50 protein-coding genes (2 of these 50 cut by a window edge) are annotated in these 56297 nt (G+C 74.1%); 26 read left to right on the top strand and 24 right to left on the bottom strand.

Going from position 1 to position 56297, the window contains the following annotated elements:
• The 11 genes in view from ABD332_RS14540 to ABD332_RS14590 are tightly spaced (at most 59 nt apart) and all read left to right on the top strand, a layout consistent with a single transcriptional unit that may run on beyond the window.
• Nucleotides 1–953 carry the 3' portion of a beta-ketoacyl-[acyl-carrier-protein] synthase family protein gene (locus ABD332_RS14540; RefSeq protein ID WP_344502396.1) on the top strand. Its footprint begins 298 nt before the window's first position, so only the last 953 of its 1251 coding nucleotides appear in the window; the start codon falls outside the window, past its left edge; it ends in the stop codon at nucleotides 951–953.
• Between the two features lie 59 nt (nucleotides 954–1012).
• Complete coding sequence (gene hppD, locus ABD332_RS14545) at nucleotides 1013–2107, top strand: 4-hydroxyphenylpyruvate dioxygenase (RefSeq protein WP_344502397.1); 1095 nt, start codon at nucleotides 1013–1015, stop codon at nucleotides 2105–2107.
• 43 nt (nucleotides 2108–2150) lie between these two features.
• Nucleotides 2151–3062, top strand: a complete 912-nt coding sequence (locus tag ABD332_RS14550) for a phytanoyl-CoA dioxygenase family protein (RefSeq protein WP_425552212.1) — start codon at nucleotides 2151–2153, stop codon at nucleotides 3060–3062.
• 20 nt (nucleotides 3063–3082) lie between these two features.
• The gene (locus tag ABD332_RS14555) at nucleotides 3083–3883 is read left to right on the top strand and encodes a DUF3050 domain-containing protein (RefSeq protein WP_344502399.1); all 801 of its coding nucleotides are present in this window, start codon (nucleotides 3083–3085) and stop codon (nucleotides 3881–3883) included.
• A gap of 31 nt (nucleotides 3884–3914) precedes the next feature.
• Entirely contained in the window at nucleotides 3915–4880 is a 966-nt protein-coding gene (locus tag ABD332_RS14560) for a thiamine pyrophosphate-dependent dehydrogenase E1 component subunit alpha (protein ID WP_344502401.1), read from the top strand.
• A complete protein-coding gene (locus ABD332_RS14565; protein WP_344502402.1) occupies nucleotides 4880–5872 on the top strand; it encodes an alpha-ketoacid dehydrogenase subunit beta in 993 nt (330 codons plus the stop codon). Before ABD332_RS14560 ends, ABD332_RS14565 begins: the two co-directional genes overlap by 1 nt.
• 4 nt (nucleotides 5873–5876) lie before the next feature.
• Complete coding sequence (locus ABD332_RS14570) at nucleotides 5877–7517, top strand: class I adenylate-forming enzyme family protein (RefSeq protein WP_344502403.1); 1641 nt, start codon at nucleotides 5877–5879, stop codon at nucleotides 7515–7517.
• Entirely contained in the window at nucleotides 7510–8892 is a 1383-nt protein-coding gene (locus tag ABD332_RS14575; protein ID WP_344502404.1) for a condensation domain-containing protein, read from the top strand. Before ABD332_RS14570 ends, ABD332_RS14575 begins: the two co-directional genes overlap by 8 nt.
• On the top strand, nucleotides 8889–9815 hold the full coding sequence (locus ABD332_RS14580) for a 3-oxoacyl-[acyl-carrier-protein] synthase III C-terminal domain-containing protein (protein WP_344502405.1): 927 nt from the start codon (nucleotides 8889–8891) through the stop codon (nucleotides 9813–9815). The genes ABD332_RS14575 and ABD332_RS14580 overlap by 4 nt, the downstream gene beginning before the upstream one ends.
• A 27-nt stretch (nucleotides 9816–9842) precedes the next feature.
• The gene (locus tag ABD332_RS14585) at nucleotides 9843–10127 is read left to right on the top strand and encodes an acyl carrier protein (protein ID WP_344502406.1); all 285 of its coding nucleotides are present in this window, start codon (nucleotides 9843–9845) and stop codon (nucleotides 10125–10127) included.
• Nucleotides 10128–10129: 2 nt separating this feature from the next.
• On the top strand, nucleotides 10130–10909 hold the full coding sequence (locus ABD332_RS14590; RefSeq protein ID WP_344502407.1) for a 2-hydroxy-acid oxidase: 780 nt from the start codon (nucleotides 10130–10132) through the stop codon (nucleotides 10907–10909).
• A gap of 1245 nt (nucleotides 10910–12154) precedes the next feature.
• Here ABD332_RS14590 and ABD332_RS14595 read toward each other — a convergent pair.
• Genes ABD332_RS14595 through ABD332_RS14605 form a run of 3 tightly spaced genes read right to left on the bottom strand, consistent with a single transcriptional unit; the run spans nucleotide 12155 to nucleotide 14651 of the window.
• Nucleotides 12155–13030 carry an aminoglycoside phosphotransferase family protein gene (locus ABD332_RS14595; protein ID WP_344502408.1) on the bottom strand — a complete coding sequence of 292 codons (876 nt, stop codon included), beginning with the start codon at nucleotides 13028–13030 and terminating at the stop codon, nucleotides 12155–12157.
• Nucleotides 13015–13950, bottom strand: coding sequence for an alpha/beta hydrolase (locus tag ABD332_RS14600; protein WP_344502409.1), 936 nt, complete (start codon nucleotides 13948–13950; stop codon nucleotides 13015–13017). Before ABD332_RS14600 ends, ABD332_RS14595 begins: the two co-directional genes overlap by 16 nt.
• 2 nt (nucleotides 13951–13952) lie before the next feature.
• Nucleotides 13953–14651, bottom strand: a complete 699-nt coding sequence (locus ABD332_RS14605) for an SGNH/GDSL hydrolase family protein (RefSeq protein ID WP_344502410.1) — start codon at nucleotides 14649–14651, stop codon at nucleotides 13953–13955.
• A gap of 64 nt (nucleotides 14652–14715) precedes the next feature.
• Here ABD332_RS14605 and ABD332_RS14610 point away from each other — a divergent pair, with 64 nt between their 5' ends.
• Genes ABD332_RS14610 through ABD332_RS14620 form a run of 3 tightly spaced genes read left to right on the top strand, consistent with a single transcriptional unit; the run spans nucleotide 14716 to nucleotide 17766 of the window.
• On the top strand, nucleotides 14716–15828 hold the full coding sequence (locus ABD332_RS14610) for an alpha-hydroxy acid oxidase (RefSeq protein ID WP_344502411.1): 1113 nt from the start codon (nucleotides 14716–14718) through the stop codon (nucleotides 15826–15828).
• Nucleotides 15829–17103 (top strand): aminotransferase-like domain-containing protein, encoded by a 1275-nt coding sequence (locus ABD332_RS14615; protein ID WP_344502412.1) that lies wholly within the window; start codon nucleotides 15829–15831, stop codon nucleotides 17101–17103.
• 12 nt (nucleotides 17104–17115) lie between these two features.
• Entirely contained in the window at nucleotides 17116–17766 is a 651-nt protein-coding gene (locus ABD332_RS14620; RefSeq protein ID WP_344502413.1) for a 4'-phosphopantetheinyl transferase family protein, read from the top strand.
• A 143-nt stretch (nucleotides 17767–17909) separates the two neighbouring features.
• On the opposite strand, the gene ABD332_RS14625 is transcribed toward ABD332_RS14620, so the two are convergent.
• From ABD332_RS14625 to ABD332_RS14640, 4 genes are all read right to left on the bottom strand, one after another.
• On the bottom strand, nucleotides 17910–20204 hold the full coding sequence (locus tag ABD332_RS14625; RefSeq protein WP_344502414.1) for an ATP-binding protein: 2295 nt from the start codon (nucleotides 20202–20204) through the stop codon (nucleotides 17910–17912).
• Between the two features lie 555 nt (nucleotides 20205–20759).
• Complete coding sequence (locus ABD332_RS14630) at nucleotides 20760–23774, bottom strand: FtsX-like permease family protein (RefSeq protein ID WP_344502415.1); 3015 nt, start codon at nucleotides 23772–23774, stop codon at nucleotides 20760–20762.
• 598 nt (nucleotides 23775–24372) lie between these two features.
• The gene (locus tag ABD332_RS14635; RefSeq protein WP_344502416.1) at nucleotides 24373–27312 is read right to left on the bottom strand and encodes an FtsX-like permease family protein; all 2940 of its coding nucleotides are present in this window, start codon (nucleotides 27310–27312) and stop codon (nucleotides 24373–24375) included.
• A gap of 310 nt (nucleotides 27313–27622) precedes the next feature.
• A complete protein-coding gene (locus ABD332_RS14640; protein WP_344502417.1) occupies nucleotides 27623–28123 on the bottom strand; it encodes a MarR family winged helix-turn-helix transcriptional regulator in 501 nt (166 codons plus the stop codon).
• Nucleotides 28124–28170: 47 nt separating this feature from the next.
• On the opposite strand from ABD332_RS14640, the gene ABD332_RS14645 reads away from it, so the two are divergent.
• On the top strand, nucleotides 28171–29166 hold the full coding sequence (locus tag ABD332_RS14645; protein ID WP_344502418.1) for an EamA family transporter: 996 nt from the start codon (nucleotides 28171–28173) through the stop codon (nucleotides 29164–29166).
• Between the two features lie 43 nt (nucleotides 29167–29209).
• Complete coding sequence (locus tag ABD332_RS14650; protein ID WP_344502419.1) at nucleotides 29210–29803, top strand: hypothetical protein; 594 nt, start codon at nucleotides 29210–29212, stop codon at nucleotides 29801–29803.
• A 173-nt stretch (nucleotides 29804–29976) separates the two neighbouring features.
• On the opposite strand, the gene ABD332_RS14655 is transcribed toward ABD332_RS14650, so the two are convergent.
• Genes ABD332_RS14655 through ABD332_RS14670 form a run of 4 tightly spaced genes read right to left on the bottom strand, consistent with a single transcriptional unit; the run spans nucleotide 29977 to nucleotide 33218 of the window.
• A complete protein-coding gene (locus ABD332_RS14655) occupies nucleotides 29977–30663 on the bottom strand; it encodes a TVP38/TMEM64 family protein (protein WP_344502420.1) in 687 nt (228 codons plus the stop codon).
• Nucleotides 30660–31256, bottom strand: a complete 597-nt coding sequence (locus ABD332_RS14660; protein ID WP_344502421.1) for a TetR/AcrR family transcriptional regulator — start codon at nucleotides 31254–31256, stop codon at nucleotides 30660–30662. Before ABD332_RS14660 ends, ABD332_RS14655 begins: the two co-directional genes overlap by 4 nt.
• Nucleotides 31256–32125 carry a class I SAM-dependent methyltransferase gene (locus ABD332_RS14665; RefSeq protein WP_344502422.1) on the bottom strand — a complete coding sequence of 290 codons (870 nt, stop codon included), beginning with the start codon at nucleotides 32123–32125 and terminating at the stop codon, nucleotides 31256–31258. The genes ABD332_RS14660 and ABD332_RS14665 overlap by 1 nt, the downstream gene beginning before the upstream one ends.
• 4 nt (nucleotides 32126–32129) lie before the next feature.
• On the bottom strand, nucleotides 32130–33218 hold the full coding sequence (locus ABD332_RS14670) for an ROK family transcriptional regulator (protein ID WP_344502423.1): 1089 nt from the start codon (nucleotides 33216–33218) through the stop codon (nucleotides 32130–32132).
• A 41-nt stretch (nucleotides 33219–33259) separates the two neighbouring features.
• Between ABD332_RS14670 and ABD332_RS14675 the strand changes: the two genes are divergently transcribed.
• Nucleotides 33260–34501, top strand: a complete 1242-nt coding sequence (locus ABD332_RS14675) for an MFS transporter (RefSeq protein ID WP_344502424.1) — start codon at nucleotides 33260–33262, stop codon at nucleotides 34499–34501.
• 84 nt (nucleotides 34502–34585) lie between these two features.
• Nucleotides 34586–35077 carry a hypothetical protein gene (locus tag ABD332_RS14680; RefSeq protein ID WP_344502425.1) on the top strand — a complete coding sequence of 164 codons (492 nt, stop codon included), beginning with the start codon at nucleotides 34586–34588 and terminating at the stop codon, nucleotides 35075–35077.
• 43 nt (nucleotides 35078–35120) lie between these two features.
• Here ABD332_RS14680 and ABD332_RS14685 read toward each other — a convergent pair whose 3' ends face one another.
• Nucleotides 35121–35534 carry a DUF6069 family protein gene (locus ABD332_RS14685; protein WP_344502427.1) on the bottom strand — a complete coding sequence of 138 codons (414 nt, stop codon included), beginning with the start codon at nucleotides 35532–35534 and terminating at the stop codon, nucleotides 35121–35123.
• Between the two features lie 89 nt (nucleotides 35535–35623).
• The gene (locus ABD332_RS14690; RefSeq protein ID WP_344502428.1) at nucleotides 35624–37840 is read right to left on the bottom strand and encodes a PAS domain S-box protein; all 2217 of its coding nucleotides are present in this window, start codon (nucleotides 37838–37840) and stop codon (nucleotides 35624–35626) included.
• Nucleotides 37841–37922: 82 nt separating this feature from the next.
• Here ABD332_RS14690 and ABD332_RS14695 point away from each other — a divergent pair, with 82 nt between their 5' ends.
• Nucleotides 37923–38705, top strand: coding sequence for an SAM-dependent methyltransferase (locus ABD332_RS14695; protein WP_344502429.1), 783 nt, complete (start codon nucleotides 37923–37925; stop codon nucleotides 38703–38705).
• Complete coding sequence (locus ABD332_RS14700; RefSeq protein ID WP_344502431.1) at nucleotides 38702–39661, top strand: RNA polymerase subunit sigma-70; 960 nt, start codon at nucleotides 38702–38704, stop codon at nucleotides 39659–39661. Before ABD332_RS14695 ends, ABD332_RS14700 begins: the two co-directional genes overlap by 4 nt.
• Before the next feature lie 18 nt (nucleotides 39662–39679).
• Here ABD332_RS14700 and ABD332_RS14705 read toward each other — a convergent pair whose 3' ends face one another.
• Nucleotides 39680–40270 (bottom strand): TetR/AcrR family transcriptional regulator, encoded by a 591-nt coding sequence (locus ABD332_RS14705; RefSeq protein WP_344502432.1) that lies wholly within the window; start codon nucleotides 40268–40270, stop codon nucleotides 39680–39682.
• Between the two features lie 63 nt (nucleotides 40271–40333).
• On the opposite strand from ABD332_RS14705, the gene ABD332_RS14710 reads away from it, so the two are divergent.
• Complete coding sequence (locus tag ABD332_RS14710; RefSeq protein ID WP_344502433.1) at nucleotides 40334–41290, top strand: hypothetical protein; 957 nt, start codon at nucleotides 40334–40336, stop codon at nucleotides 41288–41290.
• On the opposite strand, the gene ABD332_RS14715 is transcribed toward ABD332_RS14710, so the two are convergent.
• Nucleotides 41268–42971, bottom strand: a complete 1704-nt coding sequence (locus ABD332_RS14715) for a S1C family serine protease (protein WP_344502434.1) — start codon at nucleotides 42969–42971, stop codon at nucleotides 41268–41270. The two genes, ABD332_RS14710 and ABD332_RS14715, sit on opposite strands and share 23 nt — an antisense overlap.
• A gap of 92 nt (nucleotides 42972–43063) precedes the next feature.
• Between ABD332_RS14715 and tsaA the strand changes: the two genes are divergently transcribed.
• Complete coding sequence (gene tsaA, locus ABD332_RS14720; RefSeq protein ID WP_344502435.1) at nucleotides 43064–43474, top strand: tRNA (N6-threonylcarbamoyladenosine(37)-N6)-methyltransferase TrmO; 411 nt, start codon at nucleotides 43064–43066, stop codon at nucleotides 43472–43474.
• A 66-nt stretch (nucleotides 43475–43540) separates the two neighbouring features.
• Here tsaA and ABD332_RS14725 read toward each other — a convergent pair whose 3' ends face one another.
• The 6 genes from ABD332_RS14725 to ABD332_RS14750 form a co-directional block, all read right to left on the bottom strand.
• Nucleotides 43541–44437, bottom strand: a complete 897-nt coding sequence (locus ABD332_RS14725) for a CPBP family intramembrane glutamic endopeptidase (protein WP_344502436.1) — start codon at nucleotides 44435–44437, stop codon at nucleotides 43541–43543.
• Between the two features lie 11 nt (nucleotides 44438–44448).
• Nucleotides 44449–44985 carry a PadR family transcriptional regulator gene (locus ABD332_RS14730; RefSeq protein WP_344502437.1) on the bottom strand — a complete coding sequence of 179 codons (537 nt, stop codon included), beginning with the start codon at nucleotides 44983–44985 and terminating at the stop codon, nucleotides 44449–44451.
• Nucleotides 44986–45093: 108 nt separating this feature from the next.
• On the bottom strand, nucleotides 45094–46365 hold the full coding sequence (locus ABD332_RS14735; protein WP_425552197.1) for a class I SAM-dependent methyltransferase: 1272 nt from the start codon (nucleotides 46363–46365) through the stop codon (nucleotides 45094–45096).
• Between the two features lie 44 nt (nucleotides 46366–46409).
• Nucleotides 46410–47777, bottom strand: a complete 1368-nt coding sequence (locus ABD332_RS14740) for an FAD-binding oxidoreductase (RefSeq protein WP_344502799.1) — start codon at nucleotides 47775–47777, stop codon at nucleotides 46410–46412.
• A 160-nt stretch (nucleotides 47778–47937) separates the two neighbouring features.
• Nucleotides 47938–49278, bottom strand: a complete 1341-nt coding sequence (locus ABD332_RS14745) for a condensation domain-containing protein (protein WP_344502439.1) — start codon at nucleotides 49276–49278, stop codon at nucleotides 47938–47940.
• Nucleotides 49279–49332: 54 nt separating this feature from the next.
• A complete protein-coding gene (locus ABD332_RS14750) occupies nucleotides 49333–49887 on the bottom strand; it encodes a TetR/AcrR family transcriptional regulator (protein ID WP_344502440.1) in 555 nt (184 codons plus the stop codon).
• Nucleotides 49888–49969: 82 nt separating this feature from the next.
• Here ABD332_RS14750 and ABD332_RS14755 point away from each other — a divergent pair, with 82 nt between their 5' ends.
• Complete coding sequence (locus ABD332_RS14755) at nucleotides 49970–51223, top strand: aldo/keto reductase (protein WP_344502441.1); 1254 nt, start codon at nucleotides 49970–49972, stop codon at nucleotides 51221–51223.
• Between the two features lie 12 nt (nucleotides 51224–51235).
• Nucleotides 51236–51907, top strand: a complete 672-nt coding sequence (locus ABD332_RS14760; RefSeq protein WP_344502442.1) for a class I SAM-dependent methyltransferase family protein — start codon at nucleotides 51236–51238, stop codon at nucleotides 51905–51907.
• On the opposite strand, the gene ABD332_RS14765 is transcribed toward ABD332_RS14760, so the two are convergent.
• Complete coding sequence (locus ABD332_RS14765; protein ID WP_344502443.1) at nucleotides 51894–52595, bottom strand: SRPBCC family protein; 702 nt, start codon at nucleotides 52593–52595, stop codon at nucleotides 51894–51896. The genes ABD332_RS14760 and ABD332_RS14765 overlap by 14 nt on opposite strands.
• 172 nt (nucleotides 52596–52767) lie before the next feature.
• On the opposite strand from ABD332_RS14765, the gene ABD332_RS14770 reads away from it, so the two are divergent.
• Nucleotides 52768–53856: a baeRF3 domain-containing protein gene (locus ABD332_RS14770; RefSeq protein ID WP_344502444.1), complete on the top strand. Its 1089-nt coding sequence runs from the start codon at nucleotides 52768–52770 to the stop codon at nucleotides 53854–53856.
• Nucleotides 53857–53872: 16 nt separating this feature from the next.
• Here ABD332_RS14770 and ABD332_RS14775 read toward each other — a convergent pair whose 3' ends face one another.
• Complete coding sequence (locus tag ABD332_RS14775; RefSeq protein WP_344502445.1) at nucleotides 53873–54439, bottom strand: TetR/AcrR family transcriptional regulator; 567 nt, start codon at nucleotides 54437–54439, stop codon at nucleotides 53873–53875.
• A gap of 80 nt (nucleotides 54440–54519) precedes the next feature.
• Here ABD332_RS14775 and ABD332_RS14780 point away from each other — a divergent pair, with 80 nt between their 5' ends.
• On the top strand, nucleotides 54520–55137 hold the full coding sequence (locus tag ABD332_RS14780; RefSeq protein ID WP_344502446.1) for an NAD(P)-dependent oxidoreductase: 618 nt from the start codon (nucleotides 54520–54522) through the stop codon (nucleotides 55135–55137).
• Between the two features lie 351 nt (nucleotides 55138–55488).
• On the opposite strand, the gene ABD332_RS14785 is transcribed toward ABD332_RS14780, so the two are convergent.
• Nucleotides 55489–56297, bottom strand: partial view of an ABC transporter substrate-binding protein gene (locus ABD332_RS14785; protein WP_344502447.1) — the final stretch only. 961 nt of this gene lie beyond the right edge of the window; 809 of the gene's 1770 nt are visible here — the last part of the coding sequence; its start codon lies off the right edge, out of view — the gene reads right to left on this strand; its stop codon occupies nucleotides 55489–55491.

The following is a 56297-nucleotide window of genomic DNA, read 5'->3' on the forward strand; positions in this document are numbered from 1 at the left end:
GGATCGCCATCATCCTGTCCGGCACCGGCGGCCTGGCGACCCTCGACGCGCAGGCGGTGCTGCGCTCGCAGAAGGGCCGCCTCGGCGTCAGCCCCTACCTGCTGCCCGGGATGCTGCCGAACATGGGCGCGGCCCGGGTCGCGATGCGCCACGGCATCCAGGGATACAGCTCATCCATCGGCACCGCGTGCGCCGCCGGCGCCCAGTCGATCGGCGAGGCGGTGCGGCTGCTGCGCGCCGGCGAGGCCGACGTCGTCGTCGCCGGCTGCAGCGAGGCGCCGCTCTTCCCGACCCTCGCCGACACGTTCGGCAACGCCCGGGCGCTCGCCCGGGGCTGGGACGACCCGACCGCCGCGAGCCGCCCGTTCGACCGGCGGCGCAACGGGCTCGTCCTCGGCGAGGGCGCCGGGGTCTTCGTCGTCGAACGCGCCGAGCACGCCGAGGCGCGCCGGGCCCGCCGGTACGCCGACATCGTCGGCTGGGGCGCCACCAACGACGCGCACCACCCCACCACCCCGCGCCCCGACGGGTCGGCCGCCGCCGCCTGCATGAGCCGGGCCGTCGCCGACGCCGGGATCTCACCCGGGGACGTCGGCTACGTCAACGCGCACGGCACCAGCACCAAGCTCGGCGACGTGGCCGAGTCGACCGCGATCCGCGCGGTCTTCGGTGCCGATGCCCCGCCGGTCAGCTCGACGAAGGGCGTGACCGGCCACATGCTCGGCGCCTCCGGGGTGGTGGAGGCCGCGGTGTCGGTCCACGCCATGCTCCGCGGGCTGCTCCCGCCGACGCACAACCTGGACGAGCCGGATCCCGCCTGCGACCTGGACCACCTCCGCGAACCCCGCCCCGCGCAGGTGACCCATGTCCTGTCCAACTCCTTCGGCTTCGGTGGCCACAACGTGAGCCTCATCTTCGGCCGGCCGGAGTCCGCCTGGACACGCACGGCGTGACGCCAGCGCGTCACAGACCCCTGGGAACGACCGATCAGAACCCGAAAGGGAAGCAGGCCATGCAGATCCTCGACACCGACCACATCGAGATGTTCGTCGGCGACGCGCGCCAGGCGGCGCATCAGCTGTGCGAGACGTACGGCTTCCACGTCTACGGCCACGGCGGCCCCGAAACCGGCCTCACGGGTCAGCGCAGCGTGCTGCTGGGGCAGCGCGACATCCGGATCCTGCTCACCTCCGGCCTCAGCGGCGAACACCGGGCGAGCCGGTACGTGGCCCGCCACGGCGACGGTGTCGCCGTGATCGCGTTCGGCTGCGCCGACGTGGAGACGGCGTTCGCCGAGGCGGTCGCCGCCGGCGCCACCCCGATCCAGCCGCCGCAGCGGCTTGAGCAGGACGGTTCGACGGTCGTGACCGCGGAGGTGTCCGGCTTCGGCGACGTGACGCACCGGCTCGTGCAGCGCACCCCCGGCGACGGCGCCTTCCTGCCCGGGGCGGTCGACATGACCGGCGCGCCCGCGGCGCCGACGGACGCGGACCTGCTGTACACCATCGACCACGCCGCGATCTGCCTGCAGGCCGGCGAGCTCGACGAGACGGTCCAGTACTACGAGCGCGTCTTCGGCTTCACCATGATCTTCCAGGAGTACATCGAGGTCGGCGAGCAGGGCATGCAGTCGAAGGTGGTGCAGAGCCCGTCGGGCGGCGTCACGTTCACGCTGATCCAGCCGGACCTGAGCCGCCGCGCCGGCCAGATCGACGACTTCCTGTCGTGGCACGAGGGCGCCGGCGTGCAGCACATCGCCTACAGCACCAACGACATCGTGCACGCGGTGCGCGCGTACAGCGCCAAGGGCGTCGAGTTCGCGCAGACGCCGGCGAGCTACTACGACGTGCTCGAGTCCCGCCTCGGCGCCGTCGACGTGCCCGTGGACCAGCTACGGCCGCTCGGCATCCTCGTCGACCGGGACCACTGGGGGCAGATGTACCAGATCTTCGCCAAGTCGACGCACATCCGCCGCACCTACTTCCTCGAGCTCATCGACCGGCACGGCGCCCGGACGTTCGGCACCAGCAACATCCCCGCGCTGTACGCGGCCAAGGAGCGCGAGCTCGCCGCGGTACGCGACACCACAGACGGCCTGCGCAGCTGACCCCTCCCCCAGTCCTACTCCTGAAAGGACATAGACCTTGACCATCTCGCCCACGCAGACGTTCGCGCTGACCGACGACGAGCTCGCGCTGCTGCCGTCGGACGACGACGTCGAGCACTACGCCCAGCACGGCTGGTACCTGTCCAAGAAGATCTTCACCGACGACGAGGTCGACGAGCTCGTCGCGGCGAGCGAGCGGTACTACGCCGGTGAGCGGTCCCGTTCGTTACCGACCCGGCCGCCGCGCCTCGCCTACTGGGAACCGTCCAAGGGCGACGTGCAACGGCACAACGACTACGTGCACTACGAGAGCGACGCGCTCGCGCGGATCCTGCGCAAGCCGCTGCTCGGCGCGGTCGCCGCGCGGCTGGCGAAGGCCGACGAGATCCGCGTCTTCCAGTCGACGCTGATCTACAAGCCGCCGATCGCGGGCGAGCCCAGCAACGTCGTGCCGTGGCACTTCGACCGGCACTACTGGGCCTCGTGCACGTCGGAGAGCATGCTCACCGCGTTCATCCCCTTCCATGACTGCGACGAGGAGATGGGGACCATCACGATGGTCGACGGCTCCCACCGCTGGGAGGAGATCGGCGCCGACGACACCACCACCCGGCACTTCGCCGAGCGCGACAACGACGACCTGGAGGTGATGCTCTCGGACAACGCCGCATACAACAACGCCACGGTCACCAAGGTCCCGATGATCATCCCCAAGGGTCACATGAGCTTCCACCACTGCCGCACGTACCACGGCAGCGGCGCCAACCGCAGCGACCGGCCGCGGCGGGCGATCTCCTTCCACCTGCAGGACGGCGCCAACGCGTTCCGCCCGTTCCAGCTCAGCACGGGGGATCTCGTGGCCTACAACCACGACGTGCTGGTGCGACGGACCGAGGACGGCCGTCCCGACTACTCCGACCCCGAGTACTGCCCCGTGCTGTGGCGTACGGCCTAACACACTTTCAGGAGGCTCACATGTCCCGATACGACTGGGGTCAGCGGCACCCCGGCATCGACCGGCTCGAGGCGCTGATCGCCGACGCCCGGACCGACGTCGTCACCCACCCCATCTACGCCCGCCTGGACAGCCTGCCGGCGATCCAGACGTTCCTGGAGCACCACGTCTTCGCCGTGTGGGACTTCATGTCGCTGCTGAAGTCGCTGCAGCGCAACCTCACCTGCGTCGAGGTGCCGTGGATCCCGACCGGGCCGACCGGCAGCCGGCGGCTCATCAACGACATCGTCCTGGTCGAGGAGAGCGACGAGCTGCGCGGCGGCTTCATCAGCCACTTCGAGCTGTACCTGCTCGGCATGCAGGAGGCCGGTGCCGACACGACCGTCATCGACACCTTCATCCAGCTGCTGCGGGACAAGACCCCGGTGCCGGCGGCGATGGCGGCCGCGGGCGTGCCCGAGGCGTCGGCGGAGTTCGTCGGGCTCACCTGGCACCTCATCGACACCGCGCCGATCCACTGCCAGGCGGCGGCGTTCGCGTTCGGCCGCGAGGACCTGATCCCCGACATGTTCCAGCAGGTGGTGAAGGTCAACGAGCAGGGCGGGCAGCTCGGCACGTTCGTCGACTACCTGGAGCGGCACATCGAGGTCGACGGCGAGTTCCACACGCCGATGGCCATGCAGATGGTCACCGACCTCTGCGGCGACGACGAGAACAAGTGGAACGAGTGCGTGGAGACGATCAACCTCGCCCTCGTCGCCCGCGCCAAGCTCTGGAGCGGCATCCTCGCCAAGATCGACGAGAAGGTCCTCGCGGCCTAGTCCGCGGCTCTTTGTCCTGAAGGAGTACCACGTGACTGACGCCGCCGGGCTGTACCGGACGGTCCGCCTCATCCGACGGTTCGAGGAACGCGCGATCGAGCTCGTCCGGGACGGCACGATCGTTGGAGGGATCCACCCGTACATCGGGCAGGAGGCGATCGCGGCCGGCACCTGCGCCGCGCTGCGCCCCGGCGACGTCATCACCAGCACGCACCGCGGCCACGGGCACGTCCTGGCCAAGGGCGCCGACCCGGCCCGGACCCTGGCCGAGCTGGCGGGCCGGGCGACCGGCCTCAACGCCGGCCGGGGCGGCTCCATGCACGCCGCCGACTTCGGCCTCGGCATCCTCGGCGCCAACGCGATCGTCGGCGCCGCCGTGCCGATCGCGACGGGCGCGGCGTGGGCGGCGCGCCGGGCCGGCAAGGACCTCGTCGCCGTCACCTACTTCGGTGACGGCGCGGTCAGCCAGGGCGTCGTCCTGGAGACGATGAACCTCGCGTCGCTGTGGAAGGTGCCGGTGGTGCTCGTCTGCGAGAACAACGGCTTCGCCACCACCACCCGGGTCGAGCAGGCGGTGGCCGGCTCGATCACCGGCCGGGCCGAGGCGTTCGGCATCCCGGCGTCCACAGTGGACGGCAGCGACCCGGAGGCGGTGCTCGCCGCGGCCACCGAGGCCGTCGAGCGGGCCCGCGCCGGCGGCGGCCCCTCGTTCATCGAGTGCGTCGCCTACCGATTCGACGCCCACCACACCTGGGAGCACGCGGCGCGGCCGCGGTACCGCACCGACGACGAGGTCGCGCTCGGTGTCCAGCGCGACCCGGTGGCGCTGCAGGGCTCCCGCATCCCGGAAGCGGACCGGGACCGGATCGACGCGGAGATCGAGGCGCTGCTCGACGAGGCGGTCCGGTTCGCCGTCGACAGCCCGCTGCCGGACCCGGCCGGCGCGCTCGACCACCTGTACGCGGACGGCCTGCGGGCCAGGGCGGGGGTCTCCTGATGCCGAACCTGTCGTATCTGAAGGCGCTGAACCGGGCGCTGACGACCGAGATGGCCGCCGACCCGAGCGTGGTCGTGTTCGGCGAGGACGTCGGCGTCGCGGTCAGCAACGTCACCACCGGCCTGCTCAAGAAGTTCGGCCCCGAACGGGTCGTCGACATGCCGATCTCGGAGCAGGGGTTCACCAGCTTCGCGACCGGCGCCGCGATGGCCGGCCAGCGCCCCGTGATCGAGTTCCAGATCCCGGCGCTGCTGTTCCTCGCGTTCGAGCAGATCGCCAACCAGGCCCACAAGTTCTCGCTGATGACCGGCGGGCAGATCAACATCCCGGTCACCTACCTGCTGCCGAGCTCCGGCTCCCGCGGCGGCTGGGCCGGGCAGCACTCCGACCACCCGTACAGCCTCTTCGCCCACGTCGGCGTGAAGACGGTCGTGCCCGCGACCCCCGCCGACGCCTACGGCCTGCTGCTGACCGCGATCCGCGACGACGACCCCGTCATCATGTTCGCCCCCGCCGGCGCAATCGGGGTCCGCGACGACGTCGACTTCGCCACCCTCGCGCCGGTGCCGCTCGGCGTCGGCCGCGTCCACCGCCCCGGCGACGACGTGACGGTCGTCGCGGTCGGCCACCTCGTGCACGACGCGCTCGCCGTCGCCGAGGAGCTCGCCGGGACCGTGTCGGTGGAGGTGTTCGACCCGCGGACGCTGCACCCGTTCGACTGGGCCGGGCTCGCCGCGTCGCTGGAGCGCACCGGCCGGCTCGTCGTCGTCGACGACTCCAACCGCTCCTGCGGCATCGGCGGGGAGATCCTGGCGACCGCCGCGGAACAGATGCGCCTCATCGCGCCACCGAAACGGATCACCCGACCCGACGGCGCGGTGCTGCCGTTCGCCCGGGAGCTGGACCTGGCGCTGCAGCCGACCCGCGCGCAGATCCGCACCGCCGTCGAGCAGGTGGCGAAGCTTTCGTTCCCCACGCAGACCGAGGAGTAGACCCATGGCGTCCACGAGCATCCGGGCGGCGCTCGCCGCCGACCCCGACGTCGGTGCCGGCAACGTGCTGCACAAGCTCATCGAGCACGGCGCGGCGCTGGACGGGCCGGGCATCGCGTTCGACGTCGACGTCGACGGCTTCCCCGCCTGGCAGGGCCTCACCCTCGGCGAGCTGCGCGACCGCGCCGCGGCCAGGGCCGCCTGGTTCCAGGCCAACGGCATCACCCGGCGCGACCCCGTCGCCGTCTACGTGACCAGCAGCGCCGACTGCTTCCTCAACTGGATGGGACTGGTCTGGCTCGGCGCGATCCCCGCCCTGATGAACCCGAACATCGCCGGTGACATCGCCGTCCAGTACATCGCCAAACTGCGCGCGACCGCGCTCGTCACCGACGCCGCCCACCTCGAGCGGCTCGCCGGCGCCGACGTCGGCATCCCCGTCATCGACGCCGCCGACACCGGCACCGGCGACCCGGCGCAGGCGCCCGCGCCGTTCCGGCACCACGCCGACGACCCGATCGCCATCACCCATTCCTCCGGCACCACCCGCATGCCGACCGCCGTCGTGCACTCGCACGCCAGCCTGTTCCACGCCACCCGCAAGATCCGGCTGAGCGGCCCGAGGGCCCAGGGCACCGAGCGGATCCTCAGTGCCCTGCCAGCCCCGCACGCGGCCGGCATCATGACCATCAACCACGCCCTGAGCAACCGGTCGGACCTGCTGTTCCTGTCGCAGCAGAGCGACGGCGGCGCGGTGCTGGACGCGATCGAGCGGTGGAAGCCGACCGGCGTCTTCGGCTTCGCGGTCACCTGGTCGGAGCTCGCCCGCTTCGACCTGACCCAGCACGAGATGGACTCGGTGTCGCTGTGGTTCAACACCGGCGACTGCGCGCACGAGCCGCACATCCGCAACCTCGTGAACGTCGGCAGCCACAACACCGTCACCCGCTCCGCCGAGGGCCGTCCGGTCGTCCAGCGGGTCAAGGGCTCCAGCTTCGTCGACGGGCTCGGCTCGACCGAGATGGGGCACTCCGCGTTCCACATCACCCACAGCCCCGACACCGAGCGCTACGGCCGGTGCGTCGGCGTGCCGCACGTCTTCGCCGACGTGGCGCTGCTGGACACCACGACCGGCGAGGAGGTGCCGGTCGGGCAGGTCGGCCACTTCGGCCTCAAGTCCCCGACGCTCGCACCCGGCTACTGGAACGACCACGCCAACACGTACAAGCACCGGCTCAACGGCTACTACCTCACCGGCGACCTGATGTTCCGCGACGCGGAGGGCTACTACTACCACGTCGACCGGGCCGTCGACTCCGTCGACCTCGGCGGCGGCAACTGGCTCTACACCGCCATGTCGGAGGAGCAGATCCTGCGCGCGGTGCCCGACGTGCGCGACTGCACCATCGTGTCGTTCAAGACCGGCGCCGGCGTCGTGTCCGACGTGCTGCTGTCGCTGCACGAGAGCGCCGACCCGACGGCCGACCACACCGCCGCCGTGACCGCCGCGCTCACCCCGGCCGCGGCGGCGACGCTGCGGAAGGTCGTCGTGTTCCCCGACGAGAACATCGTCACCGGCCCCACCGGCAAGGTCCGCAAGTTCCTGATGCGGCAGCGGCATCTCGCCGAGTTGGCGAATGCCTGACACGTTCCTGCCGGCCCCACCGCTGGTCGCGACCACCCGGATTCCGGTGCGGTTCGACGGCGAGGGGGCCGGGACCGGTCCGCTGTCGTGGGGGCAGCTCGGGATCTGGCAGGACATGGTCCGCCAGCGCTCCTGGCTGCCCATCGGCGGCTGGGCCCCGGTGGCCGAGGGGGCGACCGTCGAGGACCTCGCCGACGACCTGCGCTGGGCGATGCGGCGGTACCCGACGTTCCGCACCCGGCTGCGCTTCACCGACGACGGCGCCCCGCTGCAGGCGGTGGCCGGGTGGGGCACGATCGGGCTGGACGTGTTCGACGTGCCGCCGGGCGCCGACCCGGCCGCGTTCACGGCGTCGGTCGACGCGCAGTACCGGGCGCGGCCCTACGACTTCGTCGAGGAGTGGCCGGTGCGGATGGGGGTCGTGCGGGTGGACGGCGTGCCCGCCTACCTGTCGACGGTCACCTGCCACCTGGTCACCGACGGGTTCGGCGGCCTGCTCATGCTCCGCGAGGTCGCCGCCCTGCGCACCGACCCGCCCGGGCCTACCAGCGGCCTGCAGCCGCTGGCGCAGGCGCAGTGGCAGGCGTCGCCGGAGGGGCGCAAGCAGTCGGAGAAGGCGCTGCGGCACTGGGAAAAGATGCTGCGGCAGCTGCCACCGGTGACGCCGCCGGCCTCCCGGCCCGGGCCGCGGTTCCACCGGGGCACGTTCGTCTCGGCGGCGCTGTACCGGGCGACCCACGCGGTGTCCGTCGTCTTCGACATCGACACGTCGCAGGTCCTCATGACGTTCCTGGCGCTCGCCGTCACCGCCCAGACCGGTGACGGGCGGCCCGCGATCATCCGGCCCATGGTGGACAACCGGTTCCGCCGCGGGCTCGGCGACGTCGTGGCGATGGTGGCGCAGCGCGGGATCTGCGTCGCGGACGTCGCCGGGCTGTCCTACGAGGAGGCCATGCGCAGGACCGGGATCGCGGCGATGCTGGCGTACAAGTGGGCCTACCACGACCCGGCGGCGGTCGCTGCCGTGTCCGCGACCCTGTCCGCCTCCCTGGACGTCGACCTCGACGCGGGCGTCTGGTTCAACGACCGGCGGACGATCAGCAGGCAGATGTTCCCCGGCTCCGTGCCCACCGCCGAGCAGGTCCGCGACGCCGCACCGGGCGTGTTCACCTGGACCGTCGCGCAGGACGACCCCTACGACCCGCTGAGCATCGACGTCGACGACTCCCCCGGCGAGTTCCAGTTCACCTGGTTCACCGACACGTGGCGGACGCCGCCGGCCCGCGTGGAGGCGCTCGCCCGGGCGGTCGAGGCGCTCGCCGTACAAGAGGCGCTGACGGCACTGGAAAACTTCGCCGGAACGGAGACGCCGTGACCGCTCTCGCCGCCATCGGCACCTATGTGCCCCCGGACCGCGTGCCGATCGAGTCGCTCGCCGACGAGTTCGAGCTCACGCCCATGCAGCTGCGGGTGTTCCGCCGCTACCACAAGCTCGGCTCCGCCGCGCAGGCGCCGGACCTGTCCCTCACCGAGCTGCTCGGCCTGGCGGTCGCCGACCTGCGGCTCACCACCGAGCAGACGGCGCGGATCCGGTACGTGCTCTACGCGCGGACGTTCCCCGGCGTGGCGCCCTACCCGTTCAACCCGCTGCACGAGGTGTGCCGGACGTTCGGGCTCCAGCACGCCACCGCCTTCGCCGTCGGGCACCACGCGTGCGCCTCCGGGCTGCTCGCCGTCGACCTCGCCGGGCGGCTGCTCGCATCCGCCGACCCGTCCGCGCTCGCGCTCGTCCTCACCGGGGAGAAGGCCTTCACCGGGGAGGCGCGGTTCGTGCCGGAGACGTCGATGTTCGGCGAAGGGGCGGCGGCCTGCCTGGTCTCCGCCGCCGGCTCTCGGGACCGGCAGCTGTCCTACGTGGCGGACCTGCGCGGCGAGTTCGACGGCGAGCTGGAGGAGGTCGCGGGCGAGTTCCAGCGGATCTACCACGACGCGCTGGGCGCCGCCGTGACGTCCGCCGTCGAGCGCGCGGGGCTGACCCTGCCGGACATCGCGCTGATCCTGCCGCACAACGTGAACGTGGTGGCCTGGCAGCGGGTGTGCAAGCGGATCGGCTACCCGCTCGACCAGGTGCTGCTCGACCACGTCGCCGACTACGGCCACGTCTTCTGCGCCGACGCGTTCCTCAACCACCGCACCGCCGTGCAGCGCTCGCTGCTGCGCCCCGGCGACCACTACGTCATCGCCGCCGCGGGCGCCGGCCGCGGCGCGACCTTCTCCGCAATGGTCTTCACGCACTAGGTTCTGGCTTTCTTGAAGGGGTTTGTCATGAGCGACACCACGACCATCGACCCGGACCTGCGCCAGCAGGTCGTCGACACGATCTGCGAGCTGCTGCCCCGCGTGCTGAAGCGGGAGGTCACCGGCGCGTCGGAGACCACCACGCTCATGGACGACCTGGGCATGAGCTCCACCACCGGCCTGGAGCTGGTCCTCGAGCTGGAGGACAAGCTGGAGCGCGAGATCAGCGTCGAGGACATGGGTCGCGACAACTTCGAGACGGTCGGCAGCCTCGCCGACTACGTCGCCGGAAACCTGCTGCCGGAAGAGTGAGCATGCCCGCTCTCCACGACGACCGCTGGGGTCTCCGGCGCGCGGTGTCGCGCCGGTACCCGTCGCCGGCCGCGCTCGCCGCCGACCCCGGGCACGCCGCCCGGCTGTCGACGTACCTGACCGACCTGCTCGCCCCGTACGACCTCACCGTGGCCCGCGACTCGTCGTCCGCCCAGTCCTACGGCGAGATGGCCGTCGAGCTGCTGCCGTCCTCGCCGGTCGACCTGCTGGTGCTCGCCTACGACGTGCCGGACGTCTCCCCCGGCCGCGCCGTCAGCACCTACCTGACCCACGTGTGCCCCGGCAAACCGATGTCCTTCGCCGTCTCGGACCAGGGCCGCGCGGCGGCCTTCACCGCGCTGTCGCTGATGCGGACGTATGCCGCCACCCACCCCCGGGCGCTGCTCATCGCCGTCGAGCAGGCCGACCTGCCCTACGACCCCGGCGTGCCGCTGTCGCTGCCCGCCGCCCACGCGGGCATCGCCCTGCACCTGTCGGCCGCCTCCCCCGCCCCGCTCACGACGGTCACCACCCTGCCCGACGCGGCGCCTTCGCTGAGCGTGCTCGACGGCCTGTCCGCGACGACCGTGATCCTCGGCGGCGGTCTGGCGGCGCTCGCCGACGACGTGAAGGCCGACCGGGTCGTCCTCGCCGACCCCGCCCAACCGATGACCGGCGTGTGGGAGGCCCTGGCGGGGCTCGACCTGGCGACGGCCGGCCGGATCGCGGTCGCCGACCACGACCCCACCCTGCACTACCTGTGCGCGGCGACCTTCGGCTGAAACCTGCGCGGCGACCTTTCGGCTGAGCCTGTGCGCGGCGGCGGCCTTCGGAGAGCGACCTCCGACTGAGCCCGCTCGCCACCCGAACGGCCGCGCTCCGCCGACGGCAGCGCATCGTCGCGCTCGGCCAGCGCGGCCTTTCGCGGCCCGCCGCCGCCAGTCCCGTCCGGTCGCTCCGCCAACGGCCGCGGCCACACTGCGCACCAGCGTCGCCCGTCCCATCCAGGGCTGCGCTGCTGCGCACCGGGCGGCGACCGCAGCCCCGTGTCGTGCCACACGGGCGCGGCGACAGGTCGTGCCACGGGCGGCGCCGCCGAATTGGCATGGTCAGGCACGGCGACAGCCGGTCTCGCGTCACACGGGCGCGACACCTACCGCCTGAGGCAGTACGCGGTGGCCTTCGGCTAAGACCGCGCGCTGCCACCGGCCGACGTCGCCCGCCGCGCATGCACAGCCGCAGCCGGACACGCCGGCCTTCAGCGAACCTCCAGAACCTGACCATGCCCATTCGGCGACGCCGGTCGCCGCGACCGTCCTGCCTCGAACGATGTGGCGCGTCGTCCCGGGCCACATCGTGCTTCCACCGCGCGTACGCGACGCTTGCGCTGCGCCGCACGCGCACAGCCCCATCGCGACGCTTGCGCTGCGCCGCACGCGCACAGCCCCATGTGGTCGCGGCACGTGCGCCACCCAGGCACGACCGCTGCCGGCCGGCAACGCGCCTCGCTAGCGTGCGGCAACGTGCCGTTGTGCCGGCGGCACGCCACCCGAGCGTCGTTGCGCCACGTGCGGCCACCCCGGCACGCGGCCACCCAGGCGCGCGGCCACCCAGGCGTGCGGCGCTCCCACTTGCGCAACGTCGCCGGCCGCACCCGAGCCGCCACCCAGGCAACGGCCGCTGTCGGCCAGGGACGCACGCCACGTGGGAGCGTGGCACCGTGTCGTCGCACCACGCGCACCACACACGCACGGCCGGTGCGCCACGCGGACGCGACCGTGGATTGGTGTGGCACACGCGCGCGACCGCGGGTTGGTGCGTCACACGCGCGGACGCTGGCGGCAGCTGAGGTTCGGGGCAGGTGTCGTCGTCGGGTCGGCCGCCCGTACAGGGCTCGATAGGCGGGTCCTGGTGTCGGGCTGGCCGCTTCACTCCACCGTACCTGAGGCTACCTAATTGATCTCTAAGGTCGTCACCAGGCAATGACGCACTGTACCTGCCGCTGAGCCTGCGGGCCAAAGCGCAGGTCAGGTGGGGCGCAGGAGGTGGGCGACGTCGAGGGCGCGGGTCAGCGGGCCGCCCGTGTCGGCGGTCCAGACCGAGGACAGGACGGCCTTGACGAAGCCCCACGCGGCCAGGCGGTCCTCGGGTTCGCCGAGCGCCGCCGACAGCTGGCGCAGGCGGGCCGGGACGAGGGCGGTCAGGGCCGGGTCGCGGTCGTCGGGGTGCGGGTTGAACAGGATCGAGCCGACCTCGTAGCCGGGGTCGCCGACCAGGCCGTGCGGGTCGATCGCCAGCCAGGGGGCGCGGGTGCCGGCGAGGACGTTGTCGTGGTGCAGGTCGCCGTGCAGGACCGCCTCCCGGGACGCCGACGCGCACAGGGAGCGCATGAGGGCCGCGGCCTGTGAGACGAGGCCGGCGGGGACCGGGCCGCGGTGCCGGTCCAGGGCACCCACCTGCGACAGCACCGGCGGCAGGCCGTGCGACGCCGGCGGCGGGACGTGCAGCTGCCGCATCAGGTCCGCGAGGACGGCCATCGCCGCGGGGTCGTCGGCGGGGACCAGGTCGCGGAGGCGGTGGCCGGGGGTCACCTGCTCCAGCAGTATGGCGCCCCGGGTCGCGTCGAACCGCAGCGGCCGGACGGCGCCGCGGCCGTCGAACGCCCTCAGGGCGGCCGCCTCGACCTCCAGCTCGAAGCCGACCTTCAGAACGGCGGGCGTGCCGTCGGCCTGCCGTACCGGCGCGACGTAATGGAACGTGAGGTCGTAGGGGGCTTCGAGGACGAGGTCCCAGTCGGCGGCGAGGCCGTCGAGCAGGGCGGGCAGGCCGGCGAGCCAGCGCTCGCCCTCGGCGCCCCAGACGCCGGTGACGTTGCGGGACAGGGTCGTCAGGATCCGAACCACGCCCTCAGCTGCGCGGCGGCCTGGGCCAGCGCGACGCGGGCGCCGTCGACGACGCCGGCCATCGTGAAGAAGCCGTGGGACATGCCGTCGTAGCGTGCGAGCGTGACGGGGACCGCGTCGTCGGCGAGCCGCTTCGCGTAGCGCTCGCCCTGGTCGCGCAGGGGGTCGAACTCGGCGGTGATGACGAGCGCGGGCGGCAGGCCCTTCAGTGTCTCGGCCCGCAGCGGCGACGCGAGCGGGTTCTCGGCGTCGTCGGCGTCGATGAGGTAGTGCTTGCGGTACCAGGCGACGGAGTGGTGGTTGAACTGGTACGGGTCGGCGTTGTCCCGCATGGAGTCGTCGTCGGCGAGCTGGTCGGTGTTCGGGTAGACGAGCAGCTGCCCGGCGAGGGTGAGGTCGCCGGCCTCCTGCGCGATGAGGGTCGCCGCCGCGGCCAGGTTGCCGCCGGCGCTGTCGCCACCGACCGCGATCCGGGCCGGGTCCGCGCCGAGCGTCTCGGCGTTGCCGGCGACCCACTGCACGGCGGCCCAGCAGTCCTCGATCGCCGCCGGGAACGGGTGCTCGGGCGCGAGCCGGTATTCGGGGACCACGACCAGGCAGCCGGCGCTGTTGGCCAGGGTGCGGCTGATCCCGTCGGCGGTGTCGATCGTGCCGAGGACCCAGCCGCCGCCGTAGAAGTACATCAGGACGGGCAGCGGGCGGTCGGCGGACGGCCGGTACACGCGGACCTGCATCCGGCCGCCGGGCCCGTCGATCCAGTGGTCGGTGACCTCGTGGACGGGCTCTGGGTCGCCGCCGCCGGCCTTGATGGACGCGAGGTCGTCGGCGCGCGCGTCCTCGAGGGTCATCTTGTACAGCGGTGTGGCGCCGTCGCGCTCGCGCCGGTCACGCATCGCCTGCAGCTGCGGGTCGAGTGGCATCTCTACGCTCCCTGGATCTCACGGGACAGGCGGCGGATCATCTCCGCCGCGGCGATGGCGTGGCTGCGACCGTTGCCGTGCAACCCGTCCGCGCCGGTGAGGACCTCACCGAGGGCGATCGCCGGGTGCGTGGCGAGGTCGACGTGGATGGTGCCGAGCGTCGCGGCGAGCGCGGCGGTGCGGCGGCCCAGCAGCGTCATCCTGCGGGAGAACGCGGGGCCGAGCCACGCCGGCATCGACGGGTACTGCGGCATCACGAACAACGACACGGTCATGACCTGGGCGCCGGCGTCCTGCAGCGGGCGGACGATCGCGGTCAGCGTCGTGTCGACGGCGTCGGCGCGCGACTCGTAGCCGGGGCGCATCGCGTCGTTGGCGCCGCAGATGACCAGCGCCAGGTCCGGCCGGAACTCCAGCGCCGGGCCGAGCTGGGTGTCGAGGACCTCGGCGGCGCGCAGGTTGCGCCGGCCCAGGTTCAGGGACGCGAGGCCGGGGCGCTCGTGCAGCAGCTCCGCCCGCACCCGGTCGGGGAACGCGAGGGGATGGTAGCCGTCGACGGGGTCGATGAGGCCCTCCGCGACGCTGTCACCGAGGATCGCGAACCGGTGCCACGGGTGCCCCGCGAGGAGCGCGGTGGCCTCCCCGGCGGCGAGGCAGAACGGGTCGGAAACTTCGGCGGTCAGCATGCTGTCGGTGCCCATGCAAGCCTTTCGGCTCCTGTCGGTCGTGGCGTGGTTCCGATAGGCTACCGCCTATGGAGCGCCGGTGACACGATCGAAGACCGGGCCGGTCTTGACCGCCTCCGACTATCAGCACCTCGCCCGGGAGCTCGTCGACGCGGACGTGTGGGACTTCATCGAGGGCGGCGCCGAGTCCGAGCGCACCCTGCGCGCCAACGTCAGCGCGTTCGACCGGCTGCGGCTGCGGCCCCGGGTCATGACCGACGTGTCCACAGTCGACACCGCCGTGTCGCTGTTCGGCGCCGGCCACCGGACCCCGATCGGCGTCGGGCCCACCGCGTATCACCGGCTCGTCAACCCCGAGGGCGAGGTCGCCACGGCGCGGGGTGCGAGCGCCGTGGGCGCGCTGTTCGTGGTGAGCGTCTTCGCCAGCAGGTCCCTCGAGGACATCGCGGCGGCGTCCGACGGTCGGCTGTGGCTGCACCTGTACTGGTTCCGCCGCCGCGAGGTGATGACGGGCCTGATCCGGCGGGCCGAGGACGCCGGCTACACGGCGCTGGTGCTCACCGTCGACGCGCCCCGCATCGGCCGGCGCTGGCGCGACATGCGCAACGGGTTCGCGATCGGCGGTGACGTCGCCGCCGTCAACATCGACGCGGCGGTCATGGCGCTCACCCACCACAGCGACGTCGGCCACTCCGCGATCGCCGACCACGCCGCCCAGTCCTTCGACGCCGCCGTCACCTGGGCCGACCTGGCCTGGCTGCGGTCGCAGACCAGGCTGCCGATCGTGCTCAAGGGCATCCTGACCGCGGAGGACGCGGCCCTGGCCGTCGAGCACGGCGCGGACGGGGTCGTGGTGTCCAACCACGGCGGCCGCCAGCTCGACGGCGCCGTCGCCAGCCTCGAGGCGCTGCCCGAGGTCGTCGACGCGGTCGCCGGCGCGATCCCGGTGCTGTTCGACGGCGGGGTCCGCCGCGGCACCGACGCGCTCGTCGCGCTCGCGCTCGGCGCCCGCATGGTGCTGCTCGGCCGGCCGCCGCTGTGGGGGCTCGCGGCCGGCGGCGCCGACGGGGTCGAAGGACTGCTGCGCACGACGACCGATGAGCTGGCGCACGCGATGGCGCTCGCCGGCCGCCCGCGCCTCGCCGACCTGGACCGGTCGGTGCTGCGGGCCCGACCTGGAGGCGAACTGTAGATGGTGGAGCTGTCCCGCGAGGCGTTGCACGTGTCGGTCTCCGACCCGGTGTCCACCTCGATGAACTTCCTCAACGAGGTCGCCGGCCGGTTCCCCGACGCGATCTCGCTCGCCGCGGGCCGCCCGTTCGACGAGTTCCACTCCGCCGCCGACGTCGACAAGCACCTGCAGGCGTACCTGACGCACCTGCGCGAGAGCGGCATCAGCGACGTGCAGAGCAGGGTGCTGCTCACCATGTACGGGCGGACCAACGGCCACATCGGCGGTCTCATCGCCCGCATGCTCGACGTCGACGAGGACATCCGGGTCCCGGACGAGGCCGTCATGGTGACCGCCGGATGCCAGGAGGCGATGGTCATCGCGCTGCGCGGCCTGTGTGCGGGCCCCGGCGACGTCGTGCTCGCCGCCGAGCCCTGCTACGTCGGCTTCACCGGCGCCGCCCGGATCCTCGGCATCGACGTGGTGCCGGTGCCGGAGTCGCCCGACGGGCTGCGACCGTCGACGGTCCGCGAGGTCGCCGCGGCGGTACGGGCCGGCGGCCGCACCCCGAAGGCCCTGTACCTGGTGCCGAACTTCGCCAACCCGTCGGGTGTGTCGCTGCCGGTGGCGACCCGCCGGGCGCTGCTCGACGTCGCCGCCGAGGCCGACCTGCTGATCCTGGAGGACGACCCGTACGGCCTCTTCGGCCTCGACGACGAGCCCCGGCCCACGCTGAAGTCGCTGGACACCGACCAGCGGGTCATCTACCTCGGCTCGTTCGCCAAGTCGTACTTCCCGGGCGTGCGGGTCGGGTTCCTCGTCGCGGACCAGCCGGTCGTCGACGCCGCCGGGCGCCGCACCGTCCTCGCCGAGGAGCTGTCGACGGTGAAGAGCATGCTCACCGTCAACACCTCCGCCCTCTCCCAGGCCGTCGTCGGCGGCATGCTGCTGGACAGCGGCTTCAGCCTCCGCGGCGCCAACCAGGCGAAGATCCAGTTCTACCGGCAGAACCTGCGGACCCTCCTCGCCGCGCTGGAGCGGCACTTCAGCGGTGGGCCCGTGCGCTGGAACAGCCCGAGCGGCGGCTTCTTCGTCGTCGTCGACGTGCCGGTGGACGCCTCCGAGGAACTGCTGGAGGTCTCGGCCCGCGAGCACGGCGTGCTGTGGACCCCGATGCGCTTCTTCTACCTGGGCGACGGCGGCAGCCACGCGATCCGGCTGTCGTGCAGCGCCCTCGAACCGGCGCAGGTCGACGAGGGTGTACGGCGCTTCGCCGGCTTCCTCGCCTCGGTCTGACCCGCCCCGATCGTGGACGCCGTCGACGTCTGGCTGGCCGACGCGCGGGTGCCGGAGTCGGCGCTGCCGGCCATGCTCGCGCTGCTCGACCCCGACGAGCGGCGCCGCCACGCGTCGATCGTGCACGCCATCGACCGCCGCCGGTTCATCGTCGCGCACGCCGTCACCCGTCGTCTCGTCGGCGCGGTCCTGGACGCCCCGCCGTCCGAGCTGCGCTGGTCCCACAACCCCAACGGCAAGCCGTCGCTGAGCGGCCCGTACACCGGCGTCGAGGTCAACCTGTCGCACTCCGGCGACCTCGTCATGGTCGCCGTGTCGCCGCACCGCCCCGTCGGGGTCGACCTGCAGCGGGTCGTGCCGGCCCTCGACTGCGCCGCGATGGCCCGGCGCTTCTACCCGCCCGCGGAGGCCGCCCTGGTGACGGGCGCCGACGGGCACGAACGCTTCGCCGAGCTGTGGGCCCGCAAGGAGTCCCTCGTCAAGGCGGCCGGCGCGCGGCTGACCCGGGGACTGGCCACGCCGGTCGCCGGGCCCGCCCCGGTGGTGGTCGACCACGACGGGCCGTTCCGGATCGCGGACCTCGTCGCTCCGGACGGGTTCCGGGCGGCGGTCGCCCTCGCTGGCGCGGCGCCGTTCGCCGTCACACAGCACGCGGACGGCTGAACGCCCTCGCGGACGCCGTCACACAGCACGCGGACGGCTGAGCGCCCTCGCGGACGCCGTCACACAGCACGCGAACGGCTGAGCGCCCTCGCGGACGGCGGCGCCGTTCGCCGTCGCACGGCACACGGGCGGCTGAGAACGGGTCACGGCAGGCGGGACAGCAGGCCCTCGCCCCACGGGAAGTCGATGTCGCCGATCAGGGCGTCAGCGGTGGCGCGTTCGCGGACGGCGTCGTCGACCAGGCCCTGCGCGTTGAGGACGGCGGCGGCCCTGAGCCGCGCCTCGCCCTCGCGGATCCGGTCGCCGAGGCGGTGGTACCGGTCGGCGCTCTCCCGGTATCGGGCGACGGCGGTGTCGAGCTGGTCGCGTCGCTCGGCGACCTGGGCGAGGCCCTGCAGCGCGCCCGCGACCGCGGCACCGTTGCCGACGCGTTCGGCGAGGACGCGCATCTGCTCGAAGTGGCGTTCGGCGTCGTCCAGGCGGTCGTTCTGCTCGGCGGCCCACGCGACCTCCTGGTGGTAGTACGCCAGGAGGTAGTCGTCGCCGGCGCGGGTGGCGATGCCGGGGACCTCGGCGGTGATCGCGTCGGCCTCCTCGCGGCGCCCGGCGAACCGGTAGGCGAGGCCGAGCGCCAGCCGCACCCAGCCGCCCTGGACCGACTCACCCGGGGGAAGCAGTTCGCGGGCGCGTTCCATCATCGGCAGGCTCAGGTCGTGGCGGCGGAAGTTGTTGTACAGGGTGCCGAGCGCCGTTCGCACCTCGACCTCATCCTCGACGCGGCCCAGCTCGACGAACAGGTCCAGGGACTGCAGCAGCGCCGCCTCCGACTCGGCGAAGCGGTGCAGGTCGCGCAGCGCCTCGCCGCGCCGGCGGAAGGCCTGTGCGGTCTCCCGCTGGTCGCCGGCGGCCAGTGCCAGGGCTTCGTCGGCGGGTGGCAGCGCCCGCTGCACCTCTCCCGCGGTCGCCCACGCGTGCGACACCCCGCGCAGCGCCCGGGCCCGGGCCACCGGGTCACCGGCGGCGTCCGCGGCGGCGGTCCACACGGCGAGCCGGTCGAACGGGTCGATGATCTCCTGGTGTACGACGTCGACCAGCGCACTGACGGCGCCGTGCCGGCCGGTGCCGACCCCCTCGGCGAGGACCGCGGGGAGGCTCGCGCTGTCCGCCGCGGACCGGCCGGTCGCCAGCCACCGCAGCAGCCGCTCCGACGCGTCCGCGTGCTCGTCGCCGGTCAGGGTCTCGGTGGCGAACAGGCGCAGCAGGTCGTGCAGGTGAAACCGTTCGGGCCCGGGCGACTCGACGAGGAACGCGTCGACGAGCCGCTCCAGCGACGCCTCCGCCCGCGGCACGTCGACGCCCGCCCGGGCGGCCGCCGCCTCGAGGGTGAACACCTGCCCCGGGTGCGATCCGGCCCGGCGGAACACCAGACGGTCCACTTCGGACAGTTCGGCGTACGCGGCCTGGAACGTCGACCGGACGGCGAGGTCGCCCTGGCGGAGCTCGTCGAGCCGGCGGTGCTCCCCGGCGAGCCGCTCGGCCAGCGCCGACGGCGTCCACTGTGGACGTGCCCGGAGCCGGCCGGCGACGATGAGGACCGCGAGGGGCAGCCCGGCGCACGCCTCGACGAGGGCCCGCGCGCCTTCGGGGTCGCTGTGGACGGTGTCGGCGCCGGCGACCCGTGCGAGCAGCTCGATCGCCGCGTCCTCGGGCAGCGCGGCAAGGGGCACGGAGTGCGCGTTGGCGACCCCGGTCAGCTGCCGCCGGCTGGTGACGATCGTCGCGCACCGCGCACCGCCGGGCAGGAGCGCGGCGACGTGGGCGGAGTCGCGGGCGTCGTCGAGCAGGACCAGCACCGCCCGGTCGGCCACCGCGGACCTGAACCGCGCGGCGAGCTCCTCCACCCCGCCGCGCCGCTCGTCCTCGGGCACGCCGAGCGCGGCCAGGAACCGGCCGAGGACCGCCTCGGGCGCGACCGGCTCCGCCGACGCACCGCGCAGCGTCGCGAACAGCTGCCCGTCCGGGAAGCTCGGCCGCAGCGCGTGCGCCGCCCCGAGCGCCAGCGACGTCTTGCCGGTGCCCGGCGCGGCGGCGAGCGTCACGACCGCCGACCCGCCGCTCAGGACCCGCACGATCTCGGCGACCTCGGCGTCACGCCCGAAGAGCGGGGTCGCCGCGGGCAGCTCGGCCGGGACCGGGTCGGGCACCGGGACCGGCGGCGCCGGCAACGGCGGTGGCGGCGGCGTCTGGGCCGACTGCTGCCAGAACGCCAGACCCGCCCCGGCGACCCCGAGCACCCCGACGGCCGGCCACGCCAGCCAGGCCACCGCGTCGATCGGTGCCGGCAGGGTGCCACCGGTCGCCACGTTGACGGCGACGGCGAGGAGGACCGAGAACAGGCCGGACACGACCGCCAGCAGGATGCCCACCCGACTCCGCATGCAGGGATCTTCGCCGATACGCCGCCGCGCCACCAACCCGCCCCGGCACGGCGGCCCATCAATGCACGCGACCACCACCGACACACCTGGCCACGACAACCGCCCCTGGCACCTCACCCCACAACACGGACCACCCGGCGACGCCAGCGATCAGCAACCACCCATAGCAGCCCGCCTGACACCACACTCCACCCCACAATGCGGACCACCCGGCGACGCAAGCGATCGGCACCCAGCACTCGGCGACCAGCGACCAGCCCTACCACCACATCCGACGAAGCGCGCGACCATCAACCAACACACCGGCCGTGGCAACCCGCCCACCACCACGCTCCACCCCACAGCGCGGACCATCCGGCAACCCGCCACGGCAACCCGCCCTGACACCGCACTCCGCCTCAACAATGCGGACCGGGCCACCCTGCGACGCGCGCGACCATCAATCGACACACCAGCCACCGGGGCCTGTCCTGGCAGCACACTCCATCCCATGACGCGGACAAGCCGGCAACGCACGCGGCCGCGGGCGGGCGGCCCGGACCGCGCAGAGGGCGGTCAGGGGCGGGACGCGGCGACCGTGGGTGCGGCGGGCCGGGGGCGGGCGGCGGTGACGGCGACCGTCGTCAGCAGCGCCACCGCGAGCAGCCACGTCGACGGGACGAGGACGAGGCCCGGCCAGTGCGGCAGGGGTAAGCCCGGCATGTCCTCCCCGAACACGGGCAGCGCCCAGCCCGTCAGCCGCCACGCGATGAGGGCGGTGGCCAGGCCGAGGACGCCGGAGGTGGCGACCAGCACCGGGTACGTCCACAGCTGGGTCCGCGCGGCCGCCCTCCGGCTCAGGCCCTGGGCGCGCAGGGCGGCGAGGTCGGCGAGGCGTTCGCGGCGGTCGACTGCGATGACGAGGGCGAGGCCGCCGGCGCCGAGGATGACGGCCAGGATGCCGGCCAGCACGTGGAACCAGACGGCGAGCGCGGGACCCTGCGCGGCGAGCCGCGCCTGGGCCGCGGAGACGCCGTTGTCGCCGGTGACGACGAGCCCCTGCGCGGTGAGCCGGGCGACGGCGTCGGGCGGGGCGGCGGCGCCGAGCCACACCTCGGGGCGTTTCGCCTCGCCGGCGTCGGTTGCGGCGCGGTCCGCGTACTCGAGGTCGACCAGCGTCCCCCGCGTGCCCAGCCGCGGCACGGCGGTGAGGCGGGCGGCGGCACGCACCTGGACGGGCAGGCCGTCGAGGCCCGCGACGCCGGTGCCGTCGGGCAGGGCGGCGGTCGTCACCACGGGCAGCGGCGCGGGGACGTCGGCGGCCTGCACCCAGGCGCCGTGCGGCAGGCCCTCGGGCGCGTCGAGGGTGACCCGGAGCCCGTCGGGCGCGGCGGTGAGCGTGGCACCGTCGGAGCGCCAGCGGGACGGGTCGGCGAGGTCGGCCCGGCCCGCGGCGACGGCGACCGGGTTGATGCTGCCGATGGCGCGCAGCACGACGGTGAGCTTCACGCCGGTGGCGGTCGTGTCGGGGGTGAGGTGCAGGCCCGCGACCCGGCACCCGTCGACGCAGACGGCCGAGCGTTGCTGGAAGGTGTACGGGCCGTCGTGCAGCACCCCGAAACCGACGACGGCGGTGCCGTGGCCGGTGACCGACGACAGCACGACGCTGAAGCCGACCGGTTTCGCCGCGTCGGCGCCCTTGACGGTGACGTCGACGGACACGTCCTGCCCGGCGACGACGACGGGTGCCGGGGCGGCGGGCCGCAGCAGCCGGCCGGCACCGGCCGCGTCGAGGTCGCCGTACTCGTCGCGCCAGGTGGCGACGGTCGCGAGGCGGGTCGCGTCGACGGCGAGCTTCGGTGCCTCCCCCGGGCCGCCGGCGGGCAGCTCGGCGACGGCCATCGCGTAGTCACCGGCCGGGTCCGCGGCGCGGACGGCGTGCAGCAGCTGCTGGCGGGTGAGCGGGGCGACGCTGAGCACGCGGGGCGCGCCGGTGCCGATCTGCGCGGCAAGGTCCCGATCGCGGGCGGCGACGTCGGCGGCGGTGACCGCGTAGCCGAGCACGCCGACGGCCGCGACGAGCAGCAGGAGCAGCCGCTGCGCGCCCGGGCGGCGGGCCAGCTGAAACGCGGCGAGCGCGGCACCGAGCCGGCCCCTGCGCAACGCCCGGTCACCGGCGACCCGTGCGAGCGGGACGACGCCACGGGCGGCACCGACCGCCAGCGCGATGATCACGAGCGCGGGCGCGGCGAGGGCGACCCCGGACAGCGAGCCGCCGGTGAGGAACAGCTGCGCGGTGGCGGTCACGGCGAGCAGCCCGACGACGATCTCGGCGGTGACGAGCCGCCACCCGGTCAGCTGCGCCCGGACCCGCCGCATCAGGTCCGCGACGCCGCTGACGAGGTGCCGGCGCTGGGCGGCCAGCATCGCCACGACCGCGCCGAGCAGCGCCCACGGCGCCCACCGCAGCGCGTCGAGCCCGAGGACCGGCGGGTCGACGCCGGGGAACCGCCACGCGACGACGGCGGCGACGAGCAGCTGCCCGGCGACGCAACCGGCGACCCCACCGGCGAGGAGCGCGGCAAGGCTCTCACCGCTGGTCAGCCACCACCGCGTCCACCAGCGGGCGCCGCGCAGCGCGATGACGGCGAGCTCGGGTCGCCGGCCTTCGGTGCCGTACCCGGCGGCGATGAAGATGACGGCGTACGCGAGCAGCAGCAGCGGCGCCGCACCGACGGGAATGCTGCGGCGGGCGAGGTCGCGGCTGCGGTCGATCCGGTCGAGCAGCTGCGGGATCGCGGTGGTGAGGGTGAGCGCCCGGCCGAGGTTCTCCCCGCGGGCGTCGAGCCCGGCGAGGTCGCGGCGCAGGGCGGGCAGCCTCGCCTCGGTGATCGTGCCGGGGATGGCGGTCGCGTCGATGGAGACGTCGCTGGGCCCGTGCGACATGGTGCGGATCGTCTCGGCTCCGGTGAAGACCGGCTCGCCGGGGCGGGCGGTGTGGTCGAGCCGGAAGTACCCGTGGGCGCCCCAGTACTGCCCGTCGGGCTCGGGCGTGCGGTACGTCCCGGCGACGGTCAGCGGCGTGGCGTCGCCGTCCGCGACGTAGATGGGCCGGGTCGGGTCGGTGCTGATCACCGCGTACGTGAGGGTGATCAGGTCACCGGCGGCGAGGTGCAGCCGCTGGGCGGTCTGCTCCCCCACGACGACCTCACCCGCCGCGGCGAGGCACCGGCCGGTGACGATCGTCAGGTGGGCGCAGGCACCCTGCCGGTACAGCAGCCGCGAGGCCACCCGAGGGTCCGGTTCGATGCCGATGGCGGCGAACTCCTCCGCGTACACCTGGGTGAACCCGGGCACCGCGACCAGCGCCCCACCGACGTCCGCGAACGAGACCCCGCCGGGCTCCCGCTGCTCGTTGACGGTGGCCTGGACCGTCAGCGACAGCTCGGCGGGGCTGGCCGTGGCCACCTGCCCGGCCACCACGGCACGGTCGACCGCCTGGAGGTAGGCGGGCGCGGCAACGGCCGCCGCGACCGCGAACATCGCCAGCAGCGCGAGCGTGACCGCCTGCCCCCGACGGGCACGCAACATACCAAGCAACAACGACATCATCGCGACCAACCCCGATCAACGTGCCACGCATCAACCCGACGACCGACCGGCAACCCCGCCACCCACCAGACCGACCCGACCCCACCCACCCCCACAACAGCCGCCACGGCAACGAAACCCACGACCGCCACCACAGCGGAGAAGACCACGGACGCCGCCACAACGGCGAACACCGCCGACGCCACCGCAGCGGACACGACGTCGGACGCCACCGGCCACCAGCCACCGACAGCGCAACGGTCACCGGCAACGCGAGGGCCACCAACTGCCTGAAGGTCGCCGACCGCCCGAGGCGAGCACGCGACCTGCCCAGCGGCAACGGCATCATCGCGGCAAACCCCGATCGACCGCGGCAAACACCGAACCGGCGGACAACCCGCAGCATCGGCGACCATCGAACCGCGCCGACCACATCCGTCGAAGCCACCACCACGTCGATGCCGGCCACGGATGGCAGCGCCGATGGCACCGACCCGACGACCCTGCCGCGCGCCGGCGACAGACGCGGACATCGCCGGCAGTGGAAGGGGCGCCGGTTGTGCACGGCGGGGGTGGGGGGCGAGTGGCGACGGTGGTGTCATCGGGACGGGCCTTGGGCGGTGTCGGGGGCGTTGAGGTGGCGGGTGAGCGGGAGTGCGGTCAGCCACCAGGACAGGCCGAGGACGCACAGGGCGACCGCCGCAGCGGCGGCCAGGGCCGGCGGCGGCAGGGCGGAAGGCGCCGGCATGACCTGCCAGTCGTCGACGAACGGGCGGCGGGGCGGGCCGGTGGCGAGCCGGGCGGCGACGGCGGCGAGCAGGCCGGTGGCGGCGCCGAGGAGGAGGACGGCGGCGTAGCCCGCGCGGCCGGCGGTGACGGCGACGCCGGCGGGCAGGCCCTGCCGGCGCAGGGCGCGCAGCTCGGTGAGGCGCCGGCGCCGTTCGACGGCGACCGCGACGGCGAGCGCGGTCGCGGCGGCGAGGAGGCCGAGCGCGGCGGTGACCAGCTGCAGCCGGGCGGCGACGGCGGGGCCCTGGCCGGCCAGCCGGTCGGCGCGGGCGGTGACGGTGTCGTCGGCGAGGACGACGAGGCCGGCGGTGGTGAGGGCGGCGACGACCGACGCGGGCGCGCCGGCGGTGAGCCACACCTCGGTGCGGCCGCCGGTGCCGCCGGTGCCGAGCCGCTGGGCGGCGTCGAGGTCGAGCAGGATGCCGGCGGTGCCGGCGGCGGGCAGGACGCCGGTGGTCCCGGCGACGCGGACCGGGACGGCGCCGCTGCCGAACACGTCGACGGCCGGGTCGCCGAGCCGCCACGCCTCGGGTGCCTCGCCGGCGACGACGACGGGCAGCGGCAGGCCGGCGGCGATCGGGTAGGCGCTGCTGTCGCCCCGGTACGGCGCCGGCGCCTGCGCGAGCGTCAGGGTGCCCTGCCGGGCGACGACGGACATCGCGGGTCCCTTTGCCGCCGCCCGCCACAGCCTGGGGTCGCCGAGCGCGGCGCTGTCGAACACGGCCCGGTCCGCCTGCCGCAGCGCCTCGACGGTGAGCGCGTCGCCGGCGGCCGCGCGGACCAGGTCGAGGCGGGTGACGCGGCAGCCCCCGGCGCAGCCTTCGACGGCGGCGGTGACCTCGTGCTCGCCGGCCGGGACGGGCTCGAACGTGACCGTGCCCAGTGCCCCGGTCGCGGTGTCCTGGAGGTGCACGGCCAGCGCCGCCGGCCGCTCCCCGGTGTTGCGGGCGCGCAGGACGAGCGGTCCGGCGGTCACGGCCACGGGGGAGCCGGCGGGCGGTGCGGCGAGCGCCGGCAGCGGACCATACGCGGTGCGCCACCGGGCGACGGCGGCGAGCCGGGACGCGTCCACGGCGAGGATCCGGGGGCGGCTGGTGTCGTCGACGACGGCGGCCATCGCATACCGGCCGGTCGGGTCGGCCTCCCGGACCGCCCGCAGCAGCAGGGTCGGGTTGGCGGCCTGCACGGTGAGCACCCGGTCGGCGCCGAGCTCCTGGCCGCTGCGGTCGGCCCGGGCGGTGTCGCCGAAGACCTGCGCGGCGGTCGCGGCGGTGAGGCCCGCGACGGCGACAGCGACGAGCGCGAAGACCCGGTCGGCGCCGGGCCGGCGGGAGACCTGCACGGCGGTGAGCCCGAGCCGCAGCCGCCCGCCGCGCAGCGCGCCCGCGCCGGCCCGGTCGGCGGCGGCGCCGAGCAGCCGGGCGAGGGGCACGGCGAGCAGCACCGCGACGAGCACGGGGACGGCGGCGGCGAAGCCGTTGCGCCCCAGCTGGAACGCGCCGACGGCGGCGAGGACCACGAGCACCGCGTCGGCCGCGCCGCGCCGCCAGCCGCGCCGGCGGCCCGGCACCTCGCGCAGCAGCGCCGCGACCGGCGCCCGCAGCACGGGCAGCTCGGCGCTGAGCACGGCGGCGGCGCCCCCGAGCAGCGCCAGGCCGGCGGCGACGCCGCCCGCGCGCAGCACCGAGCCGGTCTCCGCGGACGGCGGGGCACCTGCCAGAACGTGCCCCAGCAGCAGCCCCAGCCCGAATCCCGCGGGTGCGGCGGCCAGCAGCGGCACCAGGTGCTGCCCGGCGGCCAGCCGCAGCGTCCGGCGGCGGGTGCTGCCGCGCAGCTTCAGCAGGGCGACGTCGCCGCGCCGGTCACCGGCGGTGTGGCGGCCGGCGAGCCCGAGCGCGAACCAGCACAGGATCACCGCCTGCAGGACGCCGGTGAGCACGCCGCGGCGGATCGCGGCCCGGTCGGCGGCGATGCGGGCGAGCAGGTCCTGGGTCGGCGCGACCAGGTAGTAGCCGCCGGAGCGCAGGGTGTATTCGGCGCGCCGCAGCCGCTCGTCGAGGTCGCCGCCGGCGAGTGCCTGCGCCGGGACGGTCGTCGTGTAGTCGAACGTCGGGTCGGCGAACCGGCTGCTGGCGAACGTGTCTGCGGCGACGAAGAACGGGTCTGCGGCGACGGACCGGTCGCGGCGGAAGAGCGGGTTGGCCCAGTAGAGGCCGGCGGGGTCCGCGAGCTCGTAGCGGCCGACGACGCGCAGCCGCTCCTGCGGCGCGCCGGGCTGGGTGCTCAGCAGCACCGTGTCGCCGATGCGGAGGTTGTACGCCGCGGCGGTGGCGCCGCTGACGACGGTCTCACCGGCCGCCTGCGGGCAGCTGCCCTCGACGCGCATGTGCTCGCACGCGCCGTCGCGGTATGCGGCGACGACGCTCGCCCCGCCGCTGCCATACGACATGGACACGGCGATGCCGAGGACGGGCGCGGCGTCGCGGACGGTCAGGAGCCGCTCCACACCGGCGCGGAACGTGGTGAGCGCGACGGTCGCGTCGCCGTCCGTGTCGCTCTGCCTGCGCACCGACAGCATGCGCTGGGTGGCGGGCGCGACCGCGACGTCGGCGGCGACGGCGCGGCGCTCGGCGGCGGCCGCATACCAGGGACCGGCGGCCGCGGCGGTGACGAGCAGGAGCGCGAGCGCGAACACGGTCCACGCCTGCGCGGTGCGCGCCCGCAGCGCACCCAGCACCAAACGGAGCACGGCACCCTCCTCGACCCGGCGCCCGGAGCCTACGCATCGGGCACGAATGAACCTACGTGCCGGGTACGACAGAAAGCCACGCGCCGCGGAGCGGCAGAAGACCACGTGCCGCGGAACGGCAGAGGAACGGCAGAACACCGCGTGCCTGGTGGGACGGAAACGACGGTGGGCCCCGGCGTCGTGTGCCGGGACCCACCGTTCGTGGCGCCGCTCGCCTCCGCAGTCGATAGGGCAGTACGGAGACTGAGGGCTTGTACTGTCTTGGTTGCCGGTCCGCGACGCGCTCAAACATCGCGTCCTTTATGGACGGTCAGCCCTCCTCGGCGGCGGAGAGAAGCTCGCGCAGCAGCGCGGAGAGCTGCCGGCGGCGCGCCTCGGGCAGCCGCTCGAAGACCTCCCGCTGCTCGGCCAGGCCGACGGCGACGGCCTCGTCGACGAGCACCCGGCCGGCGCCGGTCAGCGTGACCACGAGGCCGCGACGGTCGGCGGGGTCGGGCGAGCGGGCGACGAGCCCGGCCCGCTCGAGGCGGTCGAGGCGGCCGGTCATCCCGCCCGAGGTCAGCATGAGCGACGAGGTCAGCGCCTTCGGCGACAGCTGGAACGGCTCGCCCGACCGGCGCAGCGTCGCAAGCACGTCGAACTCGCCGCGGTTGAGGCCGAGCGCTCCGTACACCCGCTCCTGCCGGTCACCGACGATCTTCGCCAGGCGGTACACGCGACCGAACGCCGCCATCGCCTCGGTCTCCAGCTCCGGTCGCTCGCGGGCCCACTGCTCCACGATCCGGTCGACGTCGTCTGCCACGTCCACCATCCTCGCACATCTTGCTTCTAAGTAGCTTACTGCTAAGCTACTTAGTCATGAGGAACCTTGCCGCGACGACCGCCATCGCCCCCGCGCTGTGGGGCACCACCTACCTCGTCACCACGGAGTTCCTGCCCGACGGCCGTCCGCTGCTCGCCGGGACGCTGCGCGCCCTGCCGGCCGGGCTCCTGCTGGTCGGGGCCGCGGCCACCGCCGCCGGGCGCCGCGGCCTGCCGTCCGGCGCCTGGTGGTGGCGCGCGGCGGTGCTCGGGTTCCTGAACATCGGCCTGTTCTTCGCCCTGCTGTTCGTCGCCGCCTACCGGCTGCCCGGCGGGATCGCGGCCGTGCTCGGCGCGCTCGGCCCGTTCGTCGTGGCGGCGCTCGCGTTCGGGCTGCTCGGCCAGCGTCCCGCGGTGCGCGTCCTGCTCGCCGGCGCCGCGGGCGTGGCCGGCGTGGGGCTGCTGGTGCTGCGCTCCGACGCCGCCCTCGACCCGATCGGCCTGGCCGCCGCGGCCGCCGGCATGGTGTCGATGTCCCTGGGCACGGTGCTGGGTCGCCGCTGGGGCACGCCGCCCGGGCTGCCGGACCGCCGCACGGCACTGCTGGCGCTGACCGGCTGGCAGCTGACCGTCGGCGGCCTCCTGCTCGCCCCGGTGATGCTCGTCGTCGAGGGGTTTCCGCCGGTACTGACGTGGACCAACGCGGCAGGCTTCGGCTACCTCTCGCTGGTCGGCACCGCGGGCGCCTACTTCCTGTGGTTCCGCGGCGTGACGTCCCTCGCGCCCGCCAGGGTCACGCTGCTCGGCCTGCTCAGCCCGGTCGTCGCGGCGGTGGTCGGCTGGCTCGCGCTGGACCAGTCGCTCTCCCCCGGCCAGCTGCTCGGCGCCGTCGCCGTCCTCGCCGCCGTCGTCGTGGGCACCCGCTCGGCGCCCTCCTCCGGTGCGGCCGCCACCCCGACCGGTCCGGACAGCTCGCCGGCGAGCCCCGCCACGCCCGTCACCCGGACCGATCGAGCGGTGCTCGGGCAGCGGCGATCGCTGATGTACCGGTAACCTGGCCCCTCCGATGGGTTCGAGCCGTGTGTACGGGGGGATCGTGTCCGAGGAGATCTGGCGCGCCTGGGCCGGGCGGGCGCTCGCCGCCGTCGCGGTCGTGGGCGCGGCCGTGGCGCTGGTCGGCCTCACCACCGGCGCCTGGGCCACCTGCACGCTGCACGGCCTGAGCACCGCCCGGGGCGACCACGGCACCGACCCGGCCCGGCGCCTCGACGTCGACCTGTTCCCCGACGGCCGGGTCGCGGCCCACGGCGAGTCCTCGATGCTGCGGACGTACGACGACGGGGCGCACGCCGCCGTCCGCTCGGCGCTCGGCCACGCGATCCCCGGCCTGCTGGACGGGTTCGCCATCGCCTGCGTGGTCGCGATCGGGCTGCTGGCGCTCGTCGGCACCGTCCGGCGGCTGCCGGCGCACCTGTGGACGGTCGCCTGCGCGGTCGCCGCGGGGGCGCTCGTGACGGTGGCCGTGCTGCGCTTCGAAACCCTGGCGGCGCTCGCCGCGTTCGCGCCCGGCGTGGCCTCGGACTTCGAGGTCCACGGCACGCCCCTCGCCGGCTGGACCACGGCCGCGCTGGTGGTGTACCTCGTCGCCGCGGCGGCCCACCCGCTGCTGCGCGAGCCCACCGACACCTGACCACCGGCGGCCACCAGCCACCGCGCGTACCCGCCAACGCCTGACCACCGGGCGGCGACCCGCTGGCCCACGGGCTGGCCGACCCTGACCACCGGCGGCCACCCGCCGCCCCACGAGCCGGCAGGCGCTGACCAGCCGGCCTCACCCGCGATGCTTCGCGACGCCGCCGGCGTTCACGCCTGGCCGTGCGACTCCACCGGCGTCCGGTCGCCGTCCCGGCCGGCGCGACGGCGGCGGTGGCGTTCGACGGCGAGCCCGCCGACGGTGAGCACCAGCAGCGTCGCGAGGGCCGCCCACATCGGCCAGTGGCCCGGCTGCGATCCGTAGGCGCCGACGGTGACGTACGCCGTGGTCGCCGGCAGGATGCCGACGAGGGTGCCGAGGACGAAGTCGCGCAGCCGCACCGACGTCAGCCCGGCGACGTAGTTGACGGCGGTGAACGGCACGATCGGGATCAGCCTGGCGACCACGATGGTCCGCAGCCCGTTGCCCGCCAGCAGGCTGTCGAGGCGGTCGATGCGGCCGCCGGTCAGCCACCGCACGGAGTCGCGGCCCAGCAACCGCCCGAGGTGGAACGCCGCCACCGCCCCGAGCATCGCGCCGCTGACGACGACCGCGACCCCGGCCGGCACCCCGAAGAGCGCCCCGGCGGCCAGCGTGAAGACCGTCTTCGGCAACGGCGAGAGCGACACCACGGCGTACAACATGCTGAACGCGACCGGCGCCCACCATCCGAGCCCGAGGACGTCCTCCCGCAGCCGCTGCTGGTCGGGCACCCCGATGAGGACCGCCGCCGCCACCACCAACGCCACCAGCGAGAGCAGCCCGGCGACGTGCAGCAGCGCGGCACGAACGGTCATGATCCCATCATGCCTTCACCTGCCGGTCCGCGCTCCGGTGGCGGGGTGAGGGCGGTGCGGAGGAGGTGTTCGGCGGTCGCGGCCAGGGCGGCGTGGTCGAGGGTGTCGTCGAGGACGGTCTGCAGGAGGAGGCCCTGATAGATGGCGATGAAGATCCTGATGACCGAGTCGGCGTCGAGGTCCGGCGGCAGCGCGGCGCCGGCGAGGAGGCGGGCGGGGCGGTCGACGCCGGAGCGGACGAGGTCGCGGATGCGCTCGGAGCGGACGGTCTCGGCCCAGACCTGCAGGGAGAGGCGGAGGGCGTCGCGGGTGGCGGGGTCGCCGAGACCGCGGAGCAGGTCGGTGTACGCGGTGACCGGGTCCTCCTCGCGGAGGCGGCGTTCGCGCTGCTCGTGGCGTTCGGTGACGATGGCGGCGATCATGTCGTCCTTGCTGGTGAAGTACCGGTAGACCAGGCCGGCGCTCACGCCCGACTCGCGGACGATGTCCTGCACGGAGGTGCGGTGGAAGCCTTCGCGGGCGAAGCAGGCGGCGGCCGCGTCGAGGATCTGCCGGCGGCGGGCGGCGAAGTGGGCGTCGTCGACCTTCGGCATCAGCCGGCCACCAGCGCGCGGGCGACGCGGTAGAACTCGGCGGTCGGCTCGGCGGCCTGGCGGGGCGCGGGCAGCAGCAGCGCCGCCGCCGCGCGGGTCGACAGGTCCTCCTCGAGCCGGAGCCCGCGCGCGGCCAGGTAGGCGTGGACGGCGGCGGGGTCGAGGCCGAACGTCCAGGGTTCGCCCTGCCGGCGCACCGCGGCGTGCCACTCGGCGGCGCCCGGGAACTGTGCGGTGCCGTCCAGGACGCCGCGGTCGACGTACGTGAAGATGACGGTGCTGCCGGCGGGGCACAGCGTGGCGAGGGCCCGCAGGGTCGCGTCGACGGCCTCGGCGGACAGGTAGTTGGTGACGCCCTCCCAGATCACCACGGTGCGCTTCGACGGGTCGAGGCCGGCGGCGCGCAGGACCGTGGCGAGGTCGTCGGTGATGAGGTCGGCCGGGGCGAACACGACACCCGGCCGGGCGTGGCGGCCGAGGCGGCGCCGCTTCGTGGCCTGGGTCGCGGGGTGGTCGACCTCGAACCACGTGGCGCCGCCGGGGAAGCGGTGGGCGCGGCTGTCGAACCCCGCGCCGAGCAGCACGACCTGGTGGGCGCCGCCGGACAGGGCGGACGCCAGCCAGCGGTCGATGAGCGCGGTGCGGACCACCGCCGAGGCGCGCGGGCCGCCGGACCAGCGCCGGTCGATGTAGCGCACCAGCGCCGCGTGGACCCCCGGCAGGCGGCACAGCCCGACGACGGGACGGTGCCGCGGGGCGAGGAGCCGCCACGCGAGAGGGTCGTGGAACAGGCTCCCGCCCGGGCGTGCCGACTCCAGGGCCCGGAACCCGGCGACGTGCTCGGCGGTGCGACTGCTGCGGTCGATCACGCCTTCAGAATAATGAACGAACACCCATTTTTGAAGGGATGCCGTAGGCGGCGTCGAGGACCTGCATGGCCGCGCCGGCCGCGATGACGTCGGCGCCGAGGTCGGCGAGCGTGACCGAGACGTCCATCCAGTGGGAGCCGGGGATCGCGGCGCGCGTGGCGGCGCGGTACACCTCGGGAAACCGCAGCAGGTCGGCACCGGCGAGCACGATGTGGTCGACGTCGGTGGTCTGCAGCAGGTTGACGATGCCCGCCGCGAGCACCCGCGCGGCGTCGTCCACGCGCCCGTCCGCGAAGGCCGTGTCGTGCAGGATCTCCAGGCAGCCCGACCGCCCGCAGACGCAGCGCGGCCCGTCGAGCTGGACGACGGTGTGCCCGAACTCGCCCGCGTTGGTGTGTGCGCCCCGGTAGGCGGCGCCGCCGAGCCACAGGCCCGCGCCGACACCGGACTCGACCATGATCAGTGCGCCGTCGCGGAACGCGGGTCCGCGCCGCCACGCTTCGGCGGTCACGCCCGCGGTGACGTCCTTGTCCAGGTGTACGGGCAGCGCGAGCGCCTCCTGCGCGAGCCGGCGCAGCGGCACGTCGTGCCAGTGCCGCAGCCGGTGCGCGCCGCGGACGATGCCGGCGGCGTGGTCGAGCGGCCCGACCATCCCGATGCCGACCCCGACCAGGTCCTGCCCGGCCGGCATGGAGGACCGGAGCGCGTCCAGGAGCTGGCCCGGCGTGAAGTCGGGGGGAAGCGGCACGACCCGCGAGGCGAGGACCGTGCCGGCGAGGTCGGTCAGCACGGTGCGCAGCGTGGTGCGGGCGACGTGCACGCCGACCGCGTGGCGGCTGCCGGGCACGAGCCGGTAGATGCTGGCCGGCTTGCCGACGCCCTGCCGGCGGACCCCGCACACCTCGACAAGGCCCTGCTCGGCGAGCCGGCCGAGGACCTTCGACACGGCCTGCGGGGTCAGCCCGGTCGCCTCGGCGACGCCGGCCCGGTCGAACTCGGCCCGCGTCCGCGCGAGCGCGACGACGAGCGACTCGTTGTAGTCCCGCAGGTGCTCGAGGTGCACGCGATTGGGTGTCGCGCCGGGCGTGTCCATCACCACAGTCTATTACGCAACAGCGTTGCTAAACTGCCCGCATGGACCACCTCACCGCGTCCCGGCGCTGGACGGCGCTGCTCGCCCTCGCGCTCGGCGGCTTCGCCATCGGGCTCACCGAGTTCGTCGCGATGGGGCTCCTGCCGGACATCGCCCGCAACCTGCTGCCGTCGCTCTATGCGCAGTCCAGCGCGAAGGCCGTCGCGCACGGCGGTTGGATGATCACCGTGTACGCCCTGGGCGTGGTCGTCGGCGCGCCCACCATCGCGGCGCTGACCGCGCGGGTGCCACGCAAGCGGCTCGTCGTGGGGCTCCTGGCGCTGTTCGCGGCCGGGACGGTCGCCTCGGCGCTCGCCCCGACGTTCGAGCTGGTGCTGGCCGCCCGGTTCGTCGCGGCACTGCCCCACGGCGCCTACTTCGGCGCCGCCGGCCTGCTCGCCGCCGCCATCATGGGCCCGGGCAACCAGGCGAAGGGCTTCGCGGTCGTCCTCGGCGGCCTCACCGCGGCCAACCTCGTCGGCGTCCCCGCCATCACCAGGCTCGGCCAGACGGCGAGCTGGCGCACCGCGTACATGGTGATCGCCCTCATGTTCGTCCTGACGCTCCTCGCGGTCCTCGCCACCGTGCCCGCGGTCGCCGCCGCCGTCGACGGCTCGCCGCGCGCCGAGCTGGCCGCGTTCCGGGCGCCGCAGGTGTGGCTCGTCGCCGCGGTCGCGGCGCTGGGCTTCGCCGGCTTCTTCGCCATCGACAGCTACATCGCCCCGGTGACCACCCGCGTCGCCGGCCTGCCCACCGGCACCGTCCCGTGGGTCCTCGTCGCCGTCGGCCTCGGCATGACCGTCGGCAACGCCGCCGGCGGCTACTTCTCCGACCGCGACCTGCGCCGCAGCATCCTCGGCGGGTTCGTCATGTTCATCGCCGCGATGGTGGTCTTCGCCCTGGTCGCCGGCTCCACCGCAGGCCTGTTCGCCGGCGCCTTCCTCATCGGCGCCACCGGCCTCTTCCTCGGCCCGGCGATGCAGTCGCGGCTGATCAGCGTCGCCCCCACCGCCCAGCTGATGGGCGCCGCGGTCAACCAGTCCGCCATGAACATCGCCAACAGCCTCGGCGCCGCCCTCGGCGGCCTCGTCATCGCCCGCGGCTGGGGCTACCTCGCCCCCGCCTGGGTGGGCATCGCCCTGGGCGTGGTCGGCCTGGGCCTCGCCGCGGTCAGCTTCCTGGTCGAGGACCGCACCAACCGCCGCTCCGCCCCCGCCCCGGAGCCCGCCCTGACCGTCCGCTGACCCGCCCGCCGCCCGACCGGGCATCGGTGGCGGTGAGATCCTGCGCACGCTCGCGGATCCGCGCCCGACCGGTACGATCTGAACGTGTTCAAAAACGTGCGGGGCGGGTCGATACTGCTGGCCGGGCTGGTCGGGTCGGTGGTGCTGCGCGGGGCGCTGTGGGTGCTCACGGTGTCCGCCGTGGGGCCGTTGCTGGGGCCGGTCGCCGTCCTCGCCGGTGAGACGGTCGGGCGTGCCGCCGGGACGGCGGTCTGGGCCGGCGACATCGTGGCCTCGGTGCTGTGCGCCGCCGCGACGGGCGTCGCCTGTCACGGGCTGCATGCCGACCGGGCGTGGGCGTTCCGGCTGGGGCGGGGACTGGCGTGGTTCTACGTCGCCGTCAACGCGATCGCCGCCGCGGCCTGCGTTGCGCTGATGCCGGGGTGGGGGCAGCTCGCGGTGCCGTTCGCGCTGTACACCGTGTCGCTGCTGGTCGCCGTCGCCGCGCTCCGCCGGCTGGGGGCGGAGCGTCGCTCCGCGATGGTCGTCGGGATCGCCACCCTGCGCCGGACGGCCGCCGCCGCGGCGGGCCGCTGAAAGGCCCGCCGCGCGGCCGCGGCTCCGGTGGGGCGTTGACCGGTCACGCCGCGGAGAGGCGGCGGGCGATGGCGGGGATGACGATGGCGGCGGCGACGAGATGGGTGAGCATCAGGAGGGCCTTCGTGGCCGTGGTGGCGTCGGCGATGGCGTCCGGGACCAGCGACAGCACGGTGAGCACGACGGTGGTGCGGACGAAGGTGCGGCGCGGGTGGCGGGCCTTGTACGACAGGGCGACCGCGAGGACCACGCCGACCAGCGAGAACACCGCGGTGAGGGTGGCGAACCCGGACACGGGGATCGGGGCGCCGCCGACGTTCAGGCTGATGCCAGCGGCGTTGCCGGCGGCGGCGACGGCCGAGGTGGCGGCGCTGGCCACGGCGGTGGCGGCGAGGCCGGTGACGACGAGGGCGGTGGTGGTGCGGGGGCGGGCGGTGGTGGTGAACGTCGCGGACATGATGACCTCCGGTGTGCGGACCGGCCCGGTGCCGGTTCCTGACCACAGGTCGAACGGCGCCCACCCCGGATCGACAGGCCGGCCGAAAATCATGGAGTGAGTTGTCCGGCCACGGCGGCGAGGAGGTCGGCGCCGGTGAAGGGCTTCTCGACCAGGTGGACGCCGGGGTCGAGGATGCCGTTGCTGGTGAGGACGGGCTGGGCGTAGCCGGACATGAACAGCACCCTGGTCTCGGGGCGCTGCCGGCGGAGGCGCTCGGCGAGGACGCGGCCGAGCATGCCGGGCATGACGACGTCGCTGAGCAGGAGATGGATGGGGCCCTCGTGGGCGGCGGCGACCTCGAGCGCGTCGGCGCCGTCGGAGGCGGCGAGCACGGTGTACCCGCCGCGGCCGAGGATGCGGGTGGTCACCTCGCGCAGCGCCTCCTCGTCCTCGGCGACGAGCACCGTCTGGCCCTGGCCGCCGGGACTGCCGGCGCAGGGCTGCTCGCCGGCGTCGAGCGGCTCGGCGTCGCTGGCGGGCAGCAGGATGGTGATGGTCGTGCCGAGGCCCGGTTCGGAGTACAGGCGGACGGTGCCGCCGGCCTGCACGACGATCCCGTAGACGGTGGCCAGGCCCAGGCCGGTCCCGGCGCCGCTGGGCTTGGTCGTGAAGAAGGGCTCGAACGCCTTGTCCTGGACGTCGCGGGGCATGCCGGTGCCGGTGTCGGAGACGCGGAGCCGCACGTACAGGCCGGGCTTGAAACCGTCGCGGGTCAGCGAGTGCTCGCCGTCGACGGTGACGGTGCCGGTGTCGATGGTCAGCCGGCCGCCCTCGGGCATGGCGTCGCGGGCGTTGACGGCGAGGTTGACCAGGACCTGCTCCAGCTGGCCGGGGTCGGCGACGACGGCGGGGAGGTGGTCGGACAGGGCGGTGCCGAGCTCGATGTGCTCGCCGATGGAGCGGGTCAGCATCTGCTCGATCTCGGCGATGACCCGGTTGACGTCCAGCGGCACCGGCCGGACCACCTCCCGCCGGGCGAAGGCCAGCAGCTGGTGGGTGAGCTCGCTGCCGCGCTGGCCGGCCCGCAGGATCTGCTTCGCGTCCTCCTCGAACGGGGTGCCGGCGCCGTCCTCGACGATGAACTCGGCGTAGTTGAGGATGACGGCGAGCAGGTTGTTGAAGTCGTGCGCGACACCGCCGGCGAGCTGCCCGAGGCTCTCCAGGCGCTGGGTGCGCTGCAGGCGGACCTCGTCCATCTGCCGGTCGGCCTCGGCCCGGAGGCGCTCCTGCTCGGCGCGGGCGGCGATCTGCTCGGTGACGTCGCGGATGCCGGCGAGCGTGATGATGCCCTCGTCGGTGGGCAGGACGCTGCGGGTGATGTCGACGGGCACGAGGGTGCCGTCGCGGCGGCGGGCGACCGGGCCGGCCCAGCCGTCGGCGCGCTCCCCCTCCGGCAGCAGGCGGGTGACCGGCACGTCGAGCATGTCGTAGCGGGGCTGACCGAACAGCCGCTCCGCCTGGGTGTTGACCAGGGCGACCCGGTCGCGCTCGTCGACGCCGATGAGCGCGTCGGGCCCCGCGTCGATGACCGCCTGCATCTGGGCCTCGGCGCGTTCGCGCTCGCTGATGTCGCGGGTGGTGGTGGTGACGCCGATGGTGCCGCCGTCGGCCGCCTCGAGGGGGGACACGAGCATCGACACGGTGAAGAGCGAGCCGTCGGCGCGCAGCCGCAGCGTCCGGTACGGGTCGACGCGCCCGCCGGCGGCGACGATCGAGCGGATCTCGGCCTCGTCGGCCTGGCGCGCCGGCGGGATGATGAGGTCCTTCGACCGGCCGAGCATCTGCCCGGCGGTGTAGCCGTAGAGCCGCTCGGCGCCCGGGTTCCAGGACAGGATGATGCCGTCGAGGTTGGTGGAGACGATCGCGTCGTGCGACGACTGGACGATCGAGGCGAGCAGCGACCGGGCCCGGTCCACGCCGGTCGCGGCGCTGAGGTCGTGCAGGACGGCGAAGATGTGGCCCTCGACGACGGAGAGGACGACCTCGGCCGAGAACTGGGTGCCGTCGTGACGGACCGCCCGCAGCGGCTGACCCTGGCGGCGGTCGGGTTGGACGGCCCCGAGGTACGCGCGGACCCGCTCGGTCATCGTCGGCGTGGCGGGCGGCACGAGCACGTCGACGGAGGCACCGACCAGGTCGTCGGTGCCGAACATCGCCCGGGCGGCGGCGTTGGCGAACACGATCCAGCCGTCGCCGTCGGCCACCACGATCGCGTCGGGCGCCACTTCGAGCAGGCCGCTGGCAAGCGTTTCCGTCCATCGCACCTGACCGCCCCCGCACCTCCGCCTATCCACCCAGAGTAAGGTGATCAAAACAGACAGTAGGCGAGATTCGGAAAGCGGCGACATGAGCGTAGACCCGAACCGGCCTAGCGCGGCCCGCATCTATGACCACTTTCTCGGTGGGACGCACAACTTCGCCGTCGACCGGGAGGTCGCCGAGCGGGCGTACGCGCTGGTCCCGGACCTGCCGCAGGTCGCGCGGGACAACCGGGCGTTCCTGCGCCGGGTGGTGCGGCTCGCCGCGGCCCGCGGGGTGCGGCAGTTCATCGACATCGGCTCCGGCATCCCGACCGAAGGCAACGTGCACGAGGCCGCCCGCGCCGCCGACCCCGGCGCCCGGGTCGTCTACGTCGACGCCGACCCCACCGCGGTGATCCACTCCCGGCAGATCCTCGGCGACGACCCGCTGACCGTGGTGCTGCAGGCCGACCTGCACCAGGCCGGCCGGATCCTCGACGACCCGGCGGTGCGGGCGCTGGTCGACTTCGGCGAGCCGGTCTGCCTATTGTTGGTCGCGATGCTGCACTTCATCCCGGACTCGGCGGACCTGCACGCGGCACTGCGCCGCTACCGGGACGCCGCCGCCCCGGGCAGCCTCCTCGCGATCACGCACGGCACCGCCGGGTCGCGCACCGACCGGCTCGAGGCTCTCGCCGACCTGTACGTGCGGACCGGCACACCGCTGGTGCTGCGCGACCGCGCCGCGATCCTCGCCCTGTTCGAGGGCTGGGAGCTGGTCGAGCCCGGCCTGGTCCACCTGCCGGCGTGGCGCCCCGACCCGGGCGACCCGCCGGTCGCGGACCCGGAGGCGTACGCCGGCCTCGGCGCCGTCGGCGTCCGGACGTGATCACCGGCCACATCACGGGCGCGGACCTCGACGCGCACCGGGTGGAGCTCACCGGGTACTGCTACCGCATGCTGGGCTCGCCCTTCGACGCGGAGGACGCGGTGCAGGAGACCATGCTGCGGGCCTGGCGCGCCGCCGGCAGGTTCGACGAGCGGCGGGCGACCCTGCGGACGTGGCTGTACTCGATCGCCACCAACGTGTGCCTGGACGTGCTGCGCGCCGCCGGCCGCCGCGCGCTCGCCGCCGACCTGGCGCCCGCGGCCGTGCCCGGCTCCGGGTTCGGCGCGCCGCTGCCGGAGTCCGCGTTCGTCTCCCCCGTCCCGGACGCCAGGGTGCTGCCCGCCGCCGACCCCGCCGAGCTCGCCGTGCGGCGCGAGACGATCCGGCTCGCGTTCGTGGCGGCCCTGCAGGTCCTGCCGCCGAAGCAGCGCGCGGTGCTCATCCTGCGCGACGTCCTGGCCTGGTCCGCGGCGGAGGTCGCGACGTTGCTGGACTCGACGGTGCCGGCGGTGAACAGCGCCCTGCAGCGCGCGCGGGCCGCGCTGCCGTCCGTCCCGCACCAGCGGCAGCCGGCGGGGCAGCTGGATCAGCGGCTGCTGGACCGGTACGTGCACGCGTTCACCAACCACGACGTCGACGCGCTCGTGTCGCTGCTGCACGAGGACGCGACGATGTCGATGCCGCCGTTCTCGTGGTGGCTGTCGGGCCGGGACGCGATCGCGGCGACGATGCGCGCCTCCGACGCGTGTCGCGGCGACGTGCTGATCCAGGTGCGGGCCAACGGCGGGCCGGCGTTCGGCCAGTACCGCGACGGCCGCCCCTTCGCCCTGCTGCTGCTCACCGGCGGCCCGCTGATCACGTCGTCGGTCGCGTTCCTCGGCCGCGCGGACCTGTTCCCGCTCTTCGACCTGCCGGCCGGCGCCGTCGCCTCCGCTGCCCCGCGGCAACGGCACTAGCCAAGCGCTGCGGGCCGCTCACGCCAGCTTCGACAGGGCCTCGTAGGCGGTCTCCGCCTCGGCCCGCACCTCGGCGCGCACCGCCTCAGGGTCGGCGCCGGCCCGGATCCGGTCGCGGATCTGGGCGTGCAGGGCCCGGTCGACGCCGGCGAGCACGGCCGCCCGCCAGCGCGATCCGCCCAGCGCCCCACCCAGCACATCGGCCAGGGCCTCCTCCGCCAGCTGCGCCAGCAGCCGCGCCCGGGCCTGCAGCGCCGGCGAGTCCTCGACGACCTGCCAGAACGCCCCCGCGTCCGGCGACAGGCCGAGCGTCGGCTCGCCCCGGTCGAGCTCCTCCAGGAACAGCCGCCGGACGGCGCCGACCGGCGACTCGTGCGGGGCGCGGTCCCGCACCGCCGCCGCCAACCGCTGCACGACCTGCTCCTGCCGGTCGAAGAAGAGGTCCTCCTTGGTCGGGAAGTAGTTGAAGGCGGTGTTCACCGACACGCGGGCCGCCTCGGCCACCTCCGCGACCGTCACCCGGTCGAACCCCCTGGCCAGGAACAACGCGAGGGCCGCGTCCGCGATCGCGGTCCTGGTCGCCGCCTTCTTCTCCGCCCGCAACGCCATGACCGGAATTCTAGCGTCACTTAAAATTTGGTGTGACACCAATTTTCGCCGTACGGTGGCGGCATGTTGAACTTCGGGATCTACCCGGGCGGCCTCGGCGCCGACATGGACGGCGTCGTCACCCCCGGCCCGCCGGAGGACGCGGCGCGCATCGACGAGCGGCTCGACGAGCTGCGCCCGCACCTCGTCCGCGGCTACGTGCACTACAGCGACGCCCTCGGCGGCCACCAGGAGGCGCCGCCGCGCCCCGCCCGGCACGCGACCGGCGGGCGGCGGCTCGACCTGGTCGCCTGCTTCCGCGAGCCCGGCGACGACCTCGGCGGCTGGCTGGCGTTCCTGCGCGGGCTGGTCCGCGCGCACGGCGACGTCCTCGCGACGCTGCAGGTCGGCGAGGAGGCCAACCACGACGGCCCGGGCGGCGACGGCGGGTCCCCGCACGCGCGGCGGGCGGTCGTGGAGGGCGTGCTCGCCGCCCGCGACGAGGTGGACCGGCTCGGGCTCGACGTGCTGATCGGCTGCAACTCCACGCCGGTCTTCGACCCCGCGCAGGAGTTCTGGACCGGCCTGGGGCGGCTCGGCGGCGGCGAGTTCCGCGACGCGCTCGGCTACGTGGGCCTGGACTTCTTTCCTGACGTGTTCCGTCCTGTACCGGCGGACGCCTTCACCGGCGCGGTGACGGCCGTGCTGCGGGGGTTCCGGGACGTCAGCCTCGCCGCCGCGGGCATCCCGGCCACGGTCCCGGTCCACGTGACGGAGCACGGCTGGGCGACGGGCGCCGGCCGGTCGTACGAGCGCCAGGCCGACGTGCTGGAGACCGTCGTGCGAACCGTGGAGGGGCTGGCCGTGCCGCTGAACATCACGACATACGAGCACTTCTCGCTGCGCGACGCCGACTCGGCCAACCCCTCCACGATGTTCCAGTTCGGGCTCGTGCGCTCGGACTACACGCCGAAGCCCGCCTTCGAGCGGTTCCGGGCGCTGATCGCCGGGCGGACGGTCACGGCGACTCGCCCAGGGTGACGGTGAGCTGCTGCTCGGCGCCGTCGCGCTTGACGGTCATCTTGAGCTGATCGCCGGCCTTGGCGGCCTGGATGGCGTTGATGAGGTCGGTCGCGTCCTTGATCTGCGTGCTGCCGATCTTCGTCACGATGTCGCCGGTCTTCATGCCGGCCTTGTCCGCCGGGCCCGCGGCCACGACGCCACCGATCAGGGCGCCGCCGTCGCCGTCGCCGAGCTGCACGCCGAGGTACGGGTGGCTGACCTTCCCGCCCTTCGCGAGCTGGTCGGCGGCGGAGCGGGCCCGGTTGGCGGAGATCGCGAAGCCGACGCCGATGTTGCCGTTGCTGTTCTCGCCGGCGGTGAGGATCGCGGTGTTGATGCCGACGACCTCGCCGGCCAGGTTGACCAGCGCGCCGCCGGAGTTGCCGGGGTTGATCGCCGCGTCGGTCTGGATCGCGTCGGCGATCGACTTCGCGCCCTGCTCGCCCGAGCTGATCGTGCGGTGCAGCGCGCTGACGATGCCGGCGGTCACCGACCCCTGCAGGCCGAGCGGGCTGCCCACGGCGAGGACCGTATCACCGACCCGGAGGGCGTCGCTGTCGCCGAACTTCGCGGCCGTCAGCCCCGACACGTTCTGCGCCTTGATGACCGCGATGTCGCCGGCGGGGTCCGTGCCGACGACGGTGGCGGTGGCGGTCTTGCCCGTGCTGAACGTGACGGTCAGCTTGGTCGCGCCGGCCACCACGTGGTTGTTGGTGATGATGGTGCCGTCGGTGCTCATGATGACGCCGGACCCCTCGCCCTCGCCGGTCGTGATGTCCACGACGCTGGGCAGGACCGCCTCGGCGACGGCACCGACGGAGCCGCGCTCGAGGTTGGGGGCGGCGTTGCGGGTGATGACGGTGGTGGGCTCGGCGCTGTCGCCGGCGAACTTGGTCGCGACCAGCCCGCCGCCGAACGCCGACACGACCGCGATGACCACGCCCGCCACGATCAGGCCGGCGACCCGTCCCCCGCGCACCGGCTGCTGCGGCCCGTACGCGGGCTGACCCGAGGCGGGGTGACCGGACACCGGGTAGCCCGAGACCGGGTAGCCGGAGACCGGCTGGCTGCCGTACCCGGGATGGCCGTTGTGGGGCTGCTGGCCGGGCGCGGTGACCGCGGGGAACGCCGCCGTGGTCGAGCCGATCCCGGGCGACCCACCGGCCGGGAACGCGCCCGTCTGCTGCGCCGGCCACGTCTGTGCGCCCGGCGCCGGGTGACTCTGCAACGGCGCCGTGTGCTGCGGGTGCCCCGGCAATGGCGCCGCGTGCTGCGAGTGCCCCGGCAACGGCGCCGCGTGCTGCGGGTGCCCCGGCAACGGCGCCGCGTGCTGCGGGTGCCCCGGCAACGGCGCCGTGTGCGCTCCGGCGGCGGGCTGCGGGTGGCCCGGCAGCGGTGTCGTGTGTGCCCCCGCGGCGGGCTGGCCGACCGACGGCGGGAACGGACCCGCCGGCACCTGCCCGGGCGCCCCCGTGCGCTGCTCGCCCCCGACCGGCCTGGCCCAGATCGGCTCAGGCGGCGACGCCAGCGGCTCAGGAGCCCCGCTGGACGGCGGGAGGTCGGAGGCGCCCGGGGAGCCGTCCGCGCCCGGCGGCTGGCCGGGCGTCGCAGGGCGTGGTGCGGTGGGCGGTGCGCTCCACTGGCGGTCCTCGTCACTCATGATGTCCACCTTGCACACCACACCTCCGCCCAAACTGGACTTCGGCTGGGAACTCGCCGTGAGCCGTCCCCACTCGTGTACGGTCGACCGCCATGACCGATTTCGTCGTCCACCCGATCGGCTGGGTGGAGTCGCCGCTGCGCGACCGCGCCGCCGCCCCGAGGCAGGGCGACGAGGGAGCCCCGGACGCCTGGCTCCGCTTCACCGACGCCGCCGCGCCGGGCCTGCGCGACCTGACCCCCGGCACCGAGGTCCTCCTGCTCACCTGGCTCGACCGCGCCGACCGCACCACCCTGACCGTCCACCCGCGCGGCGACCTGACCCGCCCGGCGACCGGCGTCTTCAGCACCCGCTCCCCCGACCGCCCCAACCCGATCGGCCTGCACCGCGTCACGATCCTCGCCGTCGACGGCACCCGCGTCCACGTCGACGCCCTGGAGGCCCTCGACGGCACCCCGATCCTCGACGTCAAGCCGATCCTGGACGCCGTCGGCGACCGCTGACCCCGCCCGGAGATCCGTGGCCGGCCCGGCGCGCCCGGCGGGCCACCGGATCGTCGCGTGTGGGGGCTACGGCCGCGCCGTGGCGAGCGTGGCCGGGGTGGGCTCCGACGGCGCCGGCGGAGCCGGGCGGCGGGCGACGAACAGCAGGCCGAGCGCGGCGAACAGCACCGTCACCACGATCGAGCTCGCGACCGGGGAGAACCAGGCGTCGGCGTGGCCGGTGAACTTCAGGTGGCCGTCGACCAGGAGCGGGGTCGCGATCGCGTTGGTCATGCTGTGCAGGACGACGCCGGGCCAGATGGAGCCCGTCCGGACGCGCAGCTCCCCGTACACCAGGGAAGCGGCGGTCAGACCGGCGAACATCAGCGCGACGAAGAGCGGCATCGACAGGGACGTCACCAGGCGCATGTCGGCGTCCGAGGTCCACACCAGGTAGAGCGGCAGGTGCCAGGCGGCCCACACGACGCCGACGAGCAGGTGCGGGGTGACCCGGCCGGGCAGGCCCAGCGCCATGGCCGTGCGGGTGCCGTACCCCCGGAAGATGAACTCCTCGATCGGGTTCTTCACCACCTGGACGGCGAGCACGGTCAGGAACGCGGCCAGGAGCGGATCGCCGCCGGTCAGCGACAGCGTCACCCCGCCGGCGGCGAGCCCGGCGCCGACCGTGACGACGGTGACCACGGGGTAGAGCGCGGTCGCCGCGCCGAACCAGCGGGCCCGGTGCGGGAAGCGCAGCGTGAGGCCGAGGCCGCCGGCGCCGTCGCGGGAGGCGAAGTACAGCACGAGCGCCGTCACGGCGGGGCCGAGGATGAACAGCAGCATGCCGGTCGTGCCGCCGCTGTCGCTGAACGCGGCCTCGTTGGTGAGCGGGGTCCCGCTCGCGCGGTCGGCGGCGACGCCGAGCCACCCGGCGCCGACCACGGCTGCGGCGAAGAGGACGAAGTTGAGCCGGACGCGAGTCATGGGTCCCCCTGCTACGGATCCTGGAGTGTTTCGAGGCATTCGCCGGCCCAGGCGGCGGCCGCCCGGGAGTGGTGGATCCCGGCGAGGATGGTCATCCGGATGTACGGGAAGTCGGGTGTGTCGCCCTCCTCGGCGGTGAGCCGGGCGAGCAGCTGCTCATACTCGGCGCGCTGCGCCTCGGCGGCGTCGCGGGCCCCTCGCAGCAGCTCCCGGCACCGCTCCCGGCCGAGGACGCGCCCGAAGAAGAGCCGCAGCAGCAGCCCGTTTCGCGGCGGGTTCTCCTGCACGGGCTCGTTCAGCAGCTCGATCAGCCGCGCCGTCCCGGAATCGGTGATGACGAACACCGACGAGCGGGCCCGGGTGCCGCCCCGGCGCTGCACGTGTCCCGCCTCCTCGAGGGCCTGCAGCGTCGGATAGATCTGCCCGAAGCTCTCGCTCCAGAAGTGCCCCAGCACGTCCCGGATCGCTTCCCGCAGCGCATACGCCGTCATCGGCTCGACGCTCAGCGCCCCCAGCACCGCCACCTGCGTCTGACTGGATCTGCTCATGACCACCCTCTTGTATCTGCCAGATATTTCTAACAGATACATTGACCCAAAGACAAGCGGCACGCCTCCGGGGAGACGTGCCGCTTGAGTGCGGTGCGGTGCGGACGGTCAGGCGGTCCAGTCGGGCCGCAGCGGGTAGGAGGACTCGCCCAGGCGGGTGGTCTTCGTGCCGAGGATCTGGTGCAGCTGGATCTGGTTGCGCTCGAAGGCGAACCGGGAGCCCGCCATGTACAGGCCCCAGACGCGGGCGGTGCCGATGCCGACCTCGTCGACGCAGGCGTCCCAGTGCTCCACGAGGTTGCGGTTCCAGCCCGCGAGCGTGTGGGCGTAGTGCACCCGGAGGTTCTCCTCGTGCTGCACCTCGAAGGCCGCGTCGTGGACGGCGCTGACGAGCTTGCCGGGGCTGGCCAGCTCGCCGTCGGGGAAGACGTACCGGTCGATGAACGCGCCCGGCCGGTGCGAGGTGCGGTTGTCGGAGCGGGTGATGCAGTGGTTGAGCAGCCGGCCGCCGGGCTTGAGCCGGTCGCGCAGCGTCTTGAAGTACACCGGGTAGTTGCGCAGGCCGATGTGCTCGGTGAGGCCGATGGAGCTGACCGCGTCGAAGTGCTCCAGCGGCGCGTCGCGGTAGTCCAGGTGGCGGACCTCGGCGAGGTGGGACAGGCCCTCGCGCTCGATCGCCGCCTGCGCCCACGCGGCCTGCTCGCGCGACAGGGTCACGCCGAGGGCCTTGACGCCGTACTCGCGGGCGGCGTGACGGACCATGCCGCCCCAGCCGCAGCCGACGTCGAGCAGGCGCATCCCGGGCTTGAGCGAGAGCTTGCCGGCGACCAGGTCGTACTTGTTGGACTGGGCCTGCTCGAGCGTGTCGCTCGGCGAGCGGTACACCGCGCAGGTGTAGGTCATCGACGGGCCGAGGACCTTCTCGTAGAAGGCGTTGGAGACGTCGTAGTGGTGGTGGATGGCCTCGGCGTCGCGGCCGCGGCCGTGGCGCAGCCCCTGCAGGGTGCGCTTCCAGTTCGGCACGTGCTCCTGCGGCGGGGGCGGCACCGGGCGCAGCCGGTCCCAGCCGAGGCCGCGCACGAGCCGCAGCGCGTCGGCGGGCGACGGCATCCGCAGCTCGAGGCCGCCCTCGAGGGCCTTGAGCGCCTCGTACGGGTCGCCGGGGTGCACGCCGCGCAGCTCGAGGTCGCCGGACACGTAGGCGCGCGCCATGCCGAGGTCACCGGGGGCGGTGAGCAGATAGGTGAGGCCGCGTTCGGAGGCGACGTGCAGGCCGATCGGCGCCGTGTCGGGCCCGACGGCGCTGCCGTCGTAGGCGGTGATGCGCACGGCCGGCTCGCCATTGGTGACGGCGCGGACGATCTCCGCGACGGTGGGCATCGGCGGACGCTGCCGCGGCGCCGATGAACGCTTGTTGGTGATGGTCATCGTCGTCCTACTACCTTGTCGTAGAGGTCGGTCAGTCTGTGGCCGGGGTCGTAGCGGTCCTTGACGGCGCGGTACGCGTCGGCACCGTAGAGCCGGTCGAAGGTCTCGCGGTCGTAGTACGCGTCGGAGTACAGCGACTTGTGGCCGCCGAGCTCGGACACCTTGTCCTCGATGGCCCGGTTGACATCGCCGTCGGCGGCGCCGGGCACGATGGGCACTGTTCCCCAGAAGCCGACGTTCACGTACGCCTCGCCCGCGTGCATCGGGTACAGGGGCCAGGCCGTCCCGGAGCGCAGCCGCAGCGGGCACAGCCAGATCGGTGCCATCGGCACGTTGCCGGCGAACCAGTCCAGGAACTTGCCGGTGAGCGCCAGGGGCAGCTCGACGTCCTGCACGACCCGCTCCCGGTCCGGGTTGCCCCGCAGCCGGTCGATCCTGGCCGCGACGCCGTAGCGGTTCTCCAGCCGCACGATGCGGTGGTAGACGTCGCTGCGGCGCAGCCTGGTGGGCCAGAGCCGGCGCAGCAGGGGCTGCTGCGCGCCGAACGCGGACGAGCACCAGAACCAGTCGGTGTCCCACCGCCACAGGTAGTCGTAGGCGGTGAGGTTGTCGGTCGCCTTGGCGCGCAGCGACTGGTAGTAGATCGACTGGCCGGTGTAGTCGCTGGTCGGTCCGGTGCCGCCGAACCGGCCGAGGACGAGGTAGGACTCCCCGGGCCGGAACACGACGCCGTCCATGACGTCGACGTCCACGCCGTCCCAGCTCCCGGTGCGCATGACCACGCCGACGGCCTCGAGGAGCTCCTCGACGTCGTCGAAGCGGATGTTGCGCAGCTCGACCTGCGGCGCGATGGGCTGCAGCTCGATGCGCAGCCGGGTGGCGTAGCCCAGGCTGCCCAGCGAGTTGGGGAACGCCGCGAACAGCTCGGCGTGCTCGTTGTCGGGTCGGGCGGTGACGATCTCACCGGTGCCGGTGAGGATGTCGAGCTCGATCACCGACTCGTGCGGCAGCCCGTGCCGCCAGGACGTGGCCTCGATGCCGAGGCCGGTGACGGCGCCGCCGAGCGTGATGGTGCGCAGCTGCGGCACGACCAGTGGCATCAGGCCGTGCGGCAGGGTGGCGTCGACGAGGTCCTCGTAGGTGCACATGCCCTGCACGTCGGCGGTGCGGGCGGCCGGGTCGATCTCGATGACCCCGTCGAGGCCGCTGACGTCCAGGCCGGCCGGGCCGGCCGCGGATCTCGGTCGGAACAGGTTCGTTGTCTTCTTCGCCAGGCGGACCGGGCTGCCGTCCGGGACCGCAGCGTACGAGGCGCGCAGCACGGCCACCGCCCGCTCGTGCTCCGGTCTCCCCTTCGGGTTGATCCGTCTCACTCGATCACCTCCTTTCCTGTGAAGGTCCCCGTGACCTTGCACATTCCAGGTGCTCAAGAGTTGAAACTTGCACATTCGGCAAGATCATCAAACAGCAGGTGATCAACCTCACGGCACGCGCCGGTAACTTGACGCAGCGGTACCCATCCGCTCAGACGGACCGCAGCAGCAGCTCCTCGATGCCGCGCAGGTGGGCCTCGACGGCGGCGGCGGGCAGCACCGTCGTGTCGGCGAAGAGGGTGAGGTCGAGGGTGCCGGGGACGGCGTTCACGTGCAGGAAGTAGCGGGCGCCGTAGTGCTCGACCCGCTCCCACTTCAGGGTGGTCGCCGGTCGCAGCGCCTCGATCGCCTCGGCGGTCACGGCCCCGCCGGCGGCGACCGGGGTCTGCGCGTCGAACCGGCGGTCGTTGAACGACACCGACAGGTCCACCTCGCCGCCGCGCGCCGCACCGACCGTGGCGAGCAGGTCGTCGAGGGCGGCCGGGTCGTACTGGGCGTGCAGGTAGGCCTGTAGCGACGCCTGCATCGCCCGTCCGATCACCGGCGCCAGGTCGTCGTCGCCGACGTCGATGACGCAGAGCCCGTCCTGCGACGCGGGGCCGACGGCGTCGGCGAGCCCGGGGCGGAACCGGTTGCTGACGATCACCTGCAGCACCGCCTCCCGGGCGCCGGTCTGCCGGGCGAGCTGGACGGCGGCCGCGGCGAGGATGACCGCGGAGGTGCTGACCTGGTGCCGGCCCGCGAGGAGAGGGACGGCGAGGTCGCCTGCGGGCGAGCTGAGCGTGGCGGCCCAGAACGGCGGCTCGTCCGCGGGCCGCTCGCGCTCGGCGGGGAACCGTTGCAGCGGCACGCTTTCCAGGTGCCGGCTCCAGTACCGCAGCGCCTTCTGGCTCTGCCGGCGGCCGGCCGCCGACTGCTGGTGCAGGGCCTGGTCGTAGGGCTGCCGGTCGTCGGCGTCCGCGAGAGGCTCTCCGCGCAGGCACAGCACGACGTCGCGGACGAGCGCGGTGAGCCCGCCGCGGTCGGTGACGAGGTGGCAGATGCCGAACACCGCGTGGGTGACGACGTCGCCGACCCGCACCGCGCCGGCCCGCAGCGGCCACTCGTGCGGGTAGTCGTACGCGGGCGCGGTCAGCCGCTCCTGCAGCGCCTTCGCCGCGGCGGGCGCGGTGTCCGCGGTGGCGTCGACGACATGGACCTCGATCGTGCCGGCAGCGGCGAGGTCCTGCACCGGCGTGCCGTCGTCACCGGCGCGGACCCGGGTGCGCAGCGACTCGTGCCGCTCCATGACGGTGCGGACGGTGCCGGTGATCCGCGACAGCGGCGTGCCGACGGAGATGCCCTCGCCCTCGAGGTCGGTCACCCAGCTCATGTTGAGCACCGCGTCGTCGGGGACCATCCGCTGGATGGCCCGCCAGATCGCGACCTGTCCCCAGCTCAGCCCGCAGATCCCGCCCCGGCTGCCGCTGAACTCGACCAGCGTTGCTGTCATGCGTCGAAATTCAAGCCCCACGATTCAATCGACGTCAATACATGGCCGTCCCGACTATCGCGCGCGCAGCCCGTCGAAGATCAGGTCGAGGGTCCGGTCCCGCAGGGCGTCGTCCCACTGGTTGCGCTCGGCGCCGAGGCAGGCCGCGCTCAGCAGGGCGAGCAGCTCGGGCATCCGCAGGTCCGCCCGTACGCCACCGGCCGTCTGCGCCCGCAGCAGCAGCGCCTCGATCGCGGCGCGCATGTCGCCGCCGATGCCGCCGAGCCCCTCCTTCGGGTCGAGGCCGGCGCCGGAGACCGCGTCCGCCAGGGCCTTCTTGCGGGCGGACACGTCGACGACGCGGGTGAGGAACGCGAAGAACGCCTCGACCGGGTCGGCGGCGACGAGCAGCGGGCCGGCGGACTCGGCGAGGCGGCGCACCCGCTCCACGACGATGGCCTGCAGCAGGGCCTCGCGGGTCGGGAAGTGCCGGTAGATCGTGCCGAGGCCGACCCCGGCCCGCTCGGCGACGGCCCGCATCGACACGGCGAGGCCGTCCCTGGCCAGGACCTCCTCGGCCGCCTCCAGGACCCGCACCCGGTTGCGCTCGGCGTCGGCTCGCACGTACACCACCCGTCGTTGACAAACGGAACTGTTGTTCCGTATCTTTCGGAACGCGCGTTCCGAATCTGCGATCATACGGGGGTCCGGCATGGGTCACGCAACGTTGGGCGCCTCCGGGCTGCGGGTGTCCGCGGCCGCGCTCGGCACGATGAACTTCGGCACCGGCGGCGGCGTCCGGGGCTGTGACGAGCCGGAGGCCGCCCGGATCGTCGGCGCGTTCCTCGACGCCGGGCACAACCTGATCGACACCGCCGACGCCTACGCGGGCGGCGAGTCCGAGCGGATCGTCGGCCGGGCGATCCGCGGCCGCCGCGACGAGGTCGTGCTCGCCACCAAGGCCGGCATGCCACAAGGTCCGGGCCCGAACGACCGCGGGCTGTCCCGACGGCACCTGACCCGCGCCCTGGAGGCGAGCCTGCGCCGCCTCGGCACCGACCACGTCGACCTCTACCAGTGCCACCAGTGGGACGCCGGCACGCCGGTCGAGGAGACGCTGTCCACGTTGGACGGCTTCGTGCGGGCCGGGAAGGTGCGGTACCTCGGCTGCTCGAACGTCACCGCCGCGCAGCTCACCGAGGCGCACTGGACCGCCCGGGCGCTGCGCGTGACGCCGTTCGTCAGCGTGCAGCCGGAGCTGTCGCTGATCGCCCGCGACGCCCTCGCGGAGCTCCTGCCGGCCGCCGCCGGGCTCGGCGTCGGGGCCCTCGTGTGGTCGCCGCTCGGCGGCGGCGTCCTCACCGGCCGCTACCGGGGCGGGACCGTCGAGGACGGCTCGCGGGTCGCACGGCTGCGGGACATGGGCACCGCGGCGGCGCGCGGCTGGGCCGAGGCGATGCTGCGGCCACGGTACGACTGGCAGGCCGGCCTCGCCGCCGCCGTGGCCACCGGGCTCGGCACCACCCCGGTCGCCGTCGCCGTGGCCTGGGCGAGGCGCCAGCGCGGCGTCACGTCGGTCATCGTCGGCCCGCGCACCGTCGCCCAGCTCGCGGACAACCTCGCCGGCTTCGACCTGGACCTGCCGGCGCCGGCGGTGGCCCGCCTCGACGATCCCGGCGACCCGGCGGACCTGGTGCGGCGGTACTTCGAGATGTGGCGCACCGGCGACGCGTCCACAGTGGACTCACTGCTGGCGCCGGACTGGACCGACCACGGCCACCCGTCGGTGCGCACCCCCGCCGACGTCGCCGCCGCGGTCCGCGCCATCGACGTCGAGCTCGACACGGTCCTCAGCGACGGCGCCACCGTCACGGCCACCGGCCGGGTCGGCGACACCCCGCTCGCGTGGGTCTTCCGCACGGACGCCGGCCGGCTGGCCTCCCTGCGGACCTACCGCGGTCTGTAGTTCAATGGCCCGGTGAGCAGAGACTGGGTCGAGTGGCATGAGTTCTACACGACGCCCGGATCGTCGCTGGGCCGCCGCCTCGAGGTGGTCCGGCGGGACCTGCGCCGGGCGCTGAGCGCCGCGCCAGCGTCCGGTCCGGGCCGAAGCGGCGAAGCCCATCGGGCCGGACCGGGCGAGAGCGTGGACGGGACCCTGCGGATCGTCAGCATCTGCGCCGGCGACGGCCGCGACGTCCTGCCCGTCATCGCCGAGCACGACCGCAAGGTCAGCGCGCTGCTGGTGGAGCTCGACCCCACGCTCGCCGCCCGGGCCCGCGAGACCGCCGACGACCTGCTGCTGTCCGATGTGGACGTCCGCATGGCCGACGCGGGTGACGCCCGGACCTACGCCGGCGTCCAGCCCGCGCACATCCTGCTGACCTGCGGCGTCTTCGGCAACGTCGACGCGGCCGACGCGCGGCGCACCGTCGCCGCGCTGCCCGCACTGCTCGTCCCCGGCGGCATCGTCATCTGGACCCGGGCCGGCGACGCGAGCCTGGAGCTGCGGTCGCTGTTCGCCGAGCACGGGTTCACGGAGCTGTCCTTCACCGCCCCCGACGACGCTCCCTTCCGGGTCGGCATGCACCGGCTCGCCGGCCCGGTCCGCCCCGGCCCGCTCACCGGGCGGCTCTTCACGTTCCGGTGATCTCCGTGAGCCAGTCGCGCCAGGCCTTCTCGAGGGCGGCCGGGTCGGCGCCGCCGAAGTGGTGGACCGCGACCGCGTCGACGCCGCCGAACGCGGACCGGCCGAAGCAGCGGATCAGCGCGTCGCCGGTGCGGATGCCGACGAAGTGCCGGTGCCGGTAGTCCAGCACGCCCTGGACCCGCCCCACGTGCGGGAGGCTGAGGTCGACCGGGCCGCCCTCCGGGGTCGCGTCGGTGCCGAGCGCCGCCCGCACCGAGGCGAAACCGGCGTCGGCGGGGGCGTCGACCGTGACGTAGGTGACGGGCCGGCCGCGGAAGTGGAGCATGAACTGCCCGAACGTGTGCAGGTAGAAGTCGGTGTGCTGGCTGGCGCCGTCGTACTGCTGCTCCCAGTCGTCGACGAAGATGCCGCTGTGCACGTAGCGCCACGTCGACCCGCCGCCGGGCGCCGCCGCCACGACGTGCTCCAGCTGGTTGAACCAGCCGTCGGGTCCGTCCATGCGGCTCACGAGCCGGTGCGGCGGATCCCAGACCGTCACCGTGCCGCCGAACGCCGCGGCGCCGCCTTCGCGGTGCTCGTACTCCATCGGCCACAGCCAGCCCGCGGTGCCGTCGGCGAACCCGTCGAACACCGCGACCTGGTCCACCGGCAGCGCGCCCTCGCGCACGATCTCGAACTCCCTGCCCATCCCCCGATCCTAGGTTTCCGGGATTCACCCGGTGCGGACTCGCCCGGTCCGGGCCCTTCACCGGACGCGGCCCCGCACCGTGCGGTTTCACCTGGTGCGGTCCCGCCTGGCGTGGGGCTTTCACCTGGGCCGGGCGAGTCGGCGCGCGGTCGCGGCGGGCGACGGTGGGCGCATGACGGTGAAGGATCTGGCCACCCTCACGCCGAGCGGCTACCCGGCGGTGTCCCTGCTGATGCCGACCCACCGCACGCCGCCCGCCAACCAGCAGGACCCGATCCGGCTGCGCAACCTCCTCACGGAGACCCGCCGCCGCCTGGAGGCCGACGAGGCGGTCCCGCACGACGTCGCCACCGCCGTGTACGACGAGATCGCGGAGGCCGCCGCGCACGTCGACCTGCGGCAGGTCGGCGAGGGGCTGGCGCTGTTCGCCTCGCCGGGACAGGTGCACGTACGCCTCCTCGACACCCCCGTCAACGAGCGCGTCGTCGTCGCCGAGACCTACGAGATCCGCGACGTCGTCGCCGACGCGGCCCGCCGCCACCGGTACTGGGCGCTGGTCCTGTCCGAGCAGCCGACCCGCCTGTGGAGCGGCGACGGCGCCAATCTGGTGGAGGTGACGACGCACGGCTTCCCGTTCACGCACGAGGGCCCCGGCGGCGCGCTCGGCCTGCCCCGCGACTACGGCCAGCGGCCCAGCGCGCACCGCGACGAGCGGCACCGGCAGTTCTTCCGCGACATCGCCACCGCCCTCACCCAGGTCGACGCCCTCGACACGCGGCCCGTGTTCGTCCTGGGCGTGGACCGCTACCTGGCGTTCTTCGCCGAGGAGTGGCACGCCCAGATCGCCGGCACCGTCCCCGGCAACTACGACCGCTCCGGCCCGCACGAGCTGCACAAGGTGCTCGCCTCGCACCTCGCCGCCTACCACGCCTTCGAGCAGATCGCGGCGCTGGAGCACCTCGACGTCGCCCGCGGCGCGCACCGCGTCGCCGCCGGCCTGCCCGAGGTGTGGCAGCTGGCCCGCCAGGGCCGCGGCGCGCACCTGCTCGTCGAGGAGAGCTACCACAGCCCCGCCTGGATTCACGGCGACCACCTGCACCCCGCCGAGCAGCAGCCGAGCCAGGGCCCGGCCGGCACCCTCGTGGACGACGCCGTCGACGACGTGGTCGAGCTCGTCGCCCGCCAGTCCGGCGAGGTCACCTTCGTCGGCGACGGCAGCCTCGCCACCGACGGGCGCATCGCCCTGATCCTGCGCTACTGACCGGGCCCCGCCCGCGTCACAGCCGGAGCTGGGCGACGAACGCTGCGGCGGACTCGAGGTCGCCGCGGCGCTCGGCGAAGAAGCCGATGAAGGCGAGCTGGAAGCAGGCGCCGAGGAGCAGGCCGGCGACCGCCTCCAGGTCCGCGTCCGCGGAGACCCGGCCGAGCCGCTGCTCGGCGCGCAGGTAGTCGACGAGCCCGTCGTTGGCGCGGTGCGGGCCGAGGTTCTGGGCGCGGAGCTGGTCGCGGTGCGCGTTGAGGATCGCCGGGTCGGAGAATATCGACGTGAACATCGGCAGGCCGTCGCGGTAGAACCCGATCGCGACGGTGGCGAGCTCCGTGAGCGTGTCGCGGACCGTGCCCGTGCCGGCCCGCTCGGGCAGCGTGAGCAGCATCGGGATGAACTGCGGCCCGCGCTCGTGCAGCACCGCGACCATCAGGTCGACCTTGTCGCGGAAGTGCTTGTAGAGCGTCGCCTCGGAGTAGCCGGCCGCGCGGGCGATCTCCTTGGTGGTGGCGTTGGCCAGCCCCCGGCTCCGCAGCACCGACGCCGCCGCGTCCAGGATCACGTCTCGCGTGGCCAATCCCGCTCCTTGACAAGTTCGTGAGCACTCACCCACCATGATAAAGGTTAGTGAGTGCTCACTTACCAGGGAGGGCAGCCATGAAGCTGACCGTGTTCGGCGCGACGGGCGGGATCGGGCGACAGCTTCTCGAGCAGGGGCTGCGCCAGGGGCACGAGATGACCGCCGTCGTCCGCCGCGAGCTCGACCTGCCGGGCGTGACCGTGGTCAGGGCATCACTCGACGACGCGCCGGCTCTCGAGGCGGCGGTCGCCGGGCGCGACGCGGTGCTCTCCGCGCTCGGCCACCGCAAGGGCGGCCCCGTCACCGTCCAGGCCGACGGAGCCCGGGCCGCGGTCGCCGCGATGCGCGCCACGGGCGTGCGCCGGATCGTGTCCGTCGACGCCGACGGCCGCTTCACCGGCCCCGGCGACAGCCTCCTCATGCGCGCGGTGGCCAAGCCGGTCGTCCAGCGCGTCCTGCGGGACAACTTCGCCGACCTCGCCGAGGCGGAGCGCGTCCTGCGCGCCGGCGACCTCGACTGGACCCTGATCAGCCCGCCCCGCCTCACGGACGGCGGCCACCGTCCATACAGGACCGCACTGGACCGCAGCCTCCGCGGCGGTCGGACCATCTCCCGCGCCGACGTCGCCGACGCCGTGCTCAGGTCTGCCGCCGACCCCACCCACGTCCACCACCGGGTCAGCGTCGCCTACTGAACCGCGCCGCGGCGCGCAACGCCTTCCGGAGCGCGGAAGCACGACCTGCGGCCCGGACCCGGCGCGCACCGGAACCGGGCCGGACACCCGCGGCCGCCCCAAGGAGGCAAGGCGACCGCGAACGTCACCGCTCAACCGGGAAGTCCCTCGTCGACCCGGACACGGAGGTCGTGCATCCCGGATCAGGCGCGCACCGGATCCGGGCCGGACACCCACGGTCGCCCCCAAGAAGGCCAGGAGGCGTCGGGTGTCCCGCATGCCCAGGAGTCCCTCGTCAACCTGGGCAGCTCGCAGTGCCGGTCGCGGAGCCGGGTGCGGCTGGAGTGCCGCACCCGGCTCCGGCCGGGTCGGTCAGGAGACGCCGAGGCTGCCGAAGTCGACCTGGCCGTAGTACTGGCTGATGTAGACGTTCGTGAGGCGGGGGTTGCGGTAGTTGAGGGCCTTGTCGTAGGTGAACGGGACCAGGACGGCCTCGTCCATGACGATCTTGTTGATCTGGGACCAGATCTGGGCGGCCTTCTTCGCGTCGGGCTCGGCCTTGGCCTGGTCGATGAGGCTGTTGACCTCGGGGTTGTTGAGCTCGGGGTAGTTGTTGTTGCCGCTGGGCAGGATCAGGCGGCCGTCGACGAGCACCGCGAGGAAGCCGGAGGCGGTCGGGAAGTCGGCGCCCCAGCCGGCCATCATGAGGCCGTAGCCCTTGGCGTGCGTGTTGGACGGCGAGCCGATGGTGGAGCGGAAGTACAGCGAGGCGTCGGTCGGGTCGAGACGGGCGTTGATGCCGACGTTCTTCAGCGCGGCCTGCAGCGCCTCGGCCGTCTTCGGCTCCTTGCCCGCGTTACGGGTGGCGATGACCGTGTCGAAGCCGTTCGGCTTGCCACACGCGGCCAGCTCTTCCTTGGCCTTGTCGACCTGCGGCTTGCCCGACTTGGTGTTGAACGGGTCCAGCGCCGCGTCGTGACCCGCGATGTTCGGCGGGAGCATGTTGGTGGCGATGTCACCGCCGGCGTCCGCGCCGCCGCGGGCGGTCTGCATGCTGATCTTGTCGGTGGCGTACTGCACGGCCTTGCGGCAGTGGATGTTGTCGAAGGGCGGGACCTTCGTGTTGATGGCGAAGTAGCGGATGAAGCCGGTGGTCGGCGCGTCCGCGTTCTTCTTCACCT

The sequence above is a fragment of the Dactylosporangium maewongense genome, assembly GCF_039531485.1.
GTDB lineage: Bacteria > Actinomycetota > Actinomycetes > Mycobacteriales > Micromonosporaceae > Dactylosporangium > Dactylosporangium maewongense.

What these genes read in the sequence shown, in the direction of transcription:
- hppD (WP_344502397.1), top strand. Translation starts at nt 1,013, where the DNA reads ATGCAGATCCTCGACACCGACCACATCGAGATGTTCGTCGGCGACGCG.
- ABD332_RS14555 (WP_344502399.1), top strand. Translation starts at nt 3,083, where the DNA reads ATGTCCCGATACGACTGGGGTCAGCGGCACCCCGGCATCGACCGGCTC.
- ABD332_RS14565 (WP_344502402.1), top strand. Translation starts at nt 4,880, where the DNA reads ATGCCGAACCTGTCGTATCTGAAGGCGCTGAACCGGGCGCTGACGACC.
- ABD332_RS14570 (WP_344502403.1), top strand. Translation starts at nt 5,877, where the DNA reads ATGGCGTCCACGAGCATCCGGGCGGCGCTCGCCGCCGACCCCGACGTC.
- ABD332_RS14575 (WP_344502404.1), top strand. Translation starts at nt 7,510, where the DNA reads ATGCCTGACACGTTCCTGCCGGCCCCACCGCTGGTCGCGACCACCCGG.
- ABD332_RS14585 (WP_344502406.1), top strand. Translation starts at nt 9,843, where the DNA reads ATGAGCGACACCACGACCATCGACCCGGACCTGCGCCAGCAGGTCGTC.
- ABD332_RS14590 (WP_344502407.1), top strand. Translation starts at nt 10,130, where the DNA reads ATGCCCGCTCTCCACGACGACCGCTGGGGTCTCCGGCGCGCGGTGTCG.
- ABD332_RS14600 (WP_344502409.1), bottom strand. Translation starts at nt 13,950, where the DNA reads ATGCCACTCGACCCGCAGCTGCAGGCGATGCGTGACCGGCGCGAGCGC.
- ABD332_RS14605 (WP_344502410.1), bottom strand. Translation starts at nt 14,651, where the DNA reads ATGGGCACCGACAGCATGCTGACCGCCGAAGTTTCCGACCCGTTCTGC.
- ABD332_RS14615 (WP_344502412.1), top strand. Translation starts at nt 15,829, where the DNA reads ATGGTGGAGCTGTCCCGCGAGGCGTTGCACGTGTCGGTCTCCGACCCG.
- ABD332_RS14625 (WP_344502414.1), bottom strand. Translation starts at nt 20,204, where the DNA reads ATGCGGAGTCGGGTGGGCATCCTGCTGGCGGTCGTGTCCGGCCTGTTC.
- ABD332_RS14630 (WP_344502415.1), bottom strand. Translation starts at nt 23,774, where the DNA reads ATGTTGCGTGCCCGTCGGGGGCAGGCGGTCACGCTCGCGCTGCTGGCG.
- ABD332_RS14640 (WP_344502417.1), bottom strand. Translation starts at nt 28,123, where the DNA reads ATGGTGGACGTGGCAGACGACGTCGACCGGATCGTGGAGCAGTGGGCC.
- ABD332_RS14645 (WP_344502418.1), top strand. Translation starts at nt 28,171, where the DNA reads ATGAGGAACCTTGCCGCGACGACCGCCATCGCCCCCGCGCTGTGGGGC.
- ABD332_RS14655 (WP_344502420.1), bottom strand. Translation starts at nt 30,663, where the DNA reads ATGACCGTTCGTGCCGCGCTGCTGCACGTCGCCGGGCTGCTCTCGCTG.
- ABD332_RS14660 (WP_344502421.1), bottom strand. Translation starts at nt 31,256, where the DNA reads ATGCCGAAGGTCGACGACGCCCACTTCGCCGCCCGCCGCCGGCAGATC.
- ABD332_RS14670 (WP_344502423.1), bottom strand. Translation starts at nt 33,218, where the DNA reads ATGGACACGCCCGGCGCGACACCCAATCGCGTGCACCTCGAGCACCTG.
- ABD332_RS14675 (WP_344502424.1), top strand. Translation starts at nt 33,260, where the DNA reads ATGGACCACCTCACCGCGTCCCGGCGCTGGACGGCGCTGCTCGCCCTC.
- ABD332_RS14685 (WP_344502427.1), bottom strand. Translation starts at nt 35,534, where the DNA reads ATGTCCGCGACGTTCACCACCACCGCCCGCCCCCGCACCACCACCGCC.
- ABD332_RS14695 (WP_344502429.1), top strand. Translation starts at nt 37,923, where the DNA reads ATGAGCGTAGACCCGAACCGGCCTAGCGCGGCCCGCATCTATGACCAC.
- ABD332_RS14705 (WP_344502432.1), bottom strand. Translation starts at nt 40,270, where the DNA reads ATGGCGTTGCGGGCGGAGAAGAAGGCGGCGACCAGGACCGCGATCGCG.
- ABD332_RS14710 (WP_344502433.1), top strand. Translation starts at nt 40,334, where the DNA reads ATGTTGAACTTCGGGATCTACCCGGGCGGCCTCGGCGCCGACATGGAC.
- ABD332_RS14715 (WP_344502434.1), bottom strand. Translation starts at nt 42,971, where the DNA reads ATGAGTGACGAGGACCGCCAGTGGAGCGCACCGCCCACCGCACCACGC.
- tsaA (WP_344502435.1), top strand. Translation starts at nt 43,064, where the DNA reads ATGACCGATTTCGTCGTCCACCCGATCGGCTGGGTGGAGTCGCCGCTG.
- ABD332_RS14725 (WP_344502436.1), bottom strand. Translation starts at nt 44,437, where the DNA reads ATGACTCGCGTCCGGCTCAACTTCGTCCTCTTCGCCGCAGCCGTGGTC.
- ABD332_RS14730 (WP_344502437.1), bottom strand. Translation starts at nt 44,985, where the DNA reads ATGAGCAGATCCAGTCAGACGCAGGTGGCGGTGCTGGGGGCGCTGAGC.
- ABD332_RS14735 (WP_425552197.1), bottom strand. Translation starts at nt 46,365, where the DNA reads ATGCCCACCGTCGCGGAGATCGTCCGCGCCGTCACCAATGGCGAGCCG.
- ABD332_RS14745 (WP_344502439.1), bottom strand. Translation starts at nt 49,278, where the DNA reads ATGACAGCAACGCTGGTCGAGTTCAGCGGCAGCCGGGGCGGGATCTGC.
- ABD332_RS14755 (WP_344502441.1), top strand. Translation starts at nt 49,970, where the DNA reads ATGGGTCACGCAACGTTGGGCGCCTCCGGGCTGCGGGTGTCCGCGGCC.
- ABD332_RS14765 (WP_344502443.1), bottom strand. Translation starts at nt 52,595, where the DNA reads ATGGGCAGGGAGTTCGAGATCGTGCGCGAGGGCGCGCTGCCGGTGGAC.
- ABD332_RS14770 (WP_344502444.1), top strand. Translation starts at nt 52,768, where the DNA reads ATGACGGTGAAGGATCTGGCCACCCTCACGCCGAGCGGCTACCCGGCG.
- ABD332_RS14780 (WP_344502446.1), top strand. Translation starts at nt 54,520, where the DNA reads ATGAAGCTGACCGTGTTCGGCGCGACGGGCGGGATCGGGCGACAGCTT.